59 protein-coding genes (2 of these 59 cut by a window edge) are annotated in these 56,379 nt (G+C 47.1%); 31 read left to right on the plus strand and 28 right to left on the minus strand.

All coding sequences use genetic code 11. The features are described from left to right. The 8 genes from PRUTH_RS02180 to PRUTH_RS02215 all read right to left on the minus strand — a co-directional run. Positions 1-231, minus strand: the 5' portion of a protein-coding gene (locus tag PRUTH_RS02180) for a DUF3379 family protein (protein WP_045979857.1). 501 nt of this gene lie to the left of the window's left edge; only the first 231 of its 732 coding nucleotides appear in the window; the start codon lies at positions 229-231; its stop codon lies off the left edge, out of view. Further along, a complete protein-coding gene (locus PRUTH_RS02185; RefSeq protein WP_257220993.1) occupies positions 224-748 on the minus strand; it encodes a sigma-70 family RNA polymerase sigma factor in 525 nt (174 codons plus the stop codon). Before PRUTH_RS02185 ends, PRUTH_RS02180 begins: the two co-directional genes overlap by 8 nt. Positions 749-889: 141 nt before the next feature. Beyond that, positions 890-2,491 (minus strand): BatD family protein, encoded by a 1,602-nt coding sequence (locus tag PRUTH_RS02190; protein WP_151172411.1) that lies wholly within the window; start codon positions 2,489-2,491, stop codon positions 890-892. Beyond that, positions 2,485-4,383 (minus strand): VWA domain-containing protein, encoded by a 1,899-nt coding sequence (locus PRUTH_RS02195; RefSeq protein WP_151172412.1) that lies wholly within the window; start codon positions 4,381-4,383, stop codon positions 2,485-2,487. Before PRUTH_RS02195 ends, PRUTH_RS02190 begins: the two co-directional genes overlap by 7 nt. Beyond that, positions 4,380-5,375: a vWA domain-containing protein gene (locus tag PRUTH_RS02200; RefSeq protein ID WP_151172413.1), complete on the minus strand. Its 996-nt coding sequence runs from the start codon at positions 5,373-5,375 to the stop codon at positions 4,380-4,382. The genes PRUTH_RS02195 and PRUTH_RS02200 overlap by 4 nt, the downstream gene beginning before the upstream one ends. Then, on the minus strand, positions 5,368-5,799 hold the full coding sequence (locus tag PRUTH_RS02205) for a DUF4381 domain-containing protein (RefSeq protein ID WP_138509522.1): 432 nt from the start codon (positions 5,797-5,799) through the stop codon (positions 5,368-5,370). The genes PRUTH_RS02200 and PRUTH_RS02205 overlap by 8 nt, the downstream gene beginning before the upstream one ends. After that, positions 5,800-6,765 carry a DUF58 domain-containing protein gene (locus PRUTH_RS02210; RefSeq protein ID WP_151172414.1) on the minus strand — a complete coding sequence of 322 codons (966 nt, stop codon included), beginning with the start codon at positions 6,763-6,765 and terminating at the stop codon, positions 5,800-5,802. Continuing rightward, positions 6,765-7,721: an AAA family ATPase gene (locus tag PRUTH_RS02215; RefSeq protein WP_022944752.1), complete on the minus strand. Its 957-nt coding sequence runs from the start codon at positions 7,719-7,721 to the stop codon at positions 6,765-6,767. The genes PRUTH_RS02210 and PRUTH_RS02215 overlap by 1 nt, the downstream gene beginning before the upstream one ends. Positions 7,722-8,014: 293 nt before the next feature. Between PRUTH_RS02215 and fadI the strand changes: the two genes are divergently transcribed. The 4 genes from fadI to PRUTH_RS02235 all read left to right on the plus strand — a co-directional run bounded on the left by fadI (position 8,015) and on the right by PRUTH_RS02235 (position 12,727). Then, complete coding sequence (gene fadI, locus PRUTH_RS02220; RefSeq protein WP_151172415.1) at positions 8,015-9,325, plus strand: acetyl-CoA C-acyltransferase FadI; 1,311 nt, start codon at positions 8,015-8,017, stop codon at positions 9,323-9,325. Continuing rightward, a complete protein-coding gene (gene fadJ / locus PRUTH_RS02225) occupies positions 9,325-11,511 on the plus strand; it encodes a fatty acid oxidation complex subunit alpha FadJ (RefSeq protein WP_151172416.1) in 2,187 nt (728 codons plus the stop codon). The genes fadI and fadJ overlap by 1 nt, the downstream gene beginning before the upstream one ends. 199 nt (positions 11,512-11,710) lie before the next feature. Continuing rightward, positions 11,711-11,902, plus strand: a complete 192-nt coding sequence (locus PRUTH_RS02230) for a hypothetical protein (protein WP_151172417.1) — start codon at positions 11,711-11,713, stop codon at positions 11,900-11,902. Positions 11,903-12,274: 372 nt separating this feature from the next. Next, entirely contained in the window at positions 12,275-12,727 is a 453-nt protein-coding gene (locus PRUTH_RS02235; RefSeq protein WP_151172418.1) for an FxLYD domain-containing protein, read from the plus strand. A gap of 138 nt (positions 12,728-12,865) precedes the next feature. Here the strand turns inward: PRUTH_RS02235 and PRUTH_RS02240 are convergent, their stop codons facing one another. The 3 genes from PRUTH_RS02240 to PRUTH_RS02250 form a co-directional block, all read right to left on the minus strand. Next, complete coding sequence (locus PRUTH_RS02240; RefSeq protein ID WP_045979849.1) at positions 12,866-13,165, minus strand: hypothetical protein; 300 nt, start codon at positions 13,163-13,165, stop codon at positions 12,866-12,868. Positions 13,166-13,236: 71 nt separating this feature from the next. After that, positions 13,237-15,399, minus strand: a complete 2,163-nt coding sequence (locus tag PRUTH_RS02245; protein ID WP_138509514.1) for a putative bifunctional diguanylate cyclase/phosphodiesterase — start codon at positions 15,397-15,399, stop codon at positions 13,237-13,239. Between the two features lie 150 nt (positions 15,400-15,549). Continuing rightward, a complete protein-coding gene (locus tag PRUTH_RS02250; protein ID WP_151172419.1) occupies positions 15,550-18,258 on the minus strand; it encodes an insulinase family protein in 2,709 nt (902 codons plus the stop codon). 164 nt (positions 18,259-18,422) lie between these two features. Between PRUTH_RS02250 and sixA the strand changes: the two genes are divergently transcribed. Further along, positions 18,423-18,890 carry a phosphohistidine phosphatase SixA gene (sixA, locus tag PRUTH_RS02255; protein ID WP_022944744.1) on the plus strand — a complete coding sequence of 156 codons (468 nt, stop codon included), beginning with the start codon at positions 18,423-18,425 and terminating at the stop codon, positions 18,888-18,890. A 3-nt stretch (positions 18,891-18,893) separates the two neighbouring features. Here sixA and PRUTH_RS02260 read toward each other — a convergent pair whose 3' ends face one another. After that, the gene (locus PRUTH_RS02260; RefSeq protein ID WP_022944743.1) at positions 18,894-19,223 is read right to left on the minus strand and encodes an SUI1 family translation initiation factor; all 330 of its coding nucleotides are present in this window, start codon (positions 19,221-19,223) and stop codon (positions 18,894-18,896) included. A 120-nt stretch (positions 19,224-19,343) separates the two neighbouring features. Between PRUTH_RS02260 and PRUTH_RS02265 the strand changes: the two genes are divergently transcribed. From PRUTH_RS02265 to PRUTH_RS02280, 4 genes are all read left to right on the plus strand, one after another. Continuing rightward, positions 19,344-19,649, plus strand: coding sequence for an STAS domain-containing protein (locus tag PRUTH_RS02265; RefSeq protein ID WP_022944742.1), 306 nt, complete (start codon positions 19,344-19,346; stop codon positions 19,647-19,649). Further along, positions 19,642-21,336 carry a fused response regulator/phosphatase gene (locus tag PRUTH_RS02270; RefSeq protein ID WP_257220997.1) on the plus strand — a complete coding sequence of 565 codons (1,695 nt, stop codon included), beginning with the start codon at positions 19,642-19,644 and terminating at the stop codon, positions 21,334-21,336. The genes PRUTH_RS02265 and PRUTH_RS02270 overlap by 8 nt, the downstream gene beginning before the upstream one ends. A 135-nt stretch (positions 21,337-21,471) precedes the next feature. Further along, complete coding sequence (locus tag PRUTH_RS02275) at positions 21,472-22,137, plus strand: GAF domain-containing protein (protein ID WP_151172420.1); 666 nt, start codon at positions 21,472-21,474, stop codon at positions 22,135-22,137. Between the two features lie 28 nt (positions 22,138-22,165). Continuing rightward, positions 22,166-23,359, plus strand: a complete 1,194-nt coding sequence (locus tag PRUTH_RS02280; RefSeq protein WP_151172421.1) for an amino acid aminotransferase — start codon at positions 22,166-22,168, stop codon at positions 23,357-23,359. Between the two features lie 56 nt (positions 23,360-23,415). Here PRUTH_RS02280 and PRUTH_RS02285 read toward each other — a convergent pair whose 3' ends face one another. Then, on the minus strand, positions 23,416-23,727 hold the full coding sequence (locus PRUTH_RS02285; protein ID WP_045979846.1) for a YebG family protein: 312 nt from the start codon (positions 23,725-23,727) through the stop codon (positions 23,416-23,418). A 216-nt stretch (positions 23,728-23,943) separates the two neighbouring features. Between PRUTH_RS02285 and PRUTH_RS02290 the strand changes: the two genes are divergently transcribed. Beyond that, complete coding sequence (locus PRUTH_RS02290) at positions 23,944-24,240, plus strand: ComEA family DNA-binding protein (RefSeq protein ID WP_151172422.1); 297 nt, start codon at positions 23,944-23,946, stop codon at positions 24,238-24,240. Positions 24,241-24,275: 35 nt separating this feature from the next. Here the strand turns inward: PRUTH_RS02290 and PRUTH_RS19245 are convergent, their stop codons facing one another. Both PRUTH_RS19245 and dsbB read right to left on the minus strand, forming a co-directional pair. After that, positions 24,276-24,578, minus strand: coding sequence for a DUF6170 family protein (locus PRUTH_RS19245; RefSeq protein ID WP_257220999.1), 303 nt, complete (start codon positions 24,576-24,578; stop codon positions 24,276-24,278). Continuing rightward, positions 24,575-25,096 carry a disulfide bond formation protein DsbB gene (gene dsbB, locus PRUTH_RS02300; RefSeq protein ID WP_151172424.1) on the minus strand — a complete coding sequence of 174 codons (522 nt, stop codon included), beginning with the start codon at positions 25,094-25,096 and terminating at the stop codon, positions 24,575-24,577. Before dsbB ends, PRUTH_RS19245 begins: the two co-directional genes overlap by 4 nt. Before the next feature lie 439 nt (positions 25,097-25,535). Between dsbB and PRUTH_RS02305 the strand changes: the two genes are divergently transcribed. The 11 genes from PRUTH_RS02305 (at position 25,536) to PRUTH_RS02355 (ending at position 35,221) form a co-directional block, all read left to right on the plus strand. Then, positions 25,536-25,838 (plus strand): hypothetical protein, encoded by a 303-nt coding sequence (locus PRUTH_RS02305; RefSeq protein ID WP_151172425.1) that lies wholly within the window; start codon positions 25,536-25,538, stop codon positions 25,836-25,838. A gap of 23 nt (positions 25,839-25,861) precedes the next feature. After that, positions 25,862-26,356, plus strand: a complete 495-nt coding sequence (locus PRUTH_RS02310) for a GNAT family N-acetyltransferase (RefSeq protein ID WP_151172426.1) — start codon at positions 25,862-25,864, stop codon at positions 26,354-26,356. 101 nt (positions 26,357-26,457) lie between these two features. Beyond that, positions 26,458-27,564, plus strand: a complete 1,107-nt coding sequence (locus PRUTH_RS02315) for a serine hydrolase domain-containing protein (protein WP_151172427.1) — start codon at positions 26,458-26,460, stop codon at positions 27,562-27,564. A 404-nt stretch (positions 27,565-27,968) separates the two neighbouring features. Further along, complete coding sequence (locus tag PRUTH_RS02320) at positions 27,969-28,391, plus strand: hypothetical protein (RefSeq protein ID WP_257221000.1); 423 nt, start codon at positions 27,969-27,971, stop codon at positions 28,389-28,391. A gap of 419 nt (positions 28,392-28,810) precedes the next feature. Continuing rightward, positions 28,811-29,341, plus strand: coding sequence for a hypothetical protein (locus tag PRUTH_RS02325; protein WP_138547575.1), 531 nt, complete (start codon positions 28,811-28,813; stop codon positions 29,339-29,341). Between the two features lie 78 nt (positions 29,342-29,419). Next, complete coding sequence (locus PRUTH_RS02330; protein WP_151172428.1) at positions 29,420-29,908, plus strand: hypothetical protein; 489 nt, start codon at positions 29,420-29,422, stop codon at positions 29,906-29,908. 376 nt (positions 29,909-30,284) lie between these two features. Next, complete coding sequence (locus tag PRUTH_RS02335; RefSeq protein ID WP_045979839.1) at positions 30,285-30,581, plus strand: hypothetical protein; 297 nt, start codon at positions 30,285-30,287, stop codon at positions 30,579-30,581. A gap of 126 nt (positions 30,582-30,707) precedes the next feature. Then, on the plus strand, positions 30,708-31,712 hold the full coding sequence (locus tag PRUTH_RS02340; protein WP_257221001.1) for a hypothetical protein: 1,005 nt from the start codon (positions 30,708-30,710) through the stop codon (positions 31,710-31,712). 519 nt (positions 31,713-32,231) lie between these two features. Beyond that, positions 32,232-32,945: a fatty acid metabolism transcriptional regulator FadR gene (fadR, locus tag PRUTH_RS02345; RefSeq protein ID WP_151172430.1), complete on the plus strand. Its 714-nt coding sequence runs from the start codon at positions 32,232-32,234 to the stop codon at positions 32,943-32,945. 280 nt (positions 32,946-33,225) lie between these two features. Continuing rightward, positions 33,226-33,831, plus strand: a complete 606-nt coding sequence (locus tag PRUTH_RS02350; RefSeq protein ID WP_022946413.1) for a peroxiredoxin — start codon at positions 33,226-33,228, stop codon at positions 33,829-33,831. A 157-nt stretch (positions 33,832-33,988) separates the two neighbouring features. Continuing rightward, entirely contained in the window at positions 33,989-35,221 is a 1,233-nt protein-coding gene (locus PRUTH_RS02355) for an alkaline phosphatase family protein (protein WP_151172431.1), read from the plus strand. Between the two features lie 71 nt (positions 35,222-35,292). Here the strand turns inward: PRUTH_RS02355 and PRUTH_RS02360 are convergent, their stop codons facing one another. From PRUTH_RS02360 to PRUTH_RS02380, 5 genes are all read right to left on the minus strand, one after another. Further along, complete coding sequence (locus PRUTH_RS02360) at positions 35,293-37,065, minus strand: DEAD/DEAH box helicase (RefSeq protein WP_151172432.1); 1,773 nt, start codon at positions 37,063-37,065, stop codon at positions 35,293-35,295. Positions 37,066-37,370: 305 nt separating this feature from the next. After that, the gene (locus tag PRUTH_RS02365) at positions 37,371-37,637 is read right to left on the minus strand and encodes a GrxA family glutaredoxin (protein ID WP_022946410.1); all 267 of its coding nucleotides are present in this window, start codon (positions 37,635-37,637) and stop codon (positions 37,371-37,373) included. Between the two features lie 101 nt (positions 37,638-37,738). Continuing rightward, positions 37,739-38,017 (minus strand): peptidylprolyl isomerase, encoded by a 279-nt coding sequence (locus tag PRUTH_RS02370; RefSeq protein WP_022946409.1) that lies wholly within the window; start codon positions 38,015-38,017, stop codon positions 37,739-37,741. 9 nt (positions 38,018-38,026) lie between these two features. Next, positions 38,027-39,079, minus strand: a complete 1,053-nt coding sequence (locus PRUTH_RS02375; protein ID WP_151172433.1) for a Kelch repeat-containing protein — start codon at positions 39,077-39,079, stop codon at positions 38,027-38,029. Continuing rightward, positions 39,072-39,560, minus strand: a complete 489-nt coding sequence (locus PRUTH_RS02380; protein WP_026111316.1) for a TlpA family protein disulfide reductase — start codon at positions 39,558-39,560, stop codon at positions 39,072-39,074. Before PRUTH_RS02380 ends, PRUTH_RS02375 begins: the two co-directional genes overlap by 8 nt. Before the next feature lie 218 nt (positions 39,561-39,778). On the opposite strand from PRUTH_RS02380, the gene PRUTH_RS02385 reads away from it, so the two are divergent. The 3 genes from PRUTH_RS02385 to PRUTH_RS02395 all read left to right on the plus strand — a co-directional run bounded on the left by PRUTH_RS02385 (position 39,779) and on the right by PRUTH_RS02395 (position 41,120). Then, on the plus strand, positions 39,779-40,225 hold the full coding sequence (locus tag PRUTH_RS02385) for an Hsp20 family protein (RefSeq protein ID WP_022946406.1): 447 nt from the start codon (positions 39,779-39,781) through the stop codon (positions 40,223-40,225). Positions 40,226-40,289: 64 nt separating this feature from the next. Beyond that, positions 40,290-40,634 (plus strand): Fis family transcriptional regulator, encoded by a 345-nt coding sequence (locus PRUTH_RS02390; RefSeq protein ID WP_151172434.1) that lies wholly within the window; start codon positions 40,290-40,292, stop codon positions 40,632-40,634. A 9-nt stretch (positions 40,635-40,643) separates the two neighbouring features. Further along, the gene (locus PRUTH_RS02395; RefSeq protein ID WP_151172435.1) at positions 40,644-41,120 is read left to right on the plus strand and encodes a LabA-like NYN domain-containing protein; all 477 of its coding nucleotides are present in this window, start codon (positions 40,644-40,646) and stop codon (positions 41,118-41,120) included. Here the strand turns inward: PRUTH_RS02395 and PRUTH_RS02400 are convergent. The 5 genes from PRUTH_RS02400 to PRUTH_RS02420 all read right to left on the minus strand — a co-directional run bounded on the left by PRUTH_RS02400 (position 41,106) and on the right by PRUTH_RS02420 (position 46,788). Continuing rightward, positions 41,106-41,621, minus strand: a complete 516-nt coding sequence (locus tag PRUTH_RS02400) for a hypothetical protein (protein ID WP_151172436.1) — start codon at positions 41,619-41,621, stop codon at positions 41,106-41,108. The two genes, PRUTH_RS02395 and PRUTH_RS02400, sit on opposite strands and share 15 nt — an antisense overlap. Beyond that, on the minus strand, positions 41,618-42,805 hold the full coding sequence (locus tag PRUTH_RS02405; protein WP_151172437.1) for a peptidylprolyl isomerase: 1,188 nt from the start codon (positions 42,803-42,805) through the stop codon (positions 41,618-41,620). The genes PRUTH_RS02400 and PRUTH_RS02405 overlap by 4 nt, the downstream gene beginning before the upstream one ends. Beyond that, complete coding sequence (locus PRUTH_RS02410) at positions 42,805-43,824, minus strand: phospholipase C/P1 nuclease family protein (protein WP_151172438.1); 1,020 nt, start codon at positions 43,822-43,824, stop codon at positions 42,805-42,807. Before PRUTH_RS02410 ends, PRUTH_RS02405 begins: the two co-directional genes overlap by 1 nt. A 95-nt stretch (positions 43,825-43,919) precedes the next feature. Then, positions 43,920-45,476 (minus strand): cryptochrome/photolyase family protein, encoded by a 1,557-nt coding sequence (locus tag PRUTH_RS02415; RefSeq protein WP_151172439.1) that lies wholly within the window; start codon positions 45,474-45,476, stop codon positions 43,920-43,922. Further along, positions 45,469-46,788, minus strand: a complete 1,320-nt coding sequence (locus PRUTH_RS02420) for a DASH family cryptochrome (RefSeq protein ID WP_151172440.1) — start codon at positions 46,786-46,788, stop codon at positions 45,469-45,471. The genes PRUTH_RS02415 and PRUTH_RS02420 overlap by 8 nt, the downstream gene beginning before the upstream one ends. A 124-nt stretch (positions 46,789-46,912) precedes the next feature. Here PRUTH_RS02420 and PRUTH_RS02425 point away from each other — a divergent pair, with 124 nt between their 5' ends. Then, positions 46,913-47,695: a DUF4124 domain-containing protein gene (locus tag PRUTH_RS02425; protein ID WP_151172441.1), complete on the plus strand. Its 783-nt coding sequence runs from the start codon at positions 46,913-46,915 to the stop codon at positions 47,693-47,695. 71 nt (positions 47,696-47,766) lie between these two features. Here PRUTH_RS02425 and PRUTH_RS02430 read toward each other — a convergent pair whose 3' ends face one another. The 3 genes from PRUTH_RS02430 to PRUTH_RS02440 all read right to left on the minus strand — a co-directional run bounded on the left by PRUTH_RS02430 (position 47,767) and on the right by PRUTH_RS02440 (position 50,745). Next, positions 47,767-48,939 (minus strand): type III PLP-dependent enzyme, encoded by a 1,173-nt coding sequence (locus tag PRUTH_RS02430; RefSeq protein WP_151172442.1) that lies wholly within the window; start codon positions 48,937-48,939, stop codon positions 47,767-47,769. A 156-nt stretch (positions 48,940-49,095) separates the two neighbouring features. Next, complete coding sequence (locus tag PRUTH_RS02435) at positions 49,096-50,091, minus strand: DUF4382 domain-containing protein (RefSeq protein ID WP_151172443.1); 996 nt, start codon at positions 50,089-50,091, stop codon at positions 49,096-49,098. Positions 50,092-50,151: 60 nt separating this feature from the next. Further along, complete coding sequence (locus PRUTH_RS02440; RefSeq protein ID WP_022946395.1) at positions 50,152-50,745, minus strand: hypothetical protein; 594 nt, start codon at positions 50,743-50,745, stop codon at positions 50,152-50,154. 432 nt (positions 50,746-51,177) lie between these two features. Between PRUTH_RS02440 and PRUTH_RS02445 the strand changes: the two genes are divergently transcribed. The 6 genes in view from PRUTH_RS02445 to PRUTH_RS02470 are tightly spaced (at most 55 nt apart) and all read left to right on the plus strand, a layout consistent with a single transcriptional unit that may run on beyond the window. Beyond that, complete coding sequence (locus tag PRUTH_RS02445; protein ID WP_138547593.1) at positions 51,178-51,624, plus strand: hypothetical protein; 447 nt, start codon at positions 51,178-51,180, stop codon at positions 51,622-51,624. Positions 51,625-51,655: 31 nt separating this feature from the next. Further along, on the plus strand, positions 51,656-52,132 hold the full coding sequence (locus PRUTH_RS02450) for a hypothetical protein (protein ID WP_151172444.1): 477 nt from the start codon (positions 51,656-51,658) through the stop codon (positions 52,130-52,132). 55 nt (positions 52,133-52,187) lie between these two features. Beyond that, entirely contained in the window at positions 52,188-52,886 is a 699-nt protein-coding gene (locus tag PRUTH_RS02455; protein WP_151172445.1) for a molecular chaperone, read from the plus strand. A gap of 1 nt (position 52,887) precedes the next feature. After that, positions 52,888-53,592: a fimbrial biogenesis chaperone gene (locus tag PRUTH_RS02460; protein ID WP_151172446.1), complete on the plus strand. Its 705-nt coding sequence runs from the start codon at positions 52,888-52,890 to the stop codon at positions 53,590-53,592. Further along, entirely contained in the window at positions 53,568-55,988 is a 2,421-nt protein-coding gene (locus tag PRUTH_RS02465) for a fimbria/pilus outer membrane usher protein (RefSeq protein WP_151172447.1), read from the plus strand. Before PRUTH_RS02460 ends, PRUTH_RS02465 begins: the two co-directional genes overlap by 25 nt. After that, positions 55,978-56,379: the 5' portion of a hypothetical protein gene (locus PRUTH_RS02470; RefSeq protein WP_151172448.1), read on the plus strand. 429 nt of this gene lie beyond the right edge of the window; the window shows 402 of its 831 coding nt (coding positions 1-402); its start codon is at positions 55,978-55,980; its stop codon lies off the right edge, out of view. Before PRUTH_RS02465 ends, PRUTH_RS02470 begins: the two co-directional genes overlap by 11 nt.

A 56,379-nucleotide genomic window follows, 5' to 3' on the forward strand; every position in this document is an offset into this window, starting at 1 on the left:
ATTGCCCGAGCGTTGATCGCTTTGCTCCCCCATGGTTTGGTTAAAAATAATTTTATCAGCCAAATTATCGGGTACAGGTACCTGCATCGCCTCAACAAGCTCTTTATCAAGCTGTTTTAACTCATTAACTAATTGTTTGCGCTCAGGACTTTGCTCTGCAAACTCAAGCACGTCCTTGTCTTTGGTGTTTGGATGAGCAAAAAGGCGCCGGCGAAATTCTAATTCATCCATTTGGAGCCCCTTTCATAGGTTCAGTGGTTCGAGTGAGTGCGCTTTTTAGCTGATTTCTAGCTCGATATAAGCGCGTCATAACCGTGTTTTTGTTTAAGCCGAGGATTTGCGCAATTTCATCGCCGCTGCAGCCACCAATCACTTGTAGGATTAACGGTTCACGGTATTCTTGCGCAAGCTCCATAATGCGTCGTTGGACAACGGTCATTTCCATTTCGTCATCTAAAGAAGTGCTGCGTTCGTCGCAGAGGGTGTCTTGTTCGACATCACTGTAATCAAACTGCTTGCGTTCAAAGCGGCGAGCATTTTCTCGTCGCAAAATAGTAAACAGCCACGACTTAGCAGCGTTCTGATCGACTAATGAATCTAATGAACGCCATGCTCGTAAAAAAGTTTCTTGGACCAGGTCTTCAGCCACACTAGGGTCTTTGCAAAGCCAATAGGCAAAGCGATAGAGCTCTTTGTGGTATACCTGCACCAGCGCCTCATAGCGCTTTTGTTTATCTGCCATGCCCATTAAGACCTCCGACAGCAATAAAACATTTCACTTAACGGGAAATTTATTTGCTCAAGGCAATATTAAGCGCCTGCAGAGCAGGCGCTTAAAGACAGTTGCAGTGATTTGCAGTTGCCACTCGCAGTGAAGCGAACTAATGCCTTAATACAAGGAGTCTAGTTCAGTTTGTTGCTTTTGCTGCATGCTCACGGGTGTGTTAATACCTTGCGCAATCAAAGAGTAGTCAACCACTCTCTCGTCATGGCTATAGAGTTGCTGGCGCAACTTGGTAAGTTCTTGGCGGGCATTTTCAGGCCAATGGCTTTGCCATTGGTGAAGTGAGCTTTTGTTCGCTTTGGCATGCGCATCTAGGGCGCGATAGAGCTCCTGCGGGTTTTGCGCTTTAAGCGCGCGCTGCACAGCCTGCAAATTACCCTTTGCTGTTTTAGGCTGCGGTTTGGTGCTGGTTGGTGCTAAAGGCTGAATACGTTGACGTTGCCACCACCACGCTGCCATAGTCAGTAGCCACAGCACATAACCTGGTATCGCCCATAGCAAGCTTACATCAGAGTGCGTGGGTGGCGCGCTAACATCGTTAGTTGCGGTGGTTTGCGGAGCATCACTAGGGGAGGGGGCGGCCGTGGTGCTGGCCTGGCCGACCACGGTAATGGTTTTTTCTGCTACTTTGGCTATCTGCGCGCGTCCTGTAACGGTATTAAACCAAGGCACCTCGATTGCTGGTAGCGTATAGGTGCCAGGCTGTTGTGGCACATAGGCAATGGATGTGGTGGTTTGAGCAATAATACGACCATCGCGAATAAGATGCGTGCGCTCGGATTGATCGGGGTAGCTGCGCACGTTTTCAAGGTCTGGGCTGGTTAAATCCGGCAGTTGCTCTTTGGTGGTATTCAAAGCCGTCAGTGTCAGCGTTCGAGTGATGGGGGTGCCCACCTGCACTTGTTCATCAGCGCCTTGCCACTGTTCACTTAAATCCACCAACTCACTTGGCAACCATGTGCCATTAATGCCTTCGGGCATGGGCTTCACATCAACCAATGTATTTGTGGCACTGGCACTGACTGCCATAGCACGGTAGTTTTTACGCACTTTGCCATTTAAGCGTGGCGCTTGTAACTCAAAGGTGCCACTTTTTTGTGGTTGTACTAAGTAGTCGCGTTGGATCACTAGGTAGCGCCGCCCATCAATGACTTCTTGGCTCTCTCGCTGCTTGCCCATTTGCGTAATATTGGCGTTTTCCATACTCGGCGCGGCCAGTGAACCATCAATTAAATCAACACCTAAGTAAAGTTTAACGGTATAAACCCCGGCTTGCTGCACATACAGTGACTGCGGGGTGAGCTCGGTTTTAATAAAGGCGGTGCTATCGTCAAGACTGCTGTTGGCGTTGTTAACCACTTTTAGAGTGAATGGCTCTGAGCTCACGCCATTAATAGTAAACGCCGGGATTTCATAATTACCCGCTTCACGTGCCATCAGCTCGATTTGCCATGTAGATTGTCGGCTTACGGCACCATTGATAATACGTGTTTGGTTACTACGAGACATAGGGCCAACCACAAAGTCATCAAGCAGCGCTTGAGTATCGGGTTGGCTGTTGTTGACCGTATCATCGGCTTTGATGGTTATAGCGAAATACTCACCGGCAAGCACAGGGTTTTTATCGACACTGGCGGTAAGCTTAGTGAGCGCCAAAACGGGCATGGCTAAGCACGTGAGTGCGATGAAGAAGGCGGTTCTTACCATGATTTTTCAACTCCTTGTGGTAAGCGGCGATAACGTTGTCTTTTTCTTGATTCAAGTTGCATTTTATTGCGCAGCAGAATTTCCGGATCGTCAGGGATCTTGCGCAATAACTGATTCAACTGCTGGGCGCGCTCGCGCTCCTCAGGCGTCAGCTCACTGGCTTGTGCCGCCAGTTGTTGCTCTGTGCCCTGCTGATCACCTTGCTGTTGCTGCATTTGCTGAGCTTGTTGCTGTTGTTCAGCACTTTGCGCTTTATCGCCTTGTTGGTGCTCGCCATTTTGGCGTTGCTGCTGTTGCTGCGACTGTTCACTGTCGCTTTGTTTAGACTCAGACTCGGTGGGTTGTTGCCCACTCGATTCATCGTTTGCTTGGGCACTGTTTTGCGGGTCATTGTTGTTTGCGTCGTTACGCTGACCGGCGCTTTGTTGTTGCCCTTGTTGTGACTGTTGTTGCTCACCTTGCTGCTGATTATCGTTGTCTTGCTCTGTTTGCTGCTTATTTTGTGAGGAGTCTTGCTCGTTATTTCCTTGTTGTGATTCCTGTTGCTGTTGTTGGCGCATTTGTTCCACTAATGCTTTGTTCCGTGCAGCCGATTCGAGCTCAGGATTTTTTTCCAGCGCTTGCTGATAACGCTCAATTGCCTCATCAAGTTGCCCTAATTGCGCCAGGGCGTTGCCTTGGTTGTACAGCCCTTGCGCTGAATTGTCTGAAGCAAAGGCATCAAGAGCGCCTTGGTAATCCTGTTGTTGATATTTTGCTGCTCCGGCTATCAGCGGGTTTTCAGTTTGGCTGGCCTGATCATAGGCCTCGTGCTGATAAGCGGATAGGGCGTTTTGCTGTTCGTTGTTAAACCAGCTCTGCCACTGCGCCGCATAGGCCTTAGGTTGTGGCAGTAGCACCATAAAGGCGCACAGAACTAAAGCGCGACGGCCCATTAGCCATAACATTAACGGCACGATTAGCAGGGTTAAATAGATGCCGGCATCAATGCGCCATAAGGTCTGTTTATTGTCCTGTTGCAATTCTTGCTGCTGTTGCTTGGTGCTCTGCAGTACCGAGGGGTTTGCCGCACTTGCTTGATAGCGTAATAACTTTCCGTTGCCGGCTTGGGCCAAGCGCTGGAGACGTGAAAAGTCGGTGGTAGGGATAACGATTTGCCCGTACTGATCTTTAAGAAAACCCCCATCTGGCAAGTTAATCGGGGCACCCTCGGCAGTACCTATGGCATAAATATGTAAGCGATAGTCATGACTGGCGAGCCAATCACGGACATCCGCTTCTTCATCGGCATCTATGCCATCGCTCAGTAAGATCACATCGCCACGTGCATAGCCTGCTTGGCTGAGTAACTCTTGTGCCTGTGTCAGACCAGCAAGCACATTACTGCCTTGTCCGGGCATAATATCTGGGCTGAGACTGGGAATCAGATTGGTCAACGTCTGACTATCTGAGGTTAAGGGCGAAATTGTATAGGCATCATTGGCGTAAGCAACCAGCGCAGTTTCTCCTTCGGTGAACAAATCCACCATATCCAGAGCTTTATAGCGTGCTTGTTGCAGTCGGCTTGGGGCGATATCGGTGCTATACATTGAGCGCGACATATCCATGACTAACACCCGGGCCATTTTGCTTTGATAGACTGGCACCTCTTTTTTGCTAAAGCTTGGGCCGGCAATCGCCACTACCATCAAGGCCATAAGCAAAGTACTTAATACATGACTAGGTGCTCGCTTTTGCTGGCCTTGACTCAGGACCTGTGTTGCCAAGTGCGGAGCAATAAGTTGGCTATTGCTAGGTTGGCGTTTGCTCCCAGTGAGCCGCCAGAGCATGTACAAAGCCACCACTATCAGCAACCACAATGCATCGGGGCGAATAAACGTAAACTCGGTCATGCATCACCTACTACAGCTTGCTGCTTCAGTTGTCGCCATAAAGCAGCCAAAAATAACATCAATAAAGCGCCGCTTAGGGGCAGGTAAAACAAGGCATCCACTGGGCGGAATGTTTGCTCTTGCTCAGCTTGTGGCTCGAGCGCATCCAATTCTTTATAAATATTGGCCAAACTTTGGGTGTCTGTGGCGCGAAAATACTGACCGCCGGTCTGCTCTGCAATGGTTTTTAGCAGCGATTCGTCGAGCATGGCCCCAGAGCTGCCAAGCATAGAGAACAACCCGCCTTGGTTGCGGCCATCTGCGCCCACACCCACGGTATAGACTTTGACGCCGGCGTCTTTGGCCAAAATAAGCGCCTCTTCGGGTTTCAGGTTACCAGCGGTGTTTTGGCCATCGGTGAGTAAGATCACTACCTTGTTTGATTGTGACTTTTCATTAAAGCGCTTCACCGACAGCCCAAGGGCATCACCAATGGCGGTGGCACGTCCTACTAAACCAATTTGTGATTCTTCGAGCATTTGCGCCACAGTGTCAACGTCGCGTGTTAGTGGCGTTTGTAAAAACGCGGTGTCGGCAAATAAAATAAGCCCCAGCTGATCGCCACGGCGTTGGCTAATAAACTCACTGAGCACCGCTTTAACGACACTAAGGCGGTCGACGAATCGCCCTTGATAAGCCATATCTTGCTCACGCATTGACCCAGATAAGTCCACCGCCAGCATAATGTCACGGCCTGGCTCTGAGAGGGTGATGGGTTCACCACGAAACACCGGATTGGCAGCGCTGGCTACAACAAGCGCCCAGACAATTGCGAGTAACCAGTGTGGCCACTTGCGGCTGGGCGTGACCTTGGTATTGGTCATTCCCATGTGTGCCAATGCGTGAATGCGCAGCATCAAGGTGCTATGGTGTTTTTGTTTGCCAGCGATGAGCGCAATAAGCCAAGGCAAAGGCAGCAGGGCAAAAGCCCAGGACCAAGCAAATTCAAACATCGATGCGCTCCTTGGTTTTAAATTGCTTTATGGCTTGGTGCAGCTTGTTTTTTAGCTCATCGCTTACCGCTCTAGGCTGATATAACTGCTGCAACTCCCGGGCGTTAAAATCAATATCACTTAATAGAGTCAATACTTGGCTCCAGCGCTCGGCACTGAGCGCCGCTACACGCGTACCATAGTAATGTTTGCCTAACCGTTTGAGCAGTTGATGCAAACGGGCGGCATCTTGGCTCTGCGCCAAGCGCAGTGCTTCGCGTTTGGCGCGGTTATGGCGGCGTTGACGCACATACAGGGCCAGCGCCAATACCGCAGCAATCAACAGCACAGCAGCGATAACCCACCAGGCGGGGCCTGGCGGCCAAGCACTTACCTGCTCAGGGACCATGACATCGTCTAATTGAGAAAGGGGATTGCCTTGCATTTATGCACTCCGAAGCGAAAATTGTTGCTCAAGGGCACTGGCAGCGGAAATCTCCACCAGTGAGTGGCAATGGCGAGATAAACGCTGTAGGCGCTGCGAGTCAAATTGCTGTGCTTGGCGATGATAGCGGCGGCGAAATTGGGCATCATCCAGGGCCAAACTTATTTTACCCCGGCCGGTGTCAACGTTGATGGTGTCATTGAATTGTGGCAGTTGGCGCTCGAACGGGTCGCTAATGACACCGGCCACCACTTCACAATGGCGTGCCAGGTGCTGCAGTTGACGCTCTATAGCATCGCCGTATTCATCGTTGAGCTCAACAAAGTCACTGAGCAAATACACCACACTGCCTGGCTTGGCTAATTGGTTCATGCGTTGCAACTGGCTGAGCAGGTTCCCCGCGTGTACTTGCTCGCCAATGTCTGCATGCTGCATGTCTTGCATTGCATGAAGTACCCTCAATACCGCTTTATCACGGCTTTGTGGGCGAAACTCATGGTGCTGCTGTTCGTTAAATACCAAGGCGCCAAGTTTATCGCCGCGTTTACACGCCGACCAAGCCACCAGCGCAGCCACATGAGCGGCTTGCACCGATTTGAATACAAACTGTGAGCCAAACTGCATCGACGAGCTAAGATCGACCATTAGCAACATAGGGCGTTCTTTTTCCTCTTGAAAAAGCTTGGTGTGCGCTTCGCCAGTACGAGCGGTGACGCGCCAGTCGATACTGCGCACATCATCGCCTTGCTGGTAATGGCGCACCTCAGCAAACTCCATACCACGGCCTTTATGCGGGGCCAGATACTGACCACTTAGCGGGCTGCGTAAACGCTTTTGAACCGCCAAATCCAGCAGCTGGGTTTTGCTTTTATAATATGTCAGCTCTTTCAGTGACAGGCTATGACCATTGCTGTGCAGCTTTTCAAGCCAGTACGCCACTGAGTGAGTGGGGGCCTGATTGTTCATTAGGGCACAGCCACTCGCTCGAGAATGTGCTGCAACACTTGGTCTTTGGTGATGCCATCGGCTTGCGCTTCATAACTTAAAATGATGCGATGGCGCAGCACGTTGTGGAACACCGCTTGAATATCTTCGGGGCTGACAAAGTCACGACCCTCTAGCCAAGCATGGGCTCGCGCAGCACGGTCAAGGGCTATGGTGGCACGGGGGCTGGCACCATACTCTAGCCAGCTAGCGAGCTGGTCATCCAGTTGCTTGCCATCACGAGTCGCCATAATGAGTTGCACTAGGTACTGTTCCAACGGCTCGGCTAAGTGCAAGGCTAATACTTCCTTGCGCGCAGCAAATAAATCCGCCTGGGTGAGCGGCTCAATACGGGCGTGTTCACCCTCAAGTGCTTCGCCGCGCGTCAGCCGTAAAATGGCGAGCTCGGAGTCTGCATCGGGGTAGTCAATATTAAGGTGTAGTAGGAACCGGTCAAGCTGAGCTTCGGGCAGTGGGTAGGTGCCTTCCTGTTCGAGCGGATTTTGCGTCGCCATTACCATAAACAGTTGCTCTAGCGGATAGGTGTTTTTACCCACGGTAATTTGCCGCTCTGCCATGGCTTCTAATAATGCCGATTGCACTTTTGCTGGTGCCCGGTTTATTTCGTCGGCTAACACTAAGTTATGGAAAAGCGGGCCTGGCTCAAATACAAATTCGCTGGTTTGCTGACGATAGATATCGGTTCCAGTCACATCTGAGGGCAGTAGGTCAGGGGTGAACTGAATGCGTTGAAAACTCCCCTCCAACCCTTTGGCCAGCGCATTCACAGCCCGCGTTTTGGCAAGCCCAGGTGGCCCTTCCACCAATAAGTGACCATCAGCGAGAACAGCAATTAATAATGCTTGAGTCAAATGGGGTTGGCCGATAATTTCGCTATCGAGGTAGGTTTTTAATTGTGCAAACTTAGCAACTGCCATAAGTGTACGTATCCTTGCCGGCATAAATGAAACAGAGCAACCTAAATGGTGGGGGAACCCAGCCCTAGGTTGGCGCAACGCCCTTTAGGCACTGCACTGTTTAAAAAGTTCGATTGATTTTACTCACAATTACATAGTTTTAAAGTCTTGTTTTTATTTTCATCGTACCCAGTTCTTAACTATTGTTGTAGCTGGCGCAGGAATTTTAGCGTCACTATTGGCATTGCGCTTTGGGTTGTTTTAGAATCGAGGAAATATTAACAGGTCAGACCTGTCAGCAGGAGAAGCATTTTATGTCTGAGCAAACAAAATTAACAACACGCAACGGGGAGCGCATCGCCATTGTTAGCGGCCTGCGTACGCCTTTTGCAAAACAAGCTACCGCCTTTCACCACGTCCCAGCACTCGATTTAGGCAAGCTGGTCGTCAACGAAATGCTTGAGCGCTTGGACTTTGATCGCAAAGAAATTGATCAGTTGGTGTTTGGCCAAGTCGTGCAAATGCCCGAAGCGCCGAATATTGCCCGTGAAATTGTCCTGGGTACAGGCATGCCAGTCAATGTCGACGCTTACTCGGTATCACGGGCTTGTGCGACTAGCTTCCAAGCAATTGCCAATGTCGCTGAATCCATTATGGCGGGTCATACCCAAGTGGGTATTGCTGGCGGTGCAGACTCTTCTTCTGTCTTGCCTATTGGTGTAAGCAAGAAGCTGGCAGGCAGCCTTGTGGATTTAACCAAAGCGCGGACCCTATCGCAACGCTTGAAGATTTTCTCTAAGTTGCGTCCTAAAGATCTTATGCCAGTGCCTCCGGCGGTTGCCGAGTACTCAACTGGGCTTTCTATGGGGCAAACGGCAGAGCAAATGGCGAAAAGCCACAGCATTAGCCGCGCTGATCAAGATGCCCTAGCGCATCGCTCGCACACGTTAGCCAGCCAAGCTTGGGCTGAGGGCAAATTGACGCAGGAAGTTATGACTGCACATGTACCACCTTATAAGTCATTTATTGAACAAGACAATAACATTCGTACCAATTCACAGCTTGAAGGCTATGCCAAATTGAAGCCGGTATTCGATCGCAAATACGGTAGCGTCACTGCCGCGAACTCGACGCCATTAACCGATGGTGCGGCTGCGGTGATGCTGATGAATGAAAGCAAAGCCAAAGCGATGGGCTATGAAATCTTGGGTTACATCCGCAGTTATGCCTTCAGTGCCATCGGTGTGCAGGAGGATATGTTGATGGGTCCGGCACATTCTACCCCTGTTGCCCTAGACAGAGCGGGGATCACCTTAGGCGATCTAGACCTAATTGAAATGCACGAGGCTTTCGCGGCGCAAACCTTAGCTAATATGAAAATGTTTGCTTCTGATAAGTTTGCCAAAGAGCAGCTTGGCCGTGATAAAGCCATTGGTGAAATTGACATGGACAAATTTAACGTCAACGGGGGCTCGCTAGCATATGGCCACCCCTTCGCCGCTACCGGAGCCCGTTTGATTACACAAAGTATTCATGAGCTTAACCGTCGCGGCGGTGGCTTAGCCCTAACTACGGCGTGTGCTGCCGGTGGTTTAGGTGCGGCCTTTGTATTGGAGAGCGCATAATGACAACAGAATCCGTATTTAGTTTTGAGTTAAACGATGAACGCGTTGGCATCGTCACTATTGACGTGCCAGGCGAGAAAATGAACACCTTGCGCGCCAGTTTTGCTGAGCAGCTGCAAGACATTGTTCGCACCGCCAACGAAAATAACGTCAAAGGCTTGGTATTTACCAGCGCCAAGCCAGATAACTTCATTGCCGGCGCCGATATCAACATGCTTGATAACGCTCATTCACGTGAAGAAGCCTTAGCGCTATCGACCATGTGTCAGGAAGCGTTTTTTGAACTGGAAAAGCTGCCTTATCCCACCGTCGCGGCTATTCATGGTGCCGCCCTAGGCGGGGGCTTAGAGTTTGCCTTGGCATGTGATTATCGGGTGTGCAGCGACAGTGATATTACCAAAATGGGCTTGCCTGAAGTGCAGCTTGGCCTACTCCCAGGTGGCGGCGGCACACAGCGTTTACCTAAATTAGTGGGCTTGCAGAAAGCCTTAGAGTGGATGCTAACCGGCAAGCAAGTGCGTGCTAAGCAAGCGAAAAAAGCTGGCCTCGTCAATGATAGTGTCCCTCACAGTGTTTTACTTGAAGTGGCGTGTAAGTACGCACTTAAAGGCAAAGCGCGTGCAACTAAGCCGCCGTTGGATAAAGTATCGGCGTTGTTGGAGTCTAACCCATTTGGTCGCAACCTGATTTTCAAAAAAGCGGCTGAAAACGTCGCCAAAAAGACCGGTGGTCATTACCCTGCAACGGATAATATTATTAAGGCGGTGCGCGCCAGCGTTGAGCTAGATACCCTCAAAGCCTACAAAACCGAAGCCGACGGCTTTGCCGATTTAGTGATGAGTGATGTATCGAAATCGCTGCGCGGTATCTTCTTTGCTACCACGGAAATGAAAAAAGAGTGGCGCGCCGATGATGCTCCGAGCACCGATAAAGTAGCCGTGCTGGGCGGCGGCTTAATGGGAGCCGGTATCACGCATGTCAGTGCCATCAAAGCGGGCGTGCCGGTGCGTGTCAAAGACGTTGCCCATAAAGGCATTAGTGGGGCGATGAATTACAGCTACAAGCTATTAGAGAAAAAACGCAAGCGTCGTATTATCTCCAAAGCGCAGTTGCAAGAGCAGATGAGCCGTATTACCGGCACCACTGATTACAGTGGCTTTGCGCATGTAGATATGGTGATTGAAGCGGTATTTGAAGATCTCAAGCTGAAGCAATCAATGGTTGCCGATATTGAAAGCCATGGCCAAGCACACACTATTTTCGCTAGTAACACCTCGTCACTGCCCATTGCCCAAATTGCTGAGCAAGCGCAGCGCCCAGAGAATGTTATTGGCTTGCATTACTTCTCGCCGGTAGAAAAAATGCCGCTGGTGGAAATTATCCCCCATGCAGGCACCAGCGAGCAGACCATCGCCCGTACGGTGAGCTTTGCCCGTAAACAAGGCAAAACACCCATAGTGGTGAAGGATAAAGCCGGCTTCTTTGTAAACCGTATCTTGGCGCCTTATGTAAACGAAGCAGCCAACCTATTGCTAGCCGGTGAGCCAATCGAGAAAATCGACAAAGCCTTGGTTGAATTTGGCTTCCCAGTGGGGCCATTAGCCTTACTTGATGAAGTGGGCATCGATATCGGTTCTAAGATAGCGCCTATCTTGGAAAAAGAACTGGGTGAGCGTTTTAAAGCCCCTGATGCGTTTAGCCGCTTAATCGATAACAAGCGACTAGGACGCAAATCAGGCCGTGGTTTCTACGATTACTCGAAAAAGGACAAAAAGCCTGACGAGTCAGTGTACGAACTTCTTGGCGTGACTCCGGCTCCTAAGTTGAACAAAGAGCAAATAGCCGAGCGTTGTGTTATGCAAATGCTTAACGAAGCGGCGCGCTGTTTGGATGAGGGCATTGTTGCGAGCGCCCGTGATGGCGATATTGGTGCCATCTTCGGTATTGGCTTCCCACCTTTCCATGGCGGACCTTTCAGCTACATGGATAAGTTAGGGCTGAGCAATGTGTGCTCAACGCTATCGAGCTATGCCCAGCAAAACGAGGTGTTCACGCCAGCCCCCGCTTTGGTGGCAATGGCTGAAAAAGGGCAGCGTTTTTATGACCAAGACGCGGCGCCACAGGAGACGGTCGAGCAGGATACTGCAGAGCAGGGGACCGATGACCCCTCGACGCAACCATCTTGATGGCTCTGCCAATCGCCTAACACTTAGCGCTGGTTTTTAACTGGCGCTTTTTTATGCCACAGGCTTAGGCCGCGACGTGCTCAAAGGCGCTAAAAAGGCACTCTGGTTGCTGCTTAGGGTGATGAACTTACGACTTTGGTGTGGTTAATAACTGAGCGTAAAAATGCTAAACTGCGCGCCTACATTCAGTGGGGGTTGTATGTTGTTGTTAGTGAGTGTGTGTTTTGCTTTGTTGTTGTTTTTTGTGGCGTCGTTTAAAGGCATGCCAGCAAAACGCTGGGCGCTGGCGGGTGGCTTAATTGGCCCGGTCGCGTTAGCGCTGTTTAACGTGCATTATCGTCGTGCATTAATGCGCAGCGTTGCCCGCTGCGGTATCATCTGGCGACCTTAGTATCCTAGAGTCAAAACATTGCGTGAGCAGTACGAAAAGGGAATAGGCAAGGTTAATGCGTGTCACCCTGATATGCAACATATAACTTAGCGCTGAATAATAAGCAGCCGTGGTTCGTTTGCGAGGCTCGTTAGTGCCATAGGCTAATGGCACCATCCAACTTAGACTATAAGCCTCGTTTCATAACGTTTTTCCCCAAACAATCATATCAATTCATCAGTGCCACAGAGTGAATTTGTTACCGCGAGTGATTGTCTTTGTACAACCAAATAGATCATCATTAAAACTGCTTGGGTGAGGGAACCACTGGGTTACTGTTTCCCCTAGCGAGAGCTACCCCTAACATGCAGGCATTTAGCCAAGGAGAGTATTATGTTAACTAAAAGTATGAATGAAGTATTGAAAGGGTTTTTTTGGGGGCTTGGTTTTGCTATTTCAGTTATAGGCTTGGCCAGTGTTTATAGCTTAACCATAGCCGCTTCTGTCGATATGGGTTTTAAGAAAAACGTACGTTTGCACGCTATGAGTTCGTTTGAAGACTTTGCATCTGACTATGAGCTGAGTTTATCGGAGATATTTAAGGAGAATGGCCGCGTTAAGATCACCGCCGAGCTCAGGAATATCTCTAACGATGAGTTGTATGCGATGGGGGTTGTTGCGTCCACCTTCGATTCCAACGGCCGATTTATTGGCAACTGTTCAGGTAAAGGCGCCGAGATAAGTTTGTCTCCCGGTGAGGTCAGTTACGTTGAAATCGACTGTAACTTGTTCAAGACTCAAAGTGAAAGAGTGCACTCTGCGAAGTTAACACTTAAGTGGATTTGATTGTCTCGCAGCCAACTGCTGGTAAGAGGTGTAGGCAGGCGCTTGTGCCTATCGCCTTGGTGAGTTACTGCGCTTGAGGGCCTTTGCCGGTCTTTTTGGAGATGGCAATGCGGCCCTTTTTATTCGTGGTAGTGGGCATTACTGCCGAAGTCTCTGCTCCTTTAGATTGAGACGCTGGTGGGAACTATATACGCGGGCTCTGTCATCGCCTTTGCTCACATAGGCGTCCATCTCAACGCTTATTAGCGCTGATGGGAACACCTCGAGAATCCCCAACTCACCCAAATTAGCGGATAGCAGTGCAGTTTTGCCAGTGGCAATGAGGCTGCTATCGACATCTCGCAAATCGCCATCGACATATAATTTAGCGCCGTGGAACCAGGAGTTAATGATTCTAATATGGTGCCCTTTGACGGTGAAGGTGAATTCTTTTTTCATTTCTAAAGTCCTTTTAACAGCGGCCTAAAATATTCTTGCTAAGCCTTCATTGATTCCGCGTCACACTGTGGTTATTGCACCAATGACAAGTGATGCTGATCTTGCGTTTTACTGCGTTCGCGCAATAAAAATGCTTCGAATTGCTCAGCTGAAAGCGGTTTGGCGTAGTAGTAGCCCTGCATTGTTTCGCAGCCCAACTGCTTTAATTGTTGCAGTTGCTTGGCTTCTTCAACGCCCTCAGCAACCACATGAAGGCCTAAGTTTTGCGCTATGGTAATAATCGAGTCGACCATGTTTTTACCTCGTTCATTAACCATATCAACAATAAAGGCGCGGTCAATTTTCAACGTGTGCAATGGGAAGCGCTTTAAATAGGCCAGCGATGAATAACCGGTACCGAAGTCGTCCATAGCGAGGTGAATCCCTTTCCCTACTAGGGCGTGCATAATCGCGATTGCTTGTTCTGGGCTGTCCATTACGGTGCCCTCGGTTATTTCCAGCTCAAGAGCACTGGCGGGAAGGTGGTATTGCTGTAGTAGGGCGTCGATACGATCGGTTAAATCAGGCAGTGCAAACTGTTTCGCCGATAAGTTTACAGCAACTCGCCCGGAAAATAGCTCGGCATCGCGCCAGCGCTTTACATCGCGACAGGCTTTTTTTAATACTACTTCACCAATCTCGATAATTTGTCCGGTTTCTTCGGCAATGGGAATAAACTGCCCAGGACTGATCAACCCTTTTTTCGGGGTTATAAAGCGCACCAGCGCCTCCATTCCGGCTAATTGGCCAGTGGCGATATCCATCTTCGGTTGGTAAAAAACCTCGAAATGATCGCGTTTAAGACCAAACCGCATTAAGTTCTCAATTTGCAGTCGTTTAACCGCTTGGTGGTTCATCGCATCATTAAAGAATAAGTAACGGTTCCCTTGCTGCTTAGCATGGTACATTGCGGTATCGGCGTTCTTTAATAGAATTTGTGGCGATACGCCATCCTCTGGGCTCAATACTATGCCAATAGAGGCGGTGATGGCGAGTTCATGGTTCATCATCCGAAATGGTGTTGCAATGGTTTGCAAAAAGTCGTTACTAATCGCGGTAATAGTATGAATGTCGTTGGTGCCGCGCATCACCAATGCAAACTCATCGCCGCCGAGGCGATAAAAAGTGTCTTGCGGGCGCTTACGCTCACTTAAACGCTGGGCTAATTTGATAAGCAGCTTATCGCCTAATTGATGGCCCAACGAATCATTAATCTTTTTAAAGTTATCCAAGTCCATCACCATCATGGCGTGATGGCTGTCTTGTTTCATTAAGGTATCGAGGTCGACAAAAAATTGGTTACGATTGGCAAGCCCAGTCAGGCTGTCTTGATTAGATAAATCATTGAGGGCTTGTTCAGTCTTTTTGCGCTCGCTTAAATCGGAGTAGACCATAATATAGTAGTCTACCTCGCCCTGTTGGTTAAGCACCGGGTCCACGCTCAGTTCCATGGCCAATCTTTTGCCATGTTGGCTGCGCACTGACACTTCACACTGAATATGGCTGTGCTTTAGCACTTGGCGCTTTAGTGTACTTATTTGCTTGGTATTCAAACCCGGAAGAGTAAAAGCCAAGCCTTGGTGCTTTTTCTGAGATAAGGAGAACAATTCGGTGAATGCAGGATTGGTATCAACTAGTTTGAATTCATGGTCATATATGGCCATCGCATCACTGAGATTCTCAACGCATTTAGCAAATAGGTCTAAGCGCTGCTCAGTGGTTTTGATATCGTCGATATCTTTCATTGTGCCACTCATACGCAGCGGTTGTAGTTGGGCGTCTTTTTCTACCACCTTTCCTCTATCTAGCATCCATCGCCACTGTCCCTGTTGGTCAAGCAATCGGTAGTTAGCTTCAAAAAACGCTGTTTTTTGTGCAAGGTGGGCGCGCAAGGCACTTTGAACGCGAGGTAAATCCTGTGGGTGTATTAGCGCTTGGTTCGGGGGAATGCAAAAACTTTGTGTGGTTGCACTGTGATTGGCATGTTCATCATTAACGCGTTTGACCTCACCGGTTTTTATATACCAATCCCAGAGGATGTCACCGCTGCCTTCTAAGGTCAGTTTTAGGTGTTGTTCTGAGCGTGCTAATTTCTTACGTGAGCGGCGCAACGAAATAACACTGAATGTCATAACGCATAGCAAGGCAAGAAGTAGTGATAAAACAACCGTGTGTAAAGGGGAGTCGAACAGCATGTACGCTTGCTCATGAGCAAACGAGCACCCACTGACAAGCAACAATCCGCTTATTATTAAGCCTTTTCTACAACCTGACCTAAACACACACTGTCATTCTAATTACTACAATCATGCTAGGTTAATTCAAGCCGTTGATTGAGTAAAGCATTATGCGTGTTCCAAGGCTTGTTGCGACTGTTTAACCCCGTCACTGAGCCATTCCATGCGAGCCCGCGAAGGAGAAAAAAGCTGCTGCATATAGTGTTGTACGTCTTCCAAGGAGATAGCATCAAGTGTCGTTAATAAGTTACTTTGCAGGCTAAAATCGACGCCCGGGTTACTAATTGCTAACCAGAAGCGTTGTGAACGCAAGCGCAGGTTTTTGTCCTTTTCGGCAATTTGCCGGTAGAGGCTGTGCTTGGCTTGTTGCCAGTGCGGCTCATCAATTTCAGCAAAGTCCTGAACATACTGCTTAATAAAGGCGCGATGATGAGAAAGTAACGTGTGCGCATCGACATTGGGTGATTGCACGTAAAATGCCAGTCCAGCGCGAGAATTAAACGGTGCATAGCCTGCACCGACCAAATAACCTAATTGCTGCTGTGTACGCAGTTGATGAAAATAGGGCTGATTAATCAGGTGGTTAACAACCATCATCAATACTTTTTCTTTTATATCTGCGGTCTCTGCTTGGTAGTAAATGACCATGGCATTGTCACTGCACTGCAGTTTTAGGTGATGAGTGTCGACTTGCGTAATTTCATTCAATGGGCGACTAATGCTGTCGATACTCGTGCGGGTACGTAAATGAGATTGCACCAAACGTAAGAAATCGTAGGCATCGGCTGGGCGCCAATTACCATGTAAAAACGCCTCTACATGCACGGATTCGAAAAACGCTTGGCGGAACTGTTTAAATTGCATGTAGCTGGTGCTTTTAAGTGCCTGAGCAAGCTCCGTCGGGGTGGGATTCCAAGGCATAATCTGCGCGCCGATACGGCTGAAAATCTCACTGACAGGCTTGTTTTGATTACTGCTTTGCCAGTGGCGCACTAGCTGTTTTTTGTACTCAGCAAAGCGCTTCGTGCAAATACCCGCATGAAACAGGGCTTGCAATAGACCCTGCACCAGTTCTAGTTGGCTTGATGACAAGCCGGCGGTGTGTAAAGTCAGCCCACCTTGATGCGATGAAATATGGTAATTCAGTCCAGCCAACTCAGCAGGGTAGAATTGCTCTGCCACACAATCAATAAACAGATCGGCAAATAAACGAGTCAGCGCCATGTGCTGCACGTCTTTGACCGCCAGCTCTGAGTCCAAAGCGAGATAAAAGTGACCCTTAGCAACTCGGTAGGTCGCATCTTGCTTAAACCAGAAGTTAAGTCCTGGATGAGTGGCGAGCTTTTGTGGTTTATTGCCTGGCGCCACTAATTCATGAAGCACGCAAGGACGCTGTAAATAGGGATTTGTGCTTGGCAGAGACATGGTATTGAGTGGCGTATCAATACTCTCCAGCGCGGTTAACCAATCTTTATCGAGGGCGTTGATGCGGTACGGCGTGTTATACCACTTTGTATAGCGACTTGGCTCGACGCCGGGGTGGATTAGCACCAGACGCATATTCTGGGGAGTCAGCCATTGCAGTACCTCAGCAAATTGCTGGCTGTTAAAGCCAGTCATCAGGTAGTCACCGTACAAATAATGCTCACTGGGGTAGTGGTGCATATTCACGCTGATACCGCTGACCCAATCGAGTAAGCGAACTCGCTCTTGGTTATCGAAGGCAATTTGCAACAACGTTTGCTTGTCACGATACAGCGGCGACAGCTTATCGTCGTGACATTTTATCAGCGCAATATAGGCGAACACCGTTTCAACGATGTCTTGGTAATACTCAATGCCCTCATCGGTGAGTGCGAGGCTGATATTAAAATCTTTAAAGTTACTGCCATTAATGCCTCCACCTGCGGATAACGCATTGATCCATCCTTGATTTTTTAGCAGTGAGTGCAAGGAACCCGGGCCTTCGTAGCCTAATAAGTGGGCCAAAAAGCTCACCGTTTTGTGTTTATAAAAGGCATCAATGCTGGGCATAGCAAAACTAATTATGAGCTTTTGTAAGTGCTTGTGCGGCTCAATATGCAGCTCAACCCCCAATTCCTGCTCTCGGTATAATGGCTCGGTGATCGCAGGTTTAGGTTGCTGGGTGCCAGAGATGGGGGTGAATAGCTCCAGAGCCCATTGCTTGAGCTCAGACAAAGAGTGAGGGCCGCTCAATACCAATGTCATCCACTGGGCTTGATAATGTTGCTTAAAGAAAGCCAGCAAATCATCGCGAATAGCGTTTTGCTCATCACTTAATGTGTTGCTGTTGCCCACAGAGAACTTGGCAAAAGGGTGTTTTGGGTTCACCGTTTCTTTGTGCGCCTGGTATATGCGCCGGCCATCGTCCTTTATTTTAAGTTTAAACTCGGCGTCAATGGCGTTACGTTCTTTATCGACCTCTTCGGCGTTAAATAACGGTGCATAAAAAAGCTGGCTGAAGCGTGTTAACGCTTGGTAGTAATGCTCGTTGGCGACATCAAAGTAGTAGCAACTGTGTTCGGTGCCAGTCCAAGCGTTACTGCTGCCACCATGATGACTGATAAAATCGTGGAATTCTCCGGAGGCAGGGAAATCTTTGGTACCGAGAAATAACATGTGCTCTGTGAAATGCGCTAACCCTTGTCGGTGCCAAGGATCATCAAAGTGCCCGGTATTCACTGTCAGTGCCGCAGCGGCTTTTTGGCTGTCTTGATCCTCAACCAACAACACCCTAAGACCATTGGGCAGTGTCAGCGGTTGGTAGAGTCTGTTATCATTGCGGCTGATATTCAAACAATGCTCCTGAAACTAGAGAAGTTGCAAGACGTTCAGGGCCAGCTGTTACGGCTTGGTGCCTACCCGAATATCGATGGTTAAGCTAGACTATAGCGAACATGCAACCAAGATGGCTAGCTTTTAGGTTAAAACTTTTTTGCTAATTAGTTGATTTCTTTGCAATGAAAACCATTTTAATCATGCGCCATGGGGAAGCTCAAGCGCTACAAGCGCAGGACCACTTGCGCGAACTGACTCAAAGAGGTCGGCAGCAAGCTGATCATGTAGGCCAATGGTTAGCACAAAGGTTTAATCCACAAGGCTTGTTAGTGAGCCCTTATGTGCGCGCTCAGCAGACTGCCGAGTGTGTCAAAGAACATTGCCGAGGTTTCACCTTGGAGCAAACGTGCGATGACATTATCCCCAGCGCTAATGCGAAAACCGCCGTTGACTACTTACAAGCACTCACCGAAGTTCATACTGAAATAGACACTTGGTTAGTGGTGGCACACATGCCAATCGTCAGTTACATGGTCGCGGAGTTCTGCCCTGAGCAAATGCCCATTTTCGCAACCTGTGGGGTGGCTCATATTGACTATGATCCGGCCACCATGAGAGCGCGCTGGCAGGCGTTATATAGCCCTAACTAGAGGTTAACCGCCGGCAATTTTAACTTTGAAGCCCTGAGCTTCAAGCAAACCTTTGAGCTTGTCGCGATCGTCGCCCTGAATCTCAATCACTCCCTCTTTAACGGCGCCGCCTTGGCCCATTTTTGACTTCAGGGTTTTTGCCAGTTTTTTCATATCATGCTCGTTTGGATCAATGCCTACAACGAGCATGACACCTTTACCTTTGCGTCCTTTGGTTTGACGCTCAATACGCAGTGCACCGTCTTTAAAAAGCTTAACATCCGGCTGTTCACTTTGTTTTTCAGGTCGAATGCGGCCAGAGTCGGTAGAGTAAACCAAGTTATTATCGCTCATGGGTTGCTCCAATTAATAAACATAAAGTGTCATCCTAACATATTTTGGTGTTGTCATTGCGAAATGGCTGGCAAGGTTTATATTTTAAACAGGTAGATTATCAGTGGCTTAGGAGCGGGTATGAGTTTACAACAGCATTATGTTGAGGAAAAACAAAAACTAGTGATAGTGATAAAGGAAAAGTTTGACTTTAATCTTGTGCAAGATTTTCGTACAGCTTATGCAGATGTTCATGCCGACACTAAGCACGTGGAAGTTGACTTGCGAGAAACCAGTTACATGGATAGCTCAGCGTTGGGTATGTTGCTCAATATGCATAAAGCTCTGAAGGGGCAGGTAGAGGGCATTACCATCAGCCATGCAAACCCGCAGTTAAAAAAGATTCTCCAAATTTCGCGTTTCGATAAGAAATTTACCATTGACTGAAAAGTACATTTCCTTTCCTTCACATGGGCTTAGCGAAGACTTGCCCTTAGTGCTCATTGTTGATGATGAGTCCATGAACCGGCGTATCCTGCGAGCGATGCTGGAGCGTGACAACTATCGCGTCATTGAAGCTGAAAATGGCATTCAGGCACTAGCGCAATGTCAGGCTCACGATGTTGATGTGGTACTGCTGGATATTCTTATGCCCGAAATGGATGGCTATGAAACCGCAGCGGAGCTTAAACGCACCAATACACGAGTTTATACCCCCATTATTTTTATTACCGCTTTGGAAGATAACCCTTCATTGGCAAGATGTTTGGACGTAGGCGGTGACGACTTTATGCCCAAACCGTTCGATTTACAGATACTGCGAGCCAAGTTACATGCACACCTGCGTATTCGCCATTTAGTCAGCGAGTCAAATAAGCAAACGGACGCGTTGACCTATTATCAAAATCAAACCGAACGCGAACACGAACTAGTCGAGCATATTTTCAATAATGCCCTGCAACATAAGGATAAACCCAAGGGGGTCGACTCACACTTGTCGCCCGCTTCTATGTTTAATGGCGACGTGTTTCTCAATGCCTTGGGGCCAAATGGCTCGCAATATTATCTATTAGGCGATTTCACTGGGCATGGGTTAGCCGCTGCCACCGGGGCGCTGCCAGTGGCGCGTATTTTCTACACTATGGTGGAAAAAAACTTGGCCGTAGGAGATATAGCCAGAGAGTTAAATGCCGCTTTATACGATTTGTTGCCGGCGCATATGTTTTGCGCTGCAACTATTTTCGAAATTAGTGCCAATGCACAAAGTGCGACGTTTTGGATGGGCGGCTTGCCCGATGGTTACCTTATTGACCATTCGGGCTACATGCTTAGTCAGCTCGAATCAAAACACATGGCATTGGGTATTTTGGATGATGAGGAGTTTGAGCGTGATGTGCGCCATGTCACGCTCAATGAATATAGCCGTATCGTGGTTTACACCGATGGCATCATTGAGGCCGAAAATGCACAACAGCACCAATTTGGCTACAGCGGTTTGCTACGTACCTTGGCGTCGCAAGCGATGATCCGTACTGACAACATCATTGCTGCTGTGCACTATTTTACCGGTAATGAAGATCAACAAGACGATTACAGTGTGGTGATTATCGACCCGCAACCTCAAGCGCCATTACAACCTATTAATCACACTATAAGTCCGCTCCCTATTGAGCTTGAGGTGGTGTTAAGTGCCGAGGAGTTAAAAACGGTGGACCCAGTGGCGCAATTGATGGACCTAGTTGGTCACTTGCCAGGGCTGAACACCCACAAATCGACACTGTTTATATTGTTATCAGAGGCTTATAACAACGCTCTAGAGCACGGTATTTTGGGGTTAGACTCTGCTTTAAAGGCCGATGACGACGGCTTCTTACAATACTACAGTGAGCGTGAGCAACGCCTAAGCGAACTCACCGAAGGTGAGATATGCCTGCGAGTTTGTTATCAGCCACAGCAACGAACATTGCTTTTTAGCGTTAAAGACTCGGGAGCTGGTTTTTCCCTCGAGCCAGCTGCAGGTAGCCAACTCCAACACAGCTATGGTCGTGGTATTGAGCTACTTAAAGAGCTGGCGGAAGATGTGGAATACAACCAAGCGGGAAATGAAATACGCATTCGCTACCATATCGACTAACCCTCTCATATTGCCTCCGAACCCTATTTTTGCCCTTAAATGACTGGCTTAGTGTCGAAGTGACGGTTTTGTATTGCACGGTAATAAAAAGGTGTGCTAGCATCCGGCTAAATGTTTAGATGTTTGGATGGCTAAATGCTTTTAAGCTACTTAGAAAATGCACAACTTAGCGCTGAGCCCAAGTTAGTGGCGAATAAACAACAGGCGCTACAGCAATACCTTAACAATGCGAGTGCCGATGTTCGTTGGCAATATCAAGTTCCGGAGTTGGGCGAGGGTGGGGCGTGTAGTTTATTTGGTCATCTGCAAGAGCAGCCCTTCGATTTACGCGAACATTTGCCCTCAAGCAGTGAAGCAAAGTTGAGAAAGCTTCAAGCGATTGTCGATTTTGTTGTTCAAGAAAGTGGCGTAGACTGGTTTGGTATTTATCAAAGTCAACATATTGAAGGTCAGCCACGGCTACTTAAGCTCGCTTATTACGGCGCACCTAGTCGTCCTCTTTTTCCTATTAACCCTGACTTTGCAACAACCAGCAATAATGTGCAGGTTGCACTCAGCGGGGTTGCTCGGGTGATAAATGATGTGGAAGACTATGTTGCCAACGGTGGCGAATACTATACATGTGACCCCAAAGTGAAAGCAGAAAGCTGCTTGCCGCTTTATGACGAGACAGGTAAAGTAGTGGGCATTATTGATGCTGAAGCATTTACCGACAAGTTTTTTACCCCTGATCAGGTTGCGTTGCTAATAGCTGCGTGTTTAGAGATTAGCAAGCACTTACCAACCAGCCGTCAGGACTAACCTAACCTGAGATAATAAAGAGAGTTCCATGTTCTCACAATTAAAACCTTTACCGACAGATCCAATTCTTGGGCTTATGGCTGCGTTTAAAGCCGACACCAATGACAAAAAAATTGACCTAGGTGTTGGCGTATACAAAGACGAGCAAGGGCAAACCCCTGTATTGAAGGCCGTTAAAAAGGCTGAAGAGTTTCGTCTCGCCAATGAAACCACTAAGTCATACATTGGGCTGGCCGGTAATTTGGAATATTGTCAGAAAATGGAGCAACTGCTACTTGGCGATGCTCACCCGGCTTTGCTAGCGGACCGTGTGCGTACAGCTCAGGCCCCAGGTGGCACGGGTTCGTTACGGGTGGCGGCAGAGTTCATTAAGCGTTGTAATGAGCAAGCCACGGTGTGGGTGACTACGCCAACATGGGCTAACCACATTAGCCTATTTGAAGCGGCTGGCCTGAATGTGAAAGAGTACCCTTACTATGACTATGATAACAAAGGTTTGTTATTTGATGACATGGTGAATACGCTCAGCCAAGTGCCTGCGGGTGATGTGGTGCTGTTACATGCATGTTGTCACAACCCAAGCGGCATGGACTTGAATTTTGCGCAGTGGCAAAAAGTAGCTGAAATCGCTAAAGTTCAAGGCTTTACAGTACTGGTTGATATCGCCTATCAAGGTTTTGGTACGAGTTTGGATGAGGATGCTGCGGGTTTGCGCCATTTGGCCTCGCAGGTAGATGAGCTAATCATTTGTTCGTCATGTTCGAAAAATTTCGGCTTATACCGTGAGCGTATTGGTGCGTGTTCGGTGATCTCAAAAGATCAAGCCACCGCTGATATTGCTAATTCAGTGATGCTCAGTGTGGTACGCAGTATTTACTCGATGCCGCCGGCACACGGTGCGGATATTGTTAATACTATTCTTAGTAGCGATGAGCTAACTGCGATGTGGCACCAAGAGCTTGATGACATGCGCTCTCGTATCAATGGTTTGCGTTCATTGCTTAAGGATAAGTTAAACGACAAATGCGAAGGCATGGACTTCTCATTTATTGAACGCCAGCACGGTATGTTCTCTTTCCTAGGGATTAACAAAGAACAGATCGAACGCCTACAAAAAGAGTACTCAATCTACATTGTCAGTTCTAGCCGTGTAAATGTGGCAGGGGTAAGCAAAGATAATATCGATTACTTTGCCGATGCCGTTGCAGCGGTTACTAAGTAACGCGAATGATAAAAAAAGCCAGCAATGCTGGCTTTTTTTATGTCTAAGAAATAGCTTTACGCTTCTTTGGCTTTGAGCTCAGTAACATTTTCCTTATCACTTGGCTCTTTGCTGGCTTTTTTTGTGACCTTTGCTGCAGGCTTAGTACCTTTAAGTACGTGCATAAAGTCGTCTTTTTGTTTTGCTATTTCCAGCGACAGGCTTTCTACTTGTTGCTCACTTAAGGGAACATCAACGCCGCCTAATAACTCTTCTAAGCTTTCGGCAATATCGAGCATCTTATCATAGGCATCGGCTTCTTTTTTGCTAGTAAAGGTCATGCGCTCGACTCCGTCTCGTTCTACAACGTATTTAGTTACAACAGCCATGGCTTCTCCTCAAGGGTACTGTTTTTTTATACAGTAAGGGTAGTGGTTGGCGATTCGCCCGTCAAGGGTTTTAATCATTCCTTTTAAAGGGTTAAGCATTTTTACCACAAAAAAGCACGACTTTATCGTTAGTTTTATTTGACACATCTCAGTAATTATTCTTTATTTAATTTTGAAGTAACAAGGATTTTTACTTTAACTTCTAAGGAGAGAAGCATGAAGCTACTAACCGCACTCTACACCACCTGTGCGCTTGTACTTACCCCAGCAGTGGTCGCTGCTGAGGCACCTCAACAAGCGAGTGAGCAGGTAACCCCAGCCAAACTTGATATTAACCAAGCATCCAAAGAACAGCTACAATCGCTGCCGGGCATTGGCCCCACTAAAGCAGCCGCCATCATCGAATATCGTCAGGTGCAAGGCAATTTCCGTAGTGTTGATGAGCTAGACGCTGTGCCAGGTATTGGTGCAAGTACGTTGGCGCAAATTCGGGAATTGGTGAAGGTAAGATAGTGGCAAAGTATTGCTGATAAACCAAAGGGCAACGTTTAGTTGCCCTTTTTATGTGCGGCGATGGCTTCTTCAAGGTGAAACAGCGCGAATGCGTGGCGCACTGGGAGCACAATAATAGGATAGGCGATGCCGGCTAAGAGCAGCCATGGCAACATGTGCCAGCCTTCAAAGCGCACCAGCAGCAGAAATAGTGGGGTGATCAGCAACAGTTTAATAATATTGAGCATGACTCGGCGCTGCGCTGATAGCCTGTTTAATGAATCCGTTACTATAGCAAGTCGCTCATTGTGACTGAGCGACTTGAGTTTCGGAATTTGACTGGGAAGAAAGTAAATCATGAAACCTTAGGTTTATAAAAAAAGCTGCTTAAGGTAATGATAATTGCAACGACTGCCATCACCGCAAAGATCACTTGCATCCACCCAGGCATTGATAACCCCATAAATTGCCAATCAATGTTGCCACAATCACCGGTAGCAGCAAAAAAGCTCGGCAGCCACTCGTGTAAAGGCATAAAGCTTGGGAAGTTAGGTTCAAACTCGCATACGAAGGCAAAGGGATCTGTGGTGGTTTGCATCATGATATGTTCTTTGGCGAGCAAGAAACCCCAAACACTGGCAACCAGCCAACTCGCCAGCGCCACTAGGCGTAAATACATATTTTGTGGATTAATACAGCCTAGTAAGGCCGCAAATAGCACACCCAAGACTGCTGTACGCTGATAAATGCACATAATGCATGGCGCTAAGTCCATGGCATATTGGAAATACAAAGCAGTTGCTTCGAATACGGTGGCAATCACCGCTAACAGTACCCAAGGCGCACGTTGGTGCGATAGCTTACCTAACCAGCTCATAGTTAACTCACATCGTTATTGATGGGCTGATTATGCCACGCCCTCGGCGCTATGCAAGCGTCTTTGCGGGCGTAAAGGTAAGCTCATTGGCGTGCCTAAGCACTTAATTTAGCGCCATTTGTGTACAAGCTAGCGTTGTTAAGTGAACAAAAAAGCTAATGAATCACTCAAAGCGGTAGGCTGGCTTCCGTTTTTGCTTATGAATCAGTGAAAATGAACAAAAAAATTATTTATTGAATTGATCGAAGAGCTATACACAGTGCGGAGCTAATGCCGATATTGAACGAATCAAAGTCTCGGCTTTCGACTAAATAAGTCCTTAATCTCTGGAAAGTACTTACAGGAGAGCATAGTATTCTCAGCATCAATTAGTGTTATATTCGATTTGCAAGTGAATGTAATAAGGAGGTTGTATGCGGGGAATTATATCTAGGTGAGCATGAATAGAATCGCAACGTTAGTTGGGTCACTTCGAAAAGCTTATCCGGAAATAGAATCTTGTAAATTCGAACTAATTTTTTCTTTCCCTACTGAAGAAGCGGCCAAAGAGTATTTCAGAAAAACCTATCACTGGGAACATCATGATGGGATGATTAAATATCAACTTAACGGTGAATGTTTCTCGGGCTTTAAGACTGAAATAGAATTAAATACCAACTATATTAAACACTTAACGGGCTGTTATGTAGATTTGGCATCAGAAACCCAAGGTAGCCTTCACCGTTGGAAGCTATGGATTTGAGCCTTAATAAGAACGAGCACCAAATGGAAATCAAAGTAAGGAAAACTAAAACAACTGACAGTGGCACATTGTGTATGCTGTGGCAGTTTTACCAATATCACCAAAGTTCATTTGATCAAGAGGATGTAGGTACTGACGGGCGCTTTGATATTGATGAACAATACCTCAATTCCGTTGTTTGCGGTGAACAAGAGTGTGCCGCTTATCTAATTTTTGTTTCTGACCAGATTGCAGGCTTTGCCACTGTTGAGACGACCGAGATTCGGGGTAAAGAAATGCCGGAATTGGCTGATATATTTATCCTCCCTAAATATCGAAAGCAAGGTGTCGGGAAATTTGTCGTTCAACACTTGATGCAAGCTGTGAGCAAACAATGGCATGTAGCAGTTTATATAAACGACGGCTTGGCGTCGAAGTTTTGGAGTAACTTGTTTACTCAATTAAATGTGGCTCTTGTTGAGAGAGTGGAGCCTGCTGAAACAGAAGGCTTTCACGAGTTTGTCATTACCAATGCCTAACAGAATAAATACGTGAACGACGTTGTAAGCTTGGCTGACACTCGCTTCTCGTTCAAGCTTAAAACGGCTCGTATCATGGAGCAGAACACACAAGGAAAGTTATGATTAGAACTATCTTGATAATATCGGGGGCTTTTTTTGCCAACGTTTCTATTGGCAAAGAAATTAAAGATATATATGAGCTCACAAAACGTTTGGACGATGGTGTACCGCAAATTTTAGAAAAGCACAAAGCTCCCGGCGTTGCTCTGGCATTCGTTAATGGAAGTAGAGTTGTGGGCTTTCGTTCCTATGGTTTTGCTGACGTTGCGGCTAAAACTGAAATTACTCAAAGGACTTTGTTCAATATAGGCTCTATTTCTAAGCTGGTAACTGCTTGGGGAGCAATGCAATTAGTCGCTCAAGGCAAAGTGGATCTCGATACACCAATTAATCAATATCTTAAACGCTGGCAAATTCCCCAATCTGATTTTGATGTAAAAAAAGTCACACTAAGAAATATTCTGTCCCACACTTCCGGCCTGTCTTTGGGACCTTATACAGGGTGGGAGTCTCGCGACAAGTTATCCTCTATTGTCGACTCACTAAATGGTAATAACAACGGCGCTGGACCCGTTGAACTTATCCATGCGCCAAATACAAAGTGGTCTTATTCCGGTGGTGGATATTCAGTGGTACAACTGTTAATTGAAGATGTATCCGGCATGACATTTGAAGCTTATATGCAGAAAAATGTATTCGAACCTCTGAATATGAAGGATTCTACGTTCAATATTACTGAGATAGTAATGAGTAAGTCGGCAACACCTTATGATGATACCGGTAAAGTCACGGGTATGGTGTACTTCAATGAACAAGCAGCGGCGGGCTTACAAACAACGGCTGTAGATTTAGCTCGCTTCAATATGGCAGTTTTGCGTAATAGCGATGGACATTATAACGGTTCAATTTTGTTGCCAGAAAAGCTCATAGATCTAATGATTAAGCCAGCTCCAAATACTAACGGGCGCTGGAGCATGAGCTATGTTGTGGACACAGAAAACAACAGTCTCGGATTTGCTGGATTTAATCGAGGTTGGGTCTCTCTATCACGTTCTGTCACAGACCTAAATTTTGGTTACGTGATATTAAATAATAGTAGTATCGGTGCTGTGAACAATGAAATTGATAGCCTCATACTTTCTACCGTTAAACAAGAGCACAATTAAATTACATAAAAAACACTTTCAGTGGATAGGCTGCGGTGCCTGCATGTTATGTGTCGAGGAAGCTATGAAGCCCAAGAAGCCAACAATCATGGGAATGGCAGAGTTTGAGCCATCAGCGAGGTGTCCTAATTGTACATTGATAATGTATTTGGGAAACAAATGTCCGCATTATGATTATTTACTGAGCCAGTCAGAACAAAGAGCTCAAAATTTGTTTTGGAGAAAGTCTAGAAACACAGGTTATGTGTATGGCTTTATGTTTTTCATTATTTTCCTATTTATACTGTCTTGGTTGCTTAGCATGTAGCCTCAATCAAAGGTGTCTAAGTTTTATGCGGAGCTGTAAATTTAGCCAACTATGTTTAGTCGATTATAAAGGTGCTTGAAAAACCAAGGTTCAATATATGTTCTGGAGAAGTTTGTTAATTGGGTTAACAACAGTGTTTGCTTGGCTACCTGCATCATTTCTTATGATATTTGCGCTAATCGGCTTGTTTGGTGGCGTTGCAAATATTTTCACTATGCCGATTGGTTTCAGCTTACAATGGATTCTTTGTTCCTTGGGTGGAATACTTGGCTATGTAGTATTAACCTCTGTGAGTTGGGGTTTCAAGCTCAAGCATAAAGTTCGATTGTTATTTCTTATTTTTGGCTTTTTGTCTCTAATATTCACTCATTCCTCAGTCATTGACCTTGATGGTGACTTATTCAAATTAGGTGATGGTTGGGTTGAGCTCTATATGCTTTTATGCCCAGCTATATTTTTAGCTGTTCACATAGTCTTGCACTTGTTTTGGATGTCGCAAGACAATTTAGCAAGTGCATAATCTATTAATGGGAGTTAAACCCTTGACTAGCGTTTGTCTTTCGCTCGTTTTAATCATGTGCATGCAGCTATGAACGGGCGTTACTTTCACAGGGGATGATATGGAAATCGAAGACTTAATAAGCATTTTACAATCTGGCAACGAACGTGAGATATCGGATATTTCATATAGCCTGATGAATGTGTCAGACAATACCTTTTTACAAAATCTCGCGGGCAGCCTTGAGTTAATAACGCCATTGTCTAGTTCTTCTTATTGGTCCTCTCAAGGAAATAAGCACCGCGTGCGTGTATCAATAGATAGAATTACAACGTTTCTCGAGGCTGTGAGAACAACGGGCTGCAGGTGCGCGAAATACCTCCAGCTACCTTACTTTGCCCACAGTGAAGCGGATAAAGGCATGATAGAGATAATATTAAATGAGGCAGACCCACAAACGAGGAAGTCGAAAATCACCTGTCAATGTACAGCTTGTGCTCAATACTATGTTGCGCATGAGTTCGACGCGGGATTTGGGCGCAGAGCTCAGTGGGAAAAGCTCGCAAAACCATGAAAAAGATGCCTTCTACTGTTATTCCAATTTAAGAATCGGCTCGGTTACGGTAGGGTTGTTTTTGAGAATTCATCACGCAAAGAGGAATACTTACTTGGAAACGGATCTTCAACAAAAATTGACAAATATTTTTAGCACCCGGCTGTTCAAATTTAACGGGCTTCCCGAAAAAGTAATATCAGAGCTTAATGCATTAATGCTTGAATATGGCGCAGAGCAATTACTGTTAGCCTGCCAAGCATTGCGACCTAAATTTGAACAAAACGCCGACTTCACACGCGGAAGTAGAGGAAAGTCTGGATTAGGTGGTGAGTTTTATATGGCCGCTGCAATGGAGCTCAAATACCTTCAGGAAGCCATGGTTTATATAAGAAGCAAAACCACCGGGGCATCATAACCATGTAGTGTGGTGCTCTGCTATAAGGCTGGAGCATAAGCCAATTAGTTATGCAATGAAGAAAAGTAAGGGATGACTATGAATGAACACTTGGATAAGAAGTTATTAGGATTTATTGAAACGTATAACAAGCTATTATCAACTTTTGACTATGGAGTAGGTGAGTTTCAAAGAGATATTGCCTTAGGAATGATTTATGTTTTGGTCGACGCTCAGGCTGCTTGTTGGAACTCTCTAGAGGAGTTAAAGCTGCAGCTCGCAATCAATGCGTTCAACTCTGATGAAATGCTTAAAAACATTAGAGACGATGTGTCGGACAACACTTCTCTGAGTTTTAATTATTGCTATTCCCCAATTGCTATGAAGGCGTTTGCAGAATTAGGTTACCTAAATCTTTCCACGCTTATTTATATACGAGATCGGTTGGCTCATGAAGTTCATAAGCACAGGAATGCTAGCCCAATGGCGGCCTGTATGCTTAACGTTCAGGGTGATTCTATGAATTGCAGCATTCTTAATGACTGCATTGAAATTATGGAGAAAAGAGTTAACGGAGCGAATGCATAAATAGTGCTTGCCATCAAAGTAGATTCAAGTATGGCCGCATCCATATTATTTATTAACTGCGTGGAAGGTGATATTCGCGCTCAAAGCAAGTCTAAAAATTGAAGCAGCGGTATGTTGGTGGCGAATATGGTGACTTTGAAAATATGCAAACACTGTGTATTAAAACAGTTTCAGCGCAGTCGCTCACATAGTCAAGGAAACGGCCCAATTGCAAGCTTTTGTCGCAAGATAAAAACGAGAAATTGCTATTTTTAATAATACTAGCAATGAGTTAACTAGTCTGTTAAGAATATATCATTCAGAAAAGTGAGCGGCAGCTTAGTAGAAAAACGCGCGATTCGCTCGCTATAAACATGTTATAAACCTAAGGGAAGTAATGGTATTTATCATCCTGTTTGGGGTAGTAGCGATTAGCTTTATTGTGTTTAGCATTCAGATGGAAGCATACAAAGAAGCTGCGCATAAAGGTACAGAAGAACGGAAAAATAGGCTAGTTGAATACCTAAGCTACCAAGATCAGTATTGGGGTATGTTGTTTGGTAACCCTAAAAATTTCCCCCTGTACCATGAAGGTTTAGACAGTCATATTAAAAGGGTACGTATTTCATTGTTCGTAGCATCAGGATCGTTTTTTGGCTTATTCATATATATCATTGTTGCAAACGGCTTATAACAAGTTGCTAAAAAGGACGCAAAACGCTCGGCTTGCGTTCATTCGTCGCTAATTACAGCCAAGCATTTTTGCGCCCATTAGTAAGGCGTTAAGAGGCAAGAATAGTTGGTGCAACAATCACAGATTATGGAAGATAAGATTATTTCAGCAGTGAAAACTTTTGCTACCTCGATAAATTCAGGTGGCAAAGTAGTCGCTGATATGTCTGAACTAATTGAAGTTACTTCTCAGTTGCCTCTTTCTAGTTTTGACTACTGGGAGCGAATTATTCGTTCAGAATTTTCTATAGCTATGAGGGAGTCTATTCCCCCTAAATGGAAGGTGTGGTCAAAACCCAAGGAATTGGTAACTTGGCTTGATCTTATTAGCTGGGATGGTTACAAACGAGAAAAAGCACTTCGAGCACTATCTGGGTCTGCGCCAAATACATTCTTTTTTTCTCTTGCCGTTCGTAGACTCAACGATTGGGTTCCCCAAGTTCGTAAAGCAGCGAGGGAAACGCTGCCAGAGATATCGAGGTCGACTAATCCTGAATGTGTAGTAGAGGCATTATGCGTCGCGCTCTCCAATTGGAACTCTTGGGGTAGAATAGAAGAAGCAGATGAAGAGGTTCTTTTTAAAATCATTTCTGAAAAGGAGATAGCAAAGTCTCTGCGGTCTAAGTTGGTTTTTTCTACTTCAGGACCTATGCCATCACTCTTTTCACAGCTTGGCCGCACTCCGATACTCGATGGGAAAATTGAAGAAATAGCTAAATCCGCGATTCAGCCTTCGGTTCGAGCTGAGGCATACCGCAGCTTATTTGAAGGGCGGATTACTTGGATCGAAGGCCGAAAATGGGTGTGGATTGATATAAGGTACTGCGAAGGCAGGCTAAAGCCTATCGTTGGTGAGCGGAAATTAGAAGTTGAAACTCCACTACTAGATTTACTAGAAAGATCATCTGAAGATCGTTCATCTATTGTTAGGCGCGTTTCAGCGGAGATTTTAATAAGAGAGTTGGGCAATCCGGGTATTAAAGCCAGAGAATTTGCCGAACGCTTTGCTTCAGATAGCTCACTCGCTGTATCTGAAAGGGGTGAGTATGTATTAAAAAAATTAGATGAGGCAGAGCGTGACAATGGCTCTTAACAAGTGCATGTTGTTGGACTGGTTTTCCGCTGCGGCTCCAAACCAGCCGCAAGTGCGGGCGTTACCAAATAAATACTCTAACTGGTTTCTGTCCAAAAACGAGTTAGATTCAATGTCCGTTCTTATGGCTCTATTTAATCTTTGCTGGAGTAGCTCAAAGGTTCAAATTGATACACAAGTAGCTATCAAACTTAGCGAAGCCTACTTGTTGAGGTAGAGCAAGGTATAGTGGTCTAACTATAAATTGATTTACTTCTTGCCTCTCCCCCCACCCTGAAACAATGAGGCTTAAAAGCTTATTGCTAAATTTGTCACTTAAGCTTCAAAGATAAATGGGTCTTCGCTAATCAAGCCCTCTTCATAGGAGTGGTTAGAGTCTCACACCGTGTAACAATCCCACCTTTGCTGTGTATGACCAAAACTGTGACTGGGCGAGTGTGCTTGTTAGTTGCTTCGCATCTGGTACAATCAGTATGTTAAGATCAATAATAATATTTTTAGTAGTGAAGTGGACGTTAGATGAGAATATTCAAAGCCAAAAGCCCAGCTGGATTTGCTGAGGAGTACATAGTTGAGTCCATCTGGAACGGCGAGTTTCCGCCTGGCTCAATTCTTCCAGCTGAGCGTGAGCTATCGGAACTGATTGGCGTCACTCGCACTACCTTGCGTGAGGTATTACAACGCCTAGCCCGCGATGGCTGGCTGACTATTCAACACGGTAAGCCGACGCGCGTGAACAACTTTTGGGAAACCTCAGGGTTGAACATTCTTGAGACCTTGGCCCGTCTTGATGAAGACAAAATGCCAGAGCTGACCGACCAGCTGCTTTCTGCACGTACGAACATCAGCGCCATTTACATGCGCGCAGCGATTAAGATAGACCCTGAACGTGTAAAAGAAATTGTTGCAGATAGAGAAACTGTAGAAGACACAGCGCAGGCCTTCGCCGATTATGATTACCTTGTCCATCACCAGTTAGCTGGGGCAGGGAACAATAAAATCTATGTATTGATTTTAAATGGCTTTAAAGGTTTTTACTCTAAAATTGGCTGCCACTATTTCTCTGACCCGCGTACTCGAGAGCTGGCGCGTCAGTTCTATTCAGACCTAGCCAAGCTTGCCGAGCAGCAAGACCACGATGGCGCAATCGCCCTGATGCGTCGCTACGGCCATAAGAGTGGCCAAATATGGCAAGAGATTCGTGGCAATATGCCCGAAGATATTATGGATTAAATAGCTTAAAAGCCCGCACTAGCGGGCTTTTTTGTGCCCAGCGCAAAGGCGTTGGTGTCAATCAGTTTTATCGATGATAGCTATCGCTAAATGCGATTGTTCTTTTGCGCACAGGGTCAGTACCATATTGCGCAGAATTAGGTGCAACGTGAATTTTGCGTGATGGGGTTGGTTTTTGCTTTTTCGTCACTATATTTAGTTGCACATACATAAAATGCTTTGACGCATTTGCCGTCAGAGCCACTGTGTTAACGATAAACTCAAACTATTGGAGATTACAATGGGTGTATTAGTAGGCCGCAAGGCACCAGATTTCACAGCAGCTGCAGTGCTAGGTAACGGCGAGATCGTTGAAGACTACAACCTACACGAAAAAATCAAAGGAAAGAAAGCGGTTATCTTTTTCTACCCACTTGATTTCACATTCGTTTGTCCTTCTGAACTTATTGCTTTCGACAAGCGCTATGAAGAGTTCCAAAAGCGTGGTGTTGAAGTAATCGGTGTTTCTATCGATTCACAGTTCTCACACAACGCATGGCGTAACACTGCTGTTGCTGACGGCGGTATCGGTAAAGTTAAATATGACCTTGTTGCTGACGTGAAGCACGAAATCTGTCAAGCGTTCGACGTAGAGCACCCTGAAGCGGGCGTTGCTTTCCGTGGTTCTTTCCTAATCGACGAGGAAGGCACAGTACGTCACCAAGTAGTTAACGACCTACCTCTAGGCCGTAACATTGACGAGATGCTGCGCATGGTTGACGCTCTAGCGTTCCACAGCGAGCACGGTGAAGTATGTCCAGCTGGTTGGACTGAAGGTAAAAAAGGTATGGACGCAAGCCCTGAAGGTGTTGCTAAGTTCCTATCTGAAAACGAAGGCGACCTATAGGTCGACCCCAGGTTTCAAGAAAAACCGCGCTTTAGCGCGGTTTTTTTATGCCTGAAAACAGCTGTAAGCCTGTACTACAATAACTAAAATCGGTACCTTCATCATAACTTCATTCTTCTCAACTAAGATTTTAGTTTTTATAACAAGGATATGTGACATGCGCGCAGTATTTTCTATGATGCTCATTCTGTTTTGTAGTGGGGCGGCTTACGGCCAATCGGCTACTCAAAATCCCGCCACGGTGATCATTTCCATCGATGGTTTTCGTCATGACTACATTGAGCATTTCGATACTCCGGCGCTAGCTAAATTAAGCCGTCAAGGAGTGCGGGCGCTGCGCATGAAAACGGTTTATCCGAGTAAAACTTTCCCCAACCACATCAGCATCGCCACAGGTCTGCTGCCCAGTCACCATGGTATCGTGGGTAATCGTTTTTGTGATAAACAGCGGCAACAGTGCTATGCCATGGGCAAAGGGCAGGCCGATACCAGCTGGGTGTCGGGTACGCCACTATGGAATTTAGCTGAGCTACAAGGGGTGAAAGCCGCTACCTATTACTGGCCAGAATCGGATGCGCGTTTCAATGGCCGCACTGCGTCTTACTTTTATCCGTATTCTAGCCACGGCAAGCAGTCCCATCGCGTAGAGCAAATCATTCAATGGCTTAAGTTACCCAAGCAGCAGCGCCCCAAACTCATTATGAGCTACTTTTCTGAGGTTGACAGCCTCGGCCACAAATATGGGCCGAACGCGCCGCAAACCAAGGCAGGAGCTTTAGGAATCGATCGCCTTATTGGTGAGCTGTGGCGCAGAATAAATACCGAGTTAGACACCAAGGTGAACCTGATTGTGGTCTCTGATCATGGCATGAGCGAAGTAAACCCCGATGCCGGCATTCCTTTAGCATCGCTCAACATCGATGATGGGTTTAAAGTGATTAACTCTGGCACCCGGGTGGCTATTTATCAACATAAGGCGTCTACGCGTGCTTTACAGGCACTGCGAGAGCGACTGCACAAGCAGGCGGCGGATCAATACCAGGTGATGAGTAAGGAGCAACTGGCTCAGTATGGTGTCACTATGGGGCCGAGACAGGCTGATATTGTGCTGCAAACGCGCCCACCGGTGGTTTTTACGCAGCCAGATCATCACTATCTGGGCACCCATGGTTTTATCGATGATGACAATATGGACGCTGTGTTCTTAGCCGTGGGTCCAAGTTTCCACCAAGGAAAAACGCTGGCGCAGGTGCGTAATCTTGATATTTACCCTATGGTGGCACATATCCTCGGCTTAGAGATACTGACCCCCATCGACAGTGACGGTGCTACCTTGTGGCCAGCCTTGTTGTCACCGCCAAAGCGCGAATCGGCAACGCGCAGCAACTAGGGGTTGTTGCTAGGCTGAAATCCAGACACAAAAAAACCGCCATAACGGCGGTTTTTTATGTCATTGAAGGCTTATTGAAAGCTCACTGCTTTGCGCTCTTTACGCTGGCCACGGCCTTTAGCGTTAGGGTCGCGGAAACTGCGCTTTTTGCCTTCACCTCGTGGTTCACGTGCCTCACGTGGTGCACGTGCTTCGCTTTGGCTAAGTGTCAGCTTCATAGGACGCTTGCAGATATACACTTTTTGGAAGTGCGCCAGCTTGTCCTCAGGCATACCCTTTGGTAGCTCAACGGTACTGTGAGCGTCATATAAACGAATGTCGCCAATAAACTTGCTGGAGATATCCGCTTCATTAGCAATGGCACCGACGATATTTTTAACTTGTACACCGTGCTCGCGACCCACCTCAATACGGTACGTATCCATTGGTGTGTTAGCATCACGACGCTCGCGGCGAGGTTTTTCACCGTCGCGACGACGATCGCCTTTGCGCTCACTGCGTTCACCACGCTCTGGACGTTCCTTCGCTTTGATTTCCTCGACCTTCAACGGCGACTGTTGCTGTGCCAGATAAAGTAGCGCGGCGGCTAAGTCACCTTGGCTCAATTGCAACTTGTTACCTAGGGTATTGGCTACTTGCGCAAAGAACTCACTGTCTTTGTGCTCTAGCGCAGCAGCCACTTTCTTCTCTAGACCATCAATACGCTTTTGCTCAACGACTTTAGCGCTCGGCAGTTCTACCTGAGCGATGTCGCTTTTGGTGTGGCGCATAATGTTCTTAAGTAGGTAACGCTCATTGCCCTTAACGAACAAAATAGCTTTACCTTGACGACCTGCACGGCCAGTACGGCCGATACGGTGTACATAGGCTTCGCTGTCTTGTGGGATATCATAGTTAACCACTAGGCTGATGCGTTCAACATCTAGGCCTCGTGCTGCCACGTCGGTGGCAATAACAATATCAAGTAAACCATTTTTAAGGCGGTCAACGGTGCGCTCACGCGCCTGCTGGTTCATATCACCGTTTAATGGTGCGGCAGAGAAGCCTTCGCGCTCGAGGAGCTCAGCCAACTGCACGGTGTCGTTACGAGTACGCACAAATACAATGGCAGCATCAAAGTCTTCGGCTTCTAAAAAGCGCACAATGGCTTTGTTTTTGTGTACACGCGCTTGCCAGTACACTTGCTCGATAGTGGATACTGTGCTGTTGCGTGGCGTAATACGCACTTGCTCTGCGTCTTGCAAATAGGTTTTGCAAATAGACTGAATCTGTTTTGGCATGGTCGCCGAGAACAAACAAGTTTGCTTGTCTTCTGGTGTTTGCGCCATGATGCTTTCCACATCATCGATAAAGCCCATGCGTAGCATTTCGTCGGCTTCATCCAATACCAATGCACTTAAGCGTGATAGGTCGATAGATTTACGACTGATGTGATCAAGTAGACGACCCGGAGTCGCGACAATGATTTGCGCACCGCGACGTAGGGCGCTGAGCTGAATACCGTAGCTTTGGCCGCCGTAAAGCGCGAGTACTTCTACGCCCTTAGTAAATTTTGCGTATTGCTCGAATGCTTCTGCAACCTGGATTGCGAGTTCACGGGTGGGAGTAAGCACAAGCACTTGCGGATATTTCGCATCCGCATCCAAGTTATTCAACAATGGTAAGGCAAAGGCGGCGGTTTTACCCGTGCCTGTTTGTGCCATTCCCAATACGTCCTTTTTGTCGAGTAAAAGAGGAATACATTGAGCTTGGATCTCGGAAGGAGTCTCATAACCCAATTCGCTCACTGCTTTTAAAGTAGCAGGAGAAAGGTGTAACGACTCAAAGGTGACTGGTTCTGACATTAAAACGCCTCAGGGAATTCAAAGAGGCGCGCATTGTACAGGAATGAAGCAGTAATTGCTTGTATAAATTACAACTATTTCCTATGTGCTTGGTTTTGTATGAAATTTAACCAGTGGTGTTCGTTGCACTTAGATTTAGTCACGGAGAAATCACGTAAATTTAACGGTTTAACGCGTGTGTACTCAGCCTGTTTTGTTGCTATAAATGCATTAAAAACTGACGGGCCAAAGAGAGTTTGTCAGCTCGAAAATGGCGCACAGGGGGCAAAAAAAAAGCCGAGTATGATCCCGGCTTTTTTATCGTATTAGTCTTGGTATAGACCTAAATTTTCTTTCGCGTAAGCTTCGAACTCAGTAAACCCACCAATGTGCGCCTGATCGATAAAGATCTGCGGCACTGTTTCACATGGTTTGCCGGCTGATTTTTCTAAATCCGCTTTGCTGATCCCTTCTTTAACGATATCGATATAGCGGTATTTGAAATCATCGCGGCTTTGCGTCAGTTGCTCGGCAACATCTTTTGCGCGTACGCAGAAAGGGCACCCTTCACGGCCAAAAATAACAGTTAGCATAATTCTCTCCAGTGCAGTTGAAAACGTTAGGTTTGCAGTGTAGCGAGGTTCGTCGCCGGGGTAAAATAAGCAAAAACGATTTCTATATTCGCTAAAAGCGATTAACTACGATAAACGGTTTTAATTAGGTGGTAACCAAACTTGGTTTTCACCGGCCCGTGTACTTCCAATAGCGGCTTTTTAAACACCACATCGTCAAAGGCTTTGACCATAGTGCCGCGCTGAAATTCACCCAAATCGCCGCCACGTTTCTTTGATGGACAGGTGGAGTATTGTTTCGCGAGTTTATTAAAGTCGCCGCCTTTGTCTAACTTGGCTTTGATAGCCAAGCACTCTTCTTTGCTCTTCACTAATATGTGATATGCACACGCTTTTGCCATAACTGCGTCCTAAAATGAATATCGATAAGGGGTGACCACGTCGAGCACCTTTTGCTTTTCGCCCATGCCGCCAATGCGATAGGCGGTGCCTTGGTGACTCAGTAAACCCCGGTGGTCCATGGTGCCCTGTTGGGCATGCTCTAAACGTTGCCAACGATTAGAATCAGTATCGAAACGCCATACCTGATTTGACGGCGAACTGGGTTTACCATTATAGCCGATACCGTTGTAGTTATAAGGGTTAGGGGAGCCCGCCATAAACACCAGCTGGCCATTGATTGTTCCCGCTGCCATACGATAATGACTCTTGCCGGTGGGGTGGCTAATCATACGCCAATCAATTTTTGTTGGCTTGTCGGGGTGGATGATCCCTTTAAAACATTGGGCTTTGCCATCGAAGCCTCGGCGTTTATCAATATAAGCAACGGTTTTTACGCCATCACACACCACCATGATATTACCTTTAATTGCACCGGCGTGACCAAATACCGGCTCGCCTAAAAATGGCGACGCTTGTTGCCAAGCATTATTAGCAATGTCATAGACTTGTACTAAGTTCACGTTGCCATCATTGTGCCAGCCACTGATCAAGTAGATAAACTTGTCTTGGTAATTCAACGCAACGCTATCATCGACAGGCACGGGCATATCGGCGAGGCGCTGGTAGCTGTTGGTTAGCACATCAAAACGATAGGCGTCGGGCGCTGAAATTTCACTGTGATCGTCGGCCACGGTATAGCCACCAAAAACATAAGCGTATGGACCGACCCCCACAGCAGTCGCCGCCAATCGGCCTTTTAATTCGGTACTGGCGGGAACACTTTTTTTGCCTTGCCATTGCCCCTGGCCAATTTTTAATGCCCACACTTTATTGTGCACGTCCTCGTGACTTTTCCCAGCACCTAACCCCATGAAGCTAATAAAATAAGGCCCTTGTTCCGTTGTCACTTGGGCGACCGCATTATTGGTCACTGGCTCGGGTAACGCTGGCAGGGGTTTTGTAGCCCACGTTGGCGCGCAGAGCATGCTCAGCGCCGCGACAAAGCAATGTCGTTTATTCATCTCTACCTCGGTATTTTATGCCTAATTCACTGGAGTAGCCCATAGAGCGGGCAGTTATGCGCAGTGATTCATCAATAACATAATAGGTTGGGAATGCAGATATTTTATATTGCTTGGCGGTTTGTGCGCTACCTAAAAGTATGGGCATGGATAAAGAGAGGTCAGCGACAAAATCTTGCACTTGTTGCTCACTTTGATAATCAAGGGCAACGGCCACAGCGTTAATATCGCCATCATCCATTGCCGATTGTAAGTTAGGCATGGACACCTTGCAGATAGAGCACCATGGCGCAAAAAAGTATACCACGGTGGTTTGCCCTTGGAGTTCTTTGATGCTGTATCGCCCCTGTTCATTGAGTTGTGTTAAGGCAAAGTAAGGCGCGGGGGTGTGATCGGTACTGAGCAGATTGCGCTGTTGAAATGCGCTGACAGCAAAGAAAACGATCGCAATAACAATAATCTGCAATAAAATTTTTTTCATATTTAACTTAAAATTCATAGGCTTAATAAATTAGACCGGATAGTGGCAGAAAAAATTTTGCATCTTTTTCTTGAAAATAAAGACGCTGTCCATATATCAGTTAGTGAGGACGCCGGAAAGGGTCCCAAACTAAGTAAACTTATTGATTTAAAACGTAAATGTTACTTGTTCATCGTGAAAAGTAGCAACTAATATCGCTTAATTATGAGGATATCATTATGCGTACAGTAGATTTATCACCACTATATCGTTCATTCATCGGTTTTGACCACCTTGCATCACTTATGGATGCGGCGGCACGCACCGACAAGCAGCCAAGCTACCCACCTTACAACATCGAGGCATTGGGTAAAGACCAGTATCGTATCACCATGGCGGTGGCTGGATTCAGCGAAGATGAGCTGAGTATTGAGTCAGAGAACAATACTCTGAAAGTCGCCGGTATTAAGGCTGACAAAGACGACAAGCAAGAGCGAAAATTCATTCATCAAGGTATTGCTGAGCGCAACTTCGAACGTAAGTTCCAGCTTGGCGACCATGTTAAAGTGCTCGGCGCAGGGCTTGAAAACGGGCTCCTAGTCATTGACCTAGAGCGAGAGATCCCTGAAGCCTTGAAGCCACGTAAAATTGAAATAGGTTCTGGCAATTTGCTTGAGAGCAAATAAATTCTAGTCATTCTCCCTGTGTTTACGCCGCCCAACCGGGCGGCGTTTTTGTGTGGATAAACCGATGCGTAAAACTGATAAGAAAAAAGACAACACACTGCGCAAAGCGCTGACCCGCTTTTGTAATGAACATTGTGAGCCGTTGTCAGGTTTTGAGTGGCTGACCCACGTTATTGATTGGCAGCGAGCCGACAGCATCAGAGTGATTGTGGTGTTCACCACCGATGAACAGTTACGTTCCTTTTTAGGCTCACAAATGCGCCCGCAATTGGAAGCGCAGTTGATGGCGGTGCTCAAGGCCGAGGACTTAGCTATGCACAACCCGAAAAAACAGATAGTCTACGACACTGAACAGCAGTGCAAAGTAGGCCACAATGGTAACTGGGCACGGCGATTAAGCCACCTTTAGAGAGGATCTATGCCTACAGCGGCCATTTTTGTAGATGTACAAAATATATATTACACCTGCCGTGAGAGCTTTGCGCGTAACTTTGACTACAACGCCTTTTGGCGTGAGGTAAGCGCTAAGTACGAAATAGTCACCGCCATTGCTTATGCCATTGATCGTGGCGATAGCAAACAACGAGAATTCCAAAATATCCTCCGAGCCATTGGCTTTGAGGTCAAGCTGAAACCCTATATTCAGCGTGCTGATGGTTCGGCTAAAGGCGATTGGGATGTGGGTATCACCCTTGATGCTATGGAGTATGGAACGCAAACGGATACCACCATTTTACTCTCTGGTGACGGTGATTTCGATATGCTCGTCGCCAAGCTACGTCATGAATGTAATAAGCGCGTCGAAGTGTACAGTTGTGCGCCGTTGACGGCGACATCCTTGATCAATGCCGCCAGCCATTTCCGCGCTATAGACGATACGCTATTGTTGGGCTAACTGCTCTTCCAACTGTTGTTTGGCTTGCTCTAAGGCGGCAATTTTATCCCGAGCAAACTGCAGCTGTTCCGGCGAGATGCCTTCTCGCTCTCCCCGCGCTAGCCAAGTTTTAAGGAGCGCGACTTTATCTTTTGCGGCACTGATATAGGCGCGTTTAAAGTCGTTGTGCTGGCGCTGTTGGTAGCGCTGATAAGCTTGGTGATCGTGCAAATCACCCTGATAAGCGTCGTCTTGTTGCCGGTCTTTGGCGATAGGAGGCACATATTCCGGCTCTGTGATAGGCGCTTGAGCGCTTATCTGTTTAGGGGGATCAACGGCTTGCGAATACTGTGTTTTACTCTGGCGAGCAGAGACCGCCTCTTCGGCTGCCACTGCGGGGGTATCACGCACAGACAGCAAGGTGGACGAGTCGCTGCGGGCTTTGATAGCCCCAACATCGGCGCTCAAATACCAGGCTAGAGCGCCTATGAGCAGTATTAAAAGCACTATGACTCGTTTCATCCGGCTGCCTCCATGCGCGCGCGCCACGCCTTAAATTGTGCTTCATAGTTCTGCTGTGCCTGCTCCTTAGCGAGTGCCTCAATGGCTTGGTAACGCACCGTTTCACTGTTTTTAGCATAGTATTCATAGGCTTTTTCCGTGCTCATTAGTACTAGCCACTTGTTTTCAGGCGTGCGTACTGGGCGCGATAAGGTATCTGTTGGCAACGTGAATGCCAGTTGCTTGGCAAATACCGGGGCGCTGTCGTTATCGCGACTTAATACGCTATTTTGTTTGCCGAATACGTTTTCTTTGTCGCCCATTGCGCTAATAAAACCCTGACTTTTGGCTTGTTGATAGAACTTTTGCGCTTGCTCATGCTGATCAAACTGAACACCGTAAGCTCGTACTTTGGCAATATAGCGAAAGCGCTCGCGGTGACGCTCATAATAGGCAACGATATCTTGCTCTTTGATGTCCTGTTTGAGGCGCTCCAGCTCAGCACTGCTGCCGTGCATGGTTTGTTGTACGCCGAGCTCGGTTAATAGGCTAGGGCGAAGAATATCTGCCAAAGCGATGTCTTGTAGGCGCTCAAGGCTGAACTGATGGCTCTTGAGCAGAGGGCTCACCAATAGGGCGCTTTGACGAAATTGATGCCAACGTTGCAACTCGCTATGAAATACGGACATGTCACCTTGATGCAACTTATATTTTATCTGCATCGACATGCTCTGGTAAAAATCTGCCATGTTCAAGGTGTTAGATAATGCCGTGGCATCCAGTAGCTTGATGCCTGCGAGCTTATTCACGGTGGCTTGATTGAGTGCACCATCGGCCGGGTAGTTCCCCAGTGTGCGGCGTAACCAATCATCATTGTAAGCAGGGTTAAGCGCCAACGGCGCTATGGCATTGTCGTCTAACCAGCCTTGAGCCTGCCAAGCGCTCAGTAAGTAGCGGCGCACATGATAGTGATTGTTGAAGCCCACGGTAGCTTGGCGAACCACTAATGATGGAAAACGCTGATGTGCTTGGTGTAGCAAAAAAGCATTCTCCACCAACCTTTGACGGGTGTGCGCCGCTAAATCGGCACTGTGTTGTTGGTATACAGTGCGCATAAAGCGCACTTCAGCATTGCTCGGCAGTTGCGAGAATGACGAAAAAGATAGGCCAATAAGGCCTATCCAGATAAAAATCCTGAACCCCATTAACGCTGCTCCATGGCATGGTTAAGCAGGTGCACGACCATGGCAATAGCATGAGGAATAACAAGGCGTCCGGTGTTGACCCGATCGTAGTGATCTTCAGAGTTAAGTACGATGCCGCCTTGAGCGTAACTAAACGCCCCCCCTTGCGTGAGGAGTGGGCGAATATCTTGTTGTTGTGGGTCAAGGGCGCTAAAGCTATCCATGGCATCACGCACTAAGCTCATATCATTGAGCTGCTCTTGGTCATAGTAGTCTTTTACCCAACCCTCCCAACTAGAATGGTTAAGTGCTGAGGTTGTCCAGGTATGGTGTGGTTGCAATAAGTCTGTGGTGTGAAAGACAAATCCCAGCACCTGTGGGTTGCCGCTTTGCAGGTAGCTTTGATACCAGTACTGGCCCAAGTTATCTAAAGGTTGGAAGGGCATATCCTCAAAGTCATCGTACATGCTGTATTGCGAGTGGCTACCGATACGGTAGTTGCGCTCGGTGACGCCATAGCTATTGTATTTGCTACTGTCGGCATTGAACCAACCGGTCTCACCGCCTTGACCATCATCGAGGTAGTCCCCCTTGAGCCATGTGGCGGCTAGTTTATCTACATCGCCCCAGACCGTGAGCTTTTGGTAATTGTAGCCACCAAAATCATTGCCGTGCACGTCGGCACCTTGGCTGTGATTTTGAAAGTGCCAATAACTGGTGTATTTAACGATGCTTTTCGCAGCACCCCAAAGTGGCGCTTGTACGCACGACCCAGTTATTGCACCGCAAAAGAAGGTATCTTCAAAGTCATCCACATCATAAGCTGACTGGCCCAGTAAATCGGCGAGAATGTCCACCGACATATTGTTTTGTTGTGCATACTGCTTAAGCTCAGCATAGGCTGTGGTATTCGGATTCTGCTGCATATAAGCAACGGCATCGATAACGATACGCTTATGAGTCTCTTGGCTAAAAGCATGTGCTTGGCTGGTGGCCGCACTTGCTATCAGCAGTGCGGCAATAAGGTGTTGTTTTTTCATAATGTTCCCGTTTTTTAAATGTTAAGTGTATTAAAATGGGAACGTCTTACATTGAGGTTACATAAAGGTTAATTATTTGATCTATTTTTATGTCTTTATAATTTCTCTACATTATCGATGCACCACTGCGCTCGTTCTAACACCTGCTGTTGCTGGCGTTTATCTTGTTTATCCCAATTTCGGTATATCATGCCGATGCGGTGATTATTCCCAAAGCGCTGACGGTGGCGAACCATAAAGTGCCAGTAAAGACTGTTAAATGGGCATGCCTGCTCGCCTACTTTTTCGCGAACGTTATAGTGGCAGTGTTTGCAGTAATCGCTCATTTTGTTGATGTAGTTGCCACCACTGCTGTAAGGTTTGGTAGCAATAATGCCGCCATCGGCAAATTGGCTCATGCCCCGAGTGTTGGGCATTTCCACCCATTCAATGGCGTCTACATAAATACCTAAGTACCAGGCATCGACGGCATCGGGGTCAACGCCCAGTAGTAAGCAAAAATTGCCGGTGATCATTAAGCGTTGGATATGGTGGGCGTAGGCATAATCAAGGCTTTGGCCAATAGCGTGGCTAAGACAGGCCATATTGGTTTTTCCATGCCAGAAAAACTCCGGCAGTGGCGCCGAGGCCTCTAGAGTATTTAACGAGCTATATTTGGGCATGTTAGCCCAGTAAATCCCACGCACATACTCACGCCAACCGAGGATTTGTCGAATAAAGCCTTCAACCTGAGCTAGGTTTATGGCGCCATCACTTTGCTCATAGGCCGAAGTGGCCGCGTTGATCACTTGCATGGGGTGCAGCATTTTACTGTTTAGCGCGAATGATAACCGGCTGTGATAAAGGCTCCACTGGCTGTCACTTTGACAGGTCATGGCATCTTGGAAGGTACCAAAACAAGGCAGTAAGTGGTCACAAAAATAGCGCAGTAATTGCTTTGCCTGTTTGCGGCTCACAGGCCATAACAGTCTGTCACTGCCTTGGCCTATAGTACTTACCTTATGGCGGGTGATGCGCTCTTTGATGCTACGCACATCGTTATCAAAGCACAGTGGCTGAGGCAGTTCGGTGAGGTCTTGTTGGTTTAGCTTATTGCGATTTTCTTTATCAAAATTCCACCGCTCTCCCAAAGGCTTGTCGCCCTGCATCAACACCTTAAAGCGTCGGCGCATTTTACGGTAAAACTGCTCCATAGTGTGATGGGTGTCGGCCTGAAAGTAATCGCTCAGCTCATTAAAGCCCAACAAGAAGTGTTCACTATCATAGGCGTTCAAGGTGATGTCTGCACCGAGGTTTAAGTCGCGCAGTTGCTCATATAAGCGATATTCATCAGGCAGTTGGTAGCTGAGGGTATTGGCACTAAAGCGCTTCACCTGGGCCTGGAGTAGGTGCGCTAAATCATCATAACCCTGTGTATCATCGAGAGTCAGGTGAAGAACACGGTGCCCAGCTAATTCCAGGGCTTCGGCAAAGCGAGCCATGGCAGCGAAAAAAGCACACACTTTTTGAATATGATGCTGGGTATACTGCATTTCTTGGTGTAGCTCAGCAATGATATACAGTACATCGTCGCACTTGTGTTCAAACCAGCTATGTTGCGCATTTAACTGATCGCCGAGAATAAGGCGGATTTCTTTGTAGTTTTCACTCATGAGTCACCCCTTGTTGGGGCCAGCCGGTGTAATCTTGATAGTCGATGTCGCTTTGGCTCGCTTCGCCTTGCCAACGGCTAATAAACTCGCCATCGGGATCAAATTGCTGTTGTTGTTTCGCTAGATTGAAATGACGGCCGCCACGAGGGTCGGCGCCTACACCCGCGATATATTGCCAATTGCCATAGTTGCTGGCGCTGTCGTAATCAATCAACATGCGTTCAAAATAGGCGGCGCCATAACGCCAATCAAGATTGAGTTCGTTGACAAAGCAGCTAGCAACAATTTGCCTGCCCCGATTGGACATCCAGCCGGTGGTATTAAGTTCATGCATCAGGGCGTTAACCAACGCATAGGGGGTGTTGCCTTGGCACCACGCTTGGTAGCGCTGAGCGTAAAAGCTGGTTTGTGGCTTAGCGCTATTGGCGCCTGCAAAACAATATAATTGCTTACCTTGTTTTATAGCCAGCCACTGAAAGTACTCGCGCCACAATAGTTCAAAGTAAATCCAGTACGTTGATTCGTTGGCACCGTGCTGTGCTTCATAGTTACGCAATTTGCTGAGCATCAGGCGTGCACTTAAAGCGCCGTTTGCTAACCAAGGTGACAGTGCCGTCGAAAAGTGCTGACCTTGAAGCGCGTTGCGCGTTTCTTTATAGCGACTGGGTGCATCCGTCGCAAAATAGTTCTCAAGCGCGTGTGCAGCGCTTTGTGCAAACCAAGGCGTGAGTACAGAGGTGGATGCATCACCTTGGATATAAAGGTTTTGCCTAACGGGGACGCTAGGAGCAAGCTGTGTTGGCGCTGCAAGCGGTTCATCGGCACTTAGCTCAGACTCAACGGCTTTGCGGAATTGACTAAAGGTGCTGGGTAGCTCATCCACAGGGCCTGGGAGTTGTGCCAAGGTGAACAGCGTATGATCATGATCTTGAATCAGCTCAATAGCGTTGTAGCGCTCTTCAATATGAGCGATAGCTATTCGCTCATCCCAGCCATGCTGATGCCCTACGCCTAGGTGAGTGATGTCATGAACGCCAACCAGTTCGTCGAGTGTCTTAAGATTATCAATGCAGCACAGTGAGTGATGATAAGGCGCTAGTGCTTGGCCTAGGTGGTGTAGTGTTTGCTCAACAAATGCAGTGCGCGCAGGCCCTTGCTCGCGAGCATTGTAAATGGCGCGCGATGGCACAGTGAGTGTGTGCAACGGACAATACGCCAATATAAGCCGATCAACTTGTGAAGATAATCGCCTAAGTGTCTGATTGTCTTCTAATCTCAGATCGTGATAAAAAAGATAGAGCCCCGTTTTCATGGTGCACCTCGGTTATTACGAATACCGCTGTGGTACGTTTGAACGCCGCACATGGATCCTTCGCATGTGGCTATGCATCAGCTAGACTTGAGATAGGTACGCGCTCTGGCGCTTAGGAGAAAAAATGATTCGCTTGTTTGTTATAACAGTGTTTACCGCCGCTTTACCGGTGAGTGCTGGCACCACAGTATATCAATGCACCAAAAATGGCACTGTAGAATTTTCGCAGCTCCCTTGCTCTAAAGATGCCAAGACAGTGGTGGTTAATACCATTGCCGCCGACACTTCAAGCGCAGATAAGCCGCAAAGCGACAGTGATATTGAGGGGTATATACGCAATCAGCAGGCGGATAAAGAAATTGCCCAGCACCGCGATAAAATAGAGACTTACACACGTCAAATGCAAGAAGAAATTGCGCGCTTGAAAGATCAGTCAGATGCCCAAGTTAATAACCTCACTGGAGCTGAAAAAGACCAAGCCATTGCCAAAGAAATGGAGGCGGTGAGTAAGCGTTATCAAGCGTTGATCGATCGGGAGCAAATGCATATTGACCGTTTGCTGGCCCAAAAAGAGATCTTTAAAGACAGTGCAGCAAATGCCCCAGACAGCATCGACAGTTTTATTCGCTTGCAGCAAATTGACCGCGATATGCGCCAGCATCTGGATAAAATTGACACCTATCACACGCGTTTAGACAATGAATTAGAAGCGCTGCAAGAGGAAGCGGCGCAAGCTCCGGATAACCTCGTTGATGCTACTTATGACAATGCCTTGTCGCAACGTATGTCAGCAGTAACGGCTAAGTACACCACCTTGATTGATGTTGAACAAAAAGGGTTAGCGCGGCTATCTCAAGAGCGCGCCGAATTAATGCAAAAAGCCAAGGAAAACAAAGACACGAACTGATGTCCACCAGCGCGATTCTGAGACTCGCGCTGGTGGAGTAAGGTTAGCTTTTGAACTTCAGCTCTAGAGGGCTAACCCAATTGCGCCATGCTCAGTGCACTATCGACACTAATAACAGGCGCTTTGGCGAAGAAATTAAAATCAGTACTCGTTGTCCATGTGTAAGCGCCCATATTAGCGGTAAATACTCGCTCGCCATCCTGCAGTTGCGCCATATTCACATGCTCTGTAATGACATCTATGCTATCGCATGTTGGCCCCGCTAAAACACACGGCTGCTCTGGGGCTTGGTGCAAAGTGTAAAAGCGTTGCGCAGGCTCGCCGTACACGCGGCCGCTAAACGCACCATATACGCCATCATCCATATAATACCAAGGCTTACCGCCGCGCAGGCTTTGGCCCATTACACTCATTACGTGCACCATGGCCGAGGCAACAATATAACGACCAGGTTCTGCAATAAAATGGGTGGTTTGCGGCCACTGCGCCAACGCTTCGCGAATGGGTGCACAATAGCTATCGATATCAATGTTGTCGTTTTGATAACTCACCGGAAAGCCACCGCCAATATCCAATGTATTCATGGCAGGCAAACCCGCGCGTCGAGCTAATTCAAAGACTTCTTTACATTGCTCTATTGCTGCCACGTATTTATGAGGATCGCGTGTTTGTGAGCCTACATGGAATGACAGCCCGCGCACGCGAATACCCATGCTATGAGCTTGTTGCAACAATGGCAAAGCTTGTGCTGGTGTTACGCCAAACTTTTTCGACAAATCAGCAGCCGCATCTTCATTTAAGAAGCTTAAACGCAGTAACAGCTCAACCTCATGGTTATAAGACGCAAACTTACGTAACTCATTGGCACTGTCGAATACAAAGGTATTGCACCCATAAGCCAAGGCATGCTCAATATCGGTCACGCGCTTGACCGGGTGAGTGTGAATGGTTTTACTTGCTGGCACAGCACACTGAGCCACCACATCCACTTCACCATTGGTCGCAAGGTCAAAACTGCCGCCCAGCGCGTCTAAGGCGCGTACCACATCTGCATGAGGTAGGGGCTTTAGAGCATAGTGTAAAGTCACCCCCGGAAGCGCAGCATGAAGCGCTAGGTAGTTTTCGCGAACACGGTCAATATCCAGCACCAGTAAAGGGGTACCGTATTGATTGGCAAGTTGGTCGGCTTGTACGAATTGCTCGGTAAATGAGTGAGCAGGAGCTCGCAAAGAAGAAACAGACATAATAACTCCAAAATTGAATTTGGATAGTTACTCTTCGCCTTGGCTGGAGGGCTGTACTAGGATTGGCTATCGAATTAAAGTGGCGCAATAATAGTTAAATTATCGCGCCATGCAAGCAAAAATTTAAAATATTTTTAGTCTTTAATTTTCAATAGCTTATTGGGCTATGTCAAAGGTAACTTGAGCGTCTTCACCGCTTGTCACCGTGACTGTCTGTTGCTGATATAGCGTAAACGACTCATCGAGGATTTCGGCGTCATCAATGTGTGCAGCACAAGTGTAGGCTAGCTGATATTCACCTGGAGCGACAAAGCCGATTTCGAACTCATAACGTTCATCTTCCTCATCGTAGCTCACGCCACCGGTCGCGATAGGTGCATCAGCCGCAACCGTTTCGCCGTCAAGGTACAAATCTTTAGGCTCACTGACATCGCTATTATAGAGATATACGGCATGACCAAACCCCCCGGTGGCAGGCGCGATATCTGCATTGTCAGTTTCGCAGTTTTGTACCAACTGCTGGCTAACTACACCCTCGATATCTTCCACTTGGGCAAGGTTTTCTAGGCGAATTCCTGTGGGTTTAAGCTTAACTTCGTTACTGTTACTTGGGTTGACCAAAGATTTTTTCAGGTCAAATTCAAGCACGAAGTCGTTGTCACCACTGACCAAAGTGAAGTCATTAATTTGAATTTCACCGATGCCGTCATTGCCCTTACGGGTGACAACAAGTGGCACGACAGTGTCATCGTTATAAACCAGATGTGAAGTCATCTCGATATTGGCCATATCGCCATTGACTATATCAGCGCGCAGCCATTCATAGTCACCGGCAGCAACAAGCTCATCATCGATAAGCGCAAACACATCATCACCAGTGTAGTCCAGTAAGTTTACCATCACGGGTTGATCTGGGTTCTCTTCAGAGCGGGTCTCAAAGGTTGGCATCTCACCATCGCCCGCGTTTAAGGTAATGCTGTCAAAGGCAACCCACACTGCTTTAACGTTACTTACTGGCGCATCAGATACGCCTAACGAGAACTCTGCTTGTGTCGGCTCTGGGTTGGTGATGTTGTCGTCATTATCGTCCGAACCCCCACAGCCACTAAGTAAAACGGCGCTAATTGCACTCGCAAGAATCAGTTTATTCATTAAATGTACTCCGTCAGATTGCACACTTATCTAGCGTAGCAAAGTTACCTGAACACTGTTTTAACTGTGTGCTGCGAGGGAGTGATAAATTTCTTGATAGCCTTGCTTGTGGTTATCAAACAGGAACTGGCGCAGCTGTTTTTTGTTGGTGTTACGTATAAATGTGACAGCAATGAGTGAGCCTTGTTGCCGCGCTTTTTGCATCTCCAATTGCATTGGCGGATAGTCTGGCAGGATTAACTTGGCTGTGGCCCTTTGTGGCGCATGCTTGATTTGCTCAGCATCAATCACCGCGCCTGTAGAGGATAAAGAATGAATAGGAAGCTTTCGTCCGTCGTCGGTGAGCAAGTAAATACTCGTGGGATTATCAAAGCGCCAGCTGCGGTGCTGCCCAAGAGCCTCGAAAATTTCTGGTGCTTCCAGCGCGGGCTGTAAATCACCGTTTGCGGTTAATGACAGCGAGAGAGGAAACCAAAGTTCAAAGTGCCCGACTTCTGCCAACATACATAACCCAGGCTGCTCAAATAGGGAGGCAACATAATCCGGTAACTCCGAACGAAGGGACAAGCCGGTGGTGTTAACATCGTCGCCCTGCAACGTGTTTTCGCTAAATACCTGCTGGAAAAAAGCCAGCTCTTGTTCGGTGAACTCCATCTCTGTACCCCAAATAACCCTTTGCGACTATAAAAAAATAAAATCAAATATGCAAAATTTGGGCGCAAATTTAGCAGACACTCGCTGAACGTTTAAAGAACAACAAATTATAACCTAGAGCGTTATTCTAATTTTTGAATTAAATTGAATTAGTTTTGCTTAGCTTGCTTTGTGGCGAATGTCTTACAAAATTTTAAAAACAGGCAACTAGAAGACTGATTTATCGATATTTATACGTTCATAAAATCCCCGTTATATACCCAAGTAAACGGCCGTTTAGGGAAATGTTTAACGTTCATAAACGTGCTTCATCATAAACAAACGTTTTAAATCCCCAAATCTCAGTTAATCTTCTCATCGTTGTTTGAAGCACACCAATAACGGGTCAGGATGCGAAAGCAAAACGTTATAAAAATCTGTAAGTTGGCGCTAATGCTAGCAAGTTTAGATGGCTCCATAGCCACCGCAAATGAAGTTAGTCTAGCCATGTATGGATATATAAAAGCCCGTTGTTCTGTTGCGTTTCATCAACATGATGTTGAGTTGAGCAATACAAGGTCCTCTCAGGCTGAATTGGATTTACGCTGTAATTCACCCATGACCCTAACGCTTTATTCTCAAAATGGGGGGTTAAGCCATCATAACAATGATGTGTTAGTGCCTTACCGAGTGACGTTGACCGTGCCGAAAGCCAAACGGGAAACAGTATTTTCAGCCTTGCAATTGAAGCAAGGAAAGGCGATTCACTTCGAGCAGGTGTTGTTCTCTGAACGCGCTTCTCTCGCGGTACAGTTGCAGCAGCAATTGGTTTTTGCCGGGCGCTATAGCGACGAAATTCGTCTTGAAATCACGCCTGATCTATATGGTCGAGGCCTATAACGATTATTATTTAAGCAAAAGGACATTACACATGAAAACAGTACTTATCTCTGCTGCGATTGCTCTGACTCTTAGCGCAACGGCGCATGCTTCAAGTAGCCTGAATCTTAACGGACAAGTTGATTCGGTATGCACCGTTTCTAACTTGACCAACAGCCAAACCTTCTCTTCTTTAAGCTCTGGTGCCACAGCGATGTCAGACGTTACATTGCTATGTAACGATGCTGATGGCGCGACTGTGAGCCTGACTTCAGCAGAAGGGAATCTGCAAAATACCGACAATGAAAACCGTGGTATTGACTACAAAGCCTCTCTTAGTGCTGGCGCCGTTGCCCTACAGTTAATGGCCGACACCGGTGAAAACGAGAAGCGTGTTAGCGTTGATGTTGACGGTTCAGAAGAGCTTGCTCGCGGCGTCAATGGTCAAATTCAGCTAGAGCTATTAGAAGATGCCTTGTATGCAGGCACTTATTCAGACACGCTGCAAATTGCTATTACCGCGCGTTAATCCAATTTCCATGTTGAGTTGGGCAGCCTTCGGGCTGCCTTTTTAGGTTTATGTTATGAGAATTGTACTGCTTACTCTTTTACTTTGGATAGCCGCCCCAGTTTACGCGTTCCAAGTACAGCCTATGGTGGCCGAGCTTGCGCCTATGGGCAAGCAAGCGCAGCGTAATATGCGTATCGTAAATATTGAGGATACGCCTCTGACGGTGGAAGTCAGTGCTAAGAACTTGGTCATTAACAGTCAAGGTGAAGAGCAACTCACCAATAATGACAGCGACTTCTTAATTCTGCCAATGACAGCGGTGATTCCACCAGGGCAAGCGCAAACAATCGTCGTGCGTTACATTGGTGAGCCGGCGCTAGCCGCATCGAAAGCATACCGTATTGTTATTGACCAAGTGGCTCTGCCAAATCAAACGCAGTCCTCTGTAGGTATGGCTCTGAGCTTTCGTACTTTATTTAATGTGGCTCCTGAAGACGCTAAAGCAAATCTTGCGATTACTGACATTCGTAGCGACGAAAAAGCGTGGCAGGTCAATATCAGCAACTCAGGTAACAAGTATATTCGCCTTATTAAAACCAAATGGATACTACAACAAGGTGAAGAACAACGAATAGTACAAGGTCCGGCGCTGTCTGCGGCTTTGCAAACCAGCTTTATTCCTCCCAATAGCGCGCGCGTGATTGGGTTTACGCCTCCTCCTGGGTTTAAAGCTGAAACGACAAAAGTGCGCATAGAGCCCTTGAGTAACTAGTATGGCTAAGTGGTTGTTGTTCTTTGGCACTCTGATCACCAGCCACCTGCTAGGTGCTGTCGAGGTCACACCCATGGTGCAGCATATTAGCCATAAGCCGGGGAGCCGTGGTTATTTTGTTATTCATAACCCAAGTAATCGTGAGTTTGCGTTTGAGCTGGGTGTTGAGCGTATTCACTTTCAAGATCAAGGTTATAGTTCGAGCGAAAGTGATGACCTGATGGTTTTTCCGCCAGCAATGATTTTAAAGCCAGGGCAGTCGCAGCGTGTTCAGATAGTGGTCGACAACATGCAAGCTAACGGTGTAGAGGCTAGTTACTTCGTGCGGTTATTGCAGCAGCCGCTGATATTATCGCAGCCACAACTGCAGATGTTATTAGATATTAATGTTGTTGTGCACTTGGATGTAGCGGGTGCAGGCAGTGATGTGCGCATAGTGGACTCGAATATTACTGCGCACAAGGCAAGCTTAACGCTTCATAACCAAGGAAACGCGAGAGCATATCTTAGTTCACTACCTCTGGTACTTATCAGCGCTGATGGTGAAAAAGTTCTTTTACGCGACAGTGATATTGCGCGGCTCTCTGACGATAGCTTATTGCCTGCTAAGAGCAGCCGCAATATTAGCTTAAGCTCGCAATGGCATCAGTATTTACTTTCAAAGGCAGTAGGGAAGGCGCCATGGCGGCTCGCGTTGCGCCAGTAATTAGCCTGTGCTTATTGTTACTGATTGGCTGCTGTTGCTCTGTTGCTCATGGGGCGCTGAACCCGACAGGCCAAGACCTGGATTTGAGTGTGGAGCTTGTTGTAAATGGTGCTAATTTGAGTGTGGTTGATATTCGCATTGCAGCAGATGACACCATTTATGTTGATAGTGATGAGTTTATAGACGCGCTAACACCACTGGTACTGCCGACAATCACAGGCTCATTAGCGCAGCCACAGCAAAAGTGGTTACCGTTGCTTGCATTACGTGAGCAGGGCATTCGCGTGCAATTCGATATGAGTCAGTTCCAGCTAGTGACCTCTATTGATCGCCAGCTATTGCAAAGCCGCACGGTGTCAGCGGCGCAACAGCAACCGTTCTTGGAAGCGCATAAAATGGCTCCCTACAGTGGTTATCTCAATAACTATCTGAGCGTTATTAAAGAGCAAGCATCCAAAGAGAGCCTCAGTGAGGAGCAATTTACCTGGCGCACCGAGCTTGCACTGCGCGCCCATGGTTGGCTGTTGGAGTCGGAGCAGCAACTTCAACACGGACGCTCGGCTCGGGCGAGTCGATTAGGAACTCGTGTCAGCTATGACTATGCGGATATAGGAGCGCGCCTTAGTCTTGGTGATAACTACGTACTCGGTGGCTATTTTCAGGGCAGTGAGTCGAGTTTAGGCGTTGCTTTTGTTAAAAACTTTGCGCAAATTACACGCCATTCCCCACGCCCCTCTGCTTCACAGAGCTTCACTCTCGAGCGCCCCTCCAGCATTGATGTGATCGTTGAACAGCGAGTCGTAAAACGTTTACAGCTTGGTCCCGGAGTCTACACGCTTGCGGATATTCCGTTGCAAGAAGGCAGCAATGATGTGTCTTTAAAAATAACGGATGATGCGGGTAAAGTGGAGGTGATCGAGTTTGATATTACTACCGGCTTAGATTTGCTCGCCCAAGGCGATTTGCAACTGCAAAGTTTTGCTGGTGTATTAAGTCAAGCCTCAGCAACGGGGTATGACTACCTTTGGCAGCAACCCTTTATGAGCGCGAGCTTTGACTATGGGTGGTCGCCTAATCTAACCCTAGGCGCTGGGCTGCAATGGCATGAGCAAAGTAGGCAATTGAGCGCTCGGGCTACCTATGCAATGCCGTGGTTTATTGCCGCCAGCGAATATGCGTTGAGTCATCACTCTCACTTAGGAGCTGCACAGGCCTACCGAGCATCTTTACGCAGCTACCGGTCTAACTCTGGCAGCGAATTTCAGCTCGGTTACGAATATGTAGCGAAAGCCTACACTCCGCTGCAGATAAGTGCTGCTAAAGCGGCTCGCTCATTGCCAGTGCAGCACCAGTGGCAGTTTGACTACAGCTATGTATTTGATAACGCCAACACAGTTAACTTTTCCCTCAATGCGCAAAAACGTCATCAACAAGGTAGCAAGAAACAATCTTGGCAGCGCAGTGCCACTTTGAGTGTAGGCGGGCATAGTTGGCAGCAAGGTTGGTCTTGGCGAGTATTTACTGGAGTTCGTGATGAGGGTCAGCGGGATTACAACTTAGGTTTCAACATCAGTTATCAATTTGCTCAAGGTAAGCGCCTACGTTTGTACGCACAACAGCGAAAACACCTTGAGCGCTTAGAATACAGCTTCCAGGGGAGTGCTCAACATATTGGTGTGAGCCAATTCACGGCTGGCATTGAAAACAGCATTGATTATCAAAGCGCCGTCGATGTGAGCATGCGATACAATGGCAACCGTTTTGGTAGTGCACTGGATCATGGCAGCTTTTATAAGCGTTTACAGGCTGATGAAGGGCGGCATCAAACCCGTCTCTCACTCTCAACGGCCCTGGCGTTCGCGCAAAATCAGTGGGGGGTGGGGCGTACAATTAACGATAGTTTCGCTTTAGTCGATACGCACTCGAGTTTAGATGGGTTAAAGGTACGTTTGACCGACCAAGGTCAAGCAATACGCGTTAAAAATGATGGCTTAGGGACCATGTTGCTGCCTGATCTTAACGCCTATAGCCAAGGTGGAGCGGCGGTAGATATTCCTAACTTACCCATTGGCTATGACATCGGCACGGGGTTATTGCGGTTCTATCCTCACTATCGCTCTGGTCATTACATCAAGGTCGGCTCCAGTGCCAATATTACCGTGATGGGAACACTTATTGATGACGATGAAACGCCCCTTGCTTTAACCGTGGGTGAAGCGGTATGTGGTGATGATGTGAAAGCTTTTTTTACTAATCGTCAAGGACGTTTTGCCATCACCGGCATGAAACCGTGTCGCTATCGGATTCGTTTTGATGATACCCACTTACCGAGTGTCTCGCTGAAGGTTGAGAATGAACAACAATTGCAAAGAAAAGGGGTGATTTATGTGCGTTAAATGGGTGTGTTTAGTATTAGCGCTTGCAGCTTTGCCAAGTACAGCACAACAAAGCTGCACGGATATGCAACTGCACATTGAAGAGCTCAGCGACACCTTGGCAAGCTACCGCCCTCAGAGCACGGCGCAGGCGAGCTATCGATTGCGTATTACGCCTAGGCAACATGAAGACTGTGAATTTCAACTCAGCTTACACTCTCAGCAGCAGTTCCGCCTACATGGGGATAAGGCGCGCCTTAGTTACGATGTGCACAACGACCAAGGTCAGGCACTGGCGATGCCTATGCATGTGCGCGGCGCTCAAAGCACCATTATCAATTTCAAATTAAGGCGTCAACAATCAGCACCTGCTGGGTTCTACGAAGACACTCTGCTTATTACCGGGCACTTC

Source organism: Pseudoalteromonas ruthenica, from assembly GCF_008808095.1.
In the GTDB taxonomy this organism is placed as follows: domain Bacteria; phylum Pseudomonadota; class Gammaproteobacteria; order Enterobacterales; family Alteromonadaceae; genus Pseudoalteromonas; species Pseudoalteromonas ruthenica.

Coding starts and splice junctions, on each gene's coding strand:
- PRUTH_RS02205 (WP_138509522.1), bottom strand. CDS start 5,799: ATGCAAGGCAATCCCCTTTCTCAATTAGACGATGTCATGGTCCCTGAG.
- PRUTH_RS02335 (WP_045979839.1), top strand. CDS start 30,285: ATGGTATTTATCATCCTGTTTGGGGTAGTAGCGATTAGCTTTATTGTG.
- PRUTH_RS02240 (WP_045979849.1), bottom strand. CDS start 13,165: ATGAAAAAAGAATTCACCTTCACCGTCAAAGGGCACCATATTAGAATC.
- fadI (WP_151172415.1), top strand. CDS start 8,015: ATGTCTGAGCAAACAAAATTAACAACACGCAACGGGGAGCGCATCGCC.
- PRUTH_RS02230 (WP_151172417.1), top strand. CDS start 11,711: ATGTTGTTGTTAGTGAGTGTGTGTTTTGCTTTGTTGTTGTTTTTTGTG.
- PRUTH_RS02190 (WP_151172411.1), bottom strand. CDS start 2,491: ATGGTAAGAACCGCCTTCTTCATCGCACTCACGTGCTTAGCCATGCCC.
- PRUTH_RS02310 (WP_151172426.1), top strand. CDS start 25,862: ATGGAAATCAAAGTAAGGAAAACTAAAACAACTGACAGTGGCACATTG.
- PRUTH_RS02185 (WP_257220993.1), bottom strand. CDS start 748: ATGGGCATGGCAGATAAACAAAAGCGCTATGAGGCGCTGGTGCAGGTA.
- PRUTH_RS02395 (WP_151172435.1), top strand. CDS start 40,644: ATGCCTACAGCGGCCATTTTTGTAGATGTACAAAATATATATTACACC.
- PRUTH_RS02330 (WP_151172428.1), top strand. CDS start 29,420: ATGAATGAACACTTGGATAAGAAGTTATTAGGATTTATTGAAACGTAT.
- PRUTH_RS02430 (WP_151172442.1), bottom strand. CDS start 48,939: ATGTCTGTTTCTTCTTTGCGAGCTCCTGCTCACTCATTTACCGAGCAA.
- fadR (WP_151172430.1), top strand. CDS start 32,232: ATGAGAATATTCAAAGCCAAAAGCCCAGCTGGATTTGCTGAGGAGTAC.
- PRUTH_RS02390 (WP_151172434.1), top strand. CDS start 40,290: ATGCGTAAAACTGATAAGAAAAAAGACAACACACTGCGCAAAGCGCTG.
- PRUTH_RS02435 (WP_151172443.1), bottom strand. CDS start 50,091: ATGAATAAACTGATTCTTGCGAGTGCAATTAGCGCCGTTTTACTTAGT.
- PRUTH_RS02445 (WP_138547593.1), top strand. CDS start 51,178: ATGCTAGCAAGTTTAGATGGCTCCATAGCCACCGCAAATGAAGTTAGT.
- PRUTH_RS02465 (WP_151172447.1), top strand. CDS start 53,568: ATGGCGGCTCGCGTTGCGCCAGTAATTAGCCTGTGCTTATTGTTACTG.
- PRUTH_RS02380 (WP_026111316.1), bottom strand. CDS start 39,560: ATGAAAAAAATTTTATTGCAGATTATTGTTATTGCGATCGTTTTCTTT.
- PRUTH_RS02375 (WP_151172433.1), bottom strand. CDS start 39,079: ATGAATAAACGACATTGCTTTGTCGCGGCGCTGAGCATGCTCTGCGCG.
- PRUTH_RS02355 (WP_151172431.1), top strand. CDS start 33,989: ATGCGCGCAGTATTTTCTATGATGCTCATTCTGTTTTGTAGTGGGGCG.
- PRUTH_RS02385 (WP_022946406.1), top strand. CDS start 39,779: ATGCGTACAGTAGATTTATCACCACTATATCGTTCATTCATCGGTTTT.
- fadJ (WP_151172416.1), top strand. CDS start 9,325: ATGACAACAGAATCCGTATTTAGTTTTGAGTTAAACGATGAACGCGTT.
- PRUTH_RS02400 (WP_151172436.1), bottom strand. CDS start 41,621: ATGAAACGAGTCATAGTGCTTTTAATACTGCTCATAGGCGCTCTAGCC.
- PRUTH_RS02325 (WP_138547575.1), top strand. CDS start 28,811: ATGAGGCAGACCCACAAACGAGGAAGTCGAAAATCACCTGTCAATGTA.
- PRUTH_RS02235 (WP_151172418.1), top strand. CDS start 12,275: ATGTTAACTAAAAGTATGAATGAAGTATTGAAAGGGTTTTTTTGGGGG.
- PRUTH_RS02275 (WP_151172420.1), top strand. CDS start 21,472: ATGCTTTTAAGCTACTTAGAAAATGCACAACTTAGCGCTGAGCCCAAG.
- PRUTH_RS02365 (WP_022946410.1), bottom strand. CDS start 37,637: ATGCTAACTGTTATTTTTGGCCGTGAAGGGTGCCCTTTCTGCGTACGC.
- sixA (WP_022944744.1), top strand. CDS start 18,423: ATGAAAACCATTTTAATCATGCGCCATGGGGAAGCTCAAGCGCTACAA.
- PRUTH_RS02340 (WP_257221001.1), top strand. CDS start 30,708: ATGGAAGATAAGATTATTTCAGCAGTGAAAACTTTTGCTACCTCGATA.
- PRUTH_RS02315 (WP_151172427.1), top strand. CDS start 26,458: ATGATTAGAACTATCTTGATAATATCGGGGGCTTTTTTTGCCAACGTT.
- PRUTH_RS02425 (WP_151172441.1), top strand. CDS start 46,913: ATGATTCGCTTGTTTGTTATAACAGTGTTTACCGCCGCTTTACCGGTG.
- PRUTH_RS02245 (WP_138509514.1), bottom strand. CDS start 15,399: ATGCTGTTCGACTCCCCTTTACACACGGTTGTTTTATCACTACTTCTT.
- PRUTH_RS02290 (WP_151172422.1), top strand. CDS start 23,944: ATGAAGCTACTAACCGCACTCTACACCACCTGTGCGCTTGTACTTACC.
- PRUTH_RS02210 (WP_151172414.1), bottom strand. CDS start 6,765: ATGAACAATCAGGCCCCCACTCACTCAGTGGCGTACTGGCTTGAAAAG.
- PRUTH_RS02265 (WP_022944742.1), top strand. CDS start 19,344: ATGAGTTTACAACAGCATTATGTTGAGGAAAAACAAAAACTAGTGATA.
- dsbB (WP_151172424.1), bottom strand. CDS start 25,096: ATGAGCTGGTTAGGTAAGCTATCGCACCAACGTGCGCCTTGGGTACTG.
- PRUTH_RS02420 (WP_151172440.1), bottom strand. CDS start 46,788: ATGAAAACGGGGCTCTATCTTTTTTATCACGATCTGAGATTAGAAGAC.
- PRUTH_RS02455 (WP_151172445.1), top strand. CDS start 52,188: ATGAGAATTGTACTGCTTACTCTTTTACTTTGGATAGCCGCCCCAGTT.
- PRUTH_RS02450 (WP_151172444.1), top strand. CDS start 51,656: ATGAAAACAGTACTTATCTCTGCTGCGATTGCTCTGACTCTTAGCGCA.
- PRUTH_RS02360 (WP_151172432.1), bottom strand. CDS start 37,065: ATGTCAGAACCAGTCACCTTTGAGTCGTTACACCTTTCTCCTGCTACT.
- PRUTH_RS02370 (WP_022946409.1), bottom strand. CDS start 38,017: ATGGCAAAAGCGTGTGCATATCACATATTAGTGAAGAGCAAAGAAGAG.
- PRUTH_RS02415 (WP_151172439.1), bottom strand. CDS start 45,476: ATGAGTGAAAACTACAAAGAAATCCGCCTTATTCTCGGCGATCAGTTA.
- PRUTH_RS02285 (WP_045979846.1), bottom strand. CDS start 23,727: ATGGCTGTTGTAACTAAATACGTTGTAGAACGAGACGGAGTCGAGCGC.
- PRUTH_RS02215 (WP_022944752.1), bottom strand. CDS start 7,721: ATGGCAGTTGCTAAGTTTGCACAATTAAAAACCTACCTCGATAGCGAA.
- PRUTH_RS02280 (WP_151172421.1), top strand. CDS start 22,166: ATGTTCTCACAATTAAAACCTTTACCGACAGATCCAATTCTTGGGCTT.
- PRUTH_RS02350 (WP_022946413.1), top strand. CDS start 33,226: ATGGGTGTATTAGTAGGCCGCAAGGCACCAGATTTCACAGCAGCTGCA.
- PRUTH_RS02405 (WP_151172437.1), bottom strand. CDS start 42,805: ATGGGGTTCAGGATTTTTATCTGGATAGGCCTTATTGGCCTATCTTTT.
- PRUTH_RS02195 (WP_151172412.1), bottom strand. CDS start 4,383: ATGACCGAGTTTACGTTTATTCGCCCCGATGCATTGTGGTTGCTGATA.
- PRUTH_RS02460 (WP_151172446.1), top strand. CDS start 52,888: ATGGCTAAGTGGTTGTTGTTCTTTGGCACTCTGATCACCAGCCACCTG.
- PRUTH_RS02200 (WP_151172413.1), bottom strand. CDS start 5,375: ATGTTTGAATTTGCTTGGTCCTGGGCTTTTGCCCTGCTGCCTTTGCCT.
- PRUTH_RS02305 (WP_151172425.1), top strand. CDS start 25,536: ATGAATAGAATCGCAACGTTAGTTGGGTCACTTCGAAAAGCTTATCCG.
- PRUTH_RS02260 (WP_022944743.1), bottom strand. CDS start 19,223: ATGAGCGATAATAACTTGGTTTACTCTACCGACTCTGGCCGCATTCGA.
- PRUTH_RS02440 (WP_022946395.1), bottom strand. CDS start 50,745: ATGGAGTTCACCGAACAAGAGCTGGCTTTTTTCCAGCAGGTATTTAGC.
- PRUTH_RS19245 (WP_257220999.1), bottom strand. CDS start 24,578: ATGATTTACTTTCTTCCCAGTCAAATTCCGAAACTCAAGTCGCTCAGT.
- PRUTH_RS02320 (WP_257221000.1), top strand. CDS start 27,969: ATGTTCTGGAGAAGTTTGTTAATTGGGTTAACAACAGTGTTTGCTTGG.
- PRUTH_RS02410 (WP_151172438.1), bottom strand. CDS start 43,824: ATGAAAAAACAACACCTTATTGCCGCACTGCTGATAGCAAGTGCGGCC.